The organism is Arthrobacter sp. NQ7, from assembly GCF_029581595.2.
GTDB classification, from domain to species: Bacteria; Actinomycetota; Actinomycetes; order Actinomycetales; family Micrococcaceae; genus Arthrobacter; species Arthrobacter phenanthrenivorans_B.
Genome location: NZ_JARFXU020000012.1, coordinates 1 through 55,028, shown reverse-complemented (window position 1 = coordinate 55,028; position 55,028 = coordinate 1). Strand labels below are relative to the sequence as shown.

The following is a 55,028-nucleotide window of genomic DNA, read 5'->3' as shown; positions in this document are numbered from 1 at the left end:
TTCGTCCAGCTCAGAGGGTGCTGTAGGGATGGGCATGTGGTTCTCCTGGTTCGTAGTCTGTAAGTGCAGCAGCTCAGCCGCGGCCGATGGAGGAGCACTGTGAGTGCGCACCGGCATGCTGTGCCACGGCGTTGTCAGCCGCCGTGCGGTACTCGGGGATCCGCTGGGGCTCCGACTCGCCCTTGGGGAACCAGGGCATGGCGTAGCCGTCGGTGACCTGCTGTCGCGCGGCGTCGTTGTGGGCCGGTGTGATGACGTAGGCGAGAGAACGGCCATAACGGTCAGTTCTGTCTGCCCCGGGGTCGAACTCGATGGTCACTGGCATGCCCTGCGGCAGGATGCCGCCAAGATGATCAGTAGCGGCTCTCGCGCCGCACTCGGGCCCGGCATCCTTGTGATAGTTCATTTCGGGCGCGTCGATGCCCAGGAGCCTGACTGTGTGCTCGGGGATCCCGAGATGCTTGTCGGTCGCCTCGAGCAGGCCGGCCACCGGCAGCACGGCGACGGTGTCGCCGTCGATGACACGGATGACTTTGGTCTCCACGCTCGCCGGTTTGCCAGAGGACACCTGTCCCGGGTCCTGGGCTGCCGCAGTGCTGGTGGACGGCGTACCCGGGACGCCGGGGGCCTTCGGCAGGTCCTCGCAGCCGGTCAGCGTGACGATACAGAGCACGGCGGCGATGAGGCCGCCGAAGACAGATCCGGAGGGGGTGCGCTTCATGGTGGGGTTCCTTGCTGGAGGGGTCGTCGGGCGCTCTGGCCGGGGTGGCAGGCGTGCTTCTCCACGGGCACGCCCGAGCCAGCTGTGCTGGCTGTTCCGGAAAGAGAAAGACAGGACCCCCGGCCCTGAGCGATGCGCTCGGTGCCAGGGGTCCTGTGAGAGAGATCAGTTGCCTGCCGCGACGGATCCGGAGTCGATGGGTTCGACGACGAAGACGCCGTCGGGCTCGCCCGTGAGCTCAGCAGCGAGCCGGCTCAGTGACTGGGCGTGGTCGAGCCTGGTACCGGCCCAGATGCGCCGGCCAGCGTCGAAGTGCTCGGCGGCTTTCCTGGTCTCCTGTTCGGCACCGAGCGAGGCGATGTGTGCGAGCTTGCGGCGCACGTCCGGGCTGAGCACGCGGATCAATGCGCTGCGTCCCTTGTGCGTCATGCCGAGCAGCATGCCGTTGCTGATGGGTCCGGTGTACATGGCGGTTTCCTTGCTGGTCAGGGTTGTTCCGGTCCGCGGGCGACGAGCACGAGGCGCGAGCCGCGGACGAGGTGGGCCTCACCGCCGACGGTGAGGATGTGGACAGTGCTGCCCACCGAGGGCCGCACTTGCTCGACGACGGCTGTGCCGCCATCCAGATCAGGGTTCAGGTCGCGCAGCGCGACCCGGTCGCCCCGGCGCAGCATCCGGGCGCTCTTGCCGCCGAGGATGCGGTGGCGCTCGGTCGAGCGCAACAGAGCCTCCTGGACCGCAGGACCGCCGTCTTTGACGATGTCGAGGAAGGCGGGGGTGATGGTGTCGGTCATGGCAGTGCCCTCCTGGCTGGTGCAGCTGGTGCAGCTGATGAATCGCGCGGGCCTGTACGACCCTGGGTTTGTGGCGCTCACGGGGATCGAACCCGTGACCTCTCGTGCGTCGCCCTGCAACGGGCCTGTTGCCTGGGTCTGCCCGACCAGGGATTGATGCGGAATCGAACCGCGGGCAGTCAGAACGCCGAGTGCTCTGCCGCTGAGCTAGAGCGCCGTGGGCCGGTTCCGGGAAGGAGCCGGCGAGGGGTTGTGACGAAAGGGACGAGGAGCCGTTCGCCACTCACTTCCAGGTCGGTGCCCGCAGGGAGTCCGGAGCCGTGCAGCCGTCGCACGGCCTGGCCGCTGGCGCGAGGTGGTGCTCGACGAGATGGGACAGGAACCGGACTCCGACCTCGACGTCCGTCGTGAACGACTCGTCATCGGCCGTGCCGACGATCTGCGCGGAGGCGACCGTCGAGTCGATGTCCAGGTCGATGACCAGATGCAGGGCGAGGCCCGGCGCGGGGCCGATCAGCTCGACGAGCACCTGGTAGTCCGGCTCGCACGAGTGCGAGACCCAGCCGACGTGGCGCTCGAGCTCGTCGGCGTCGTCGGCGGCGTTCAGCTCCTGGCAGACCGCTGTGACGGCGGACAGGAAGCCGGTGAGGGTGTGGTCGTGGTTGCGGTGATGACGGTGCTGCACGGAGGTCGACATGGCCCCTCCTCGGTTGATGGGCGGTGATCAGCGGATCTCGGAGTAGCCGCACTCCGGGCAAGTGTGGGTGCAGGCGCAACCGCGCCGGCCGGCCCGTTCGCGGGCCGTGGCGGGGGCGTCGGACTCCATCGGCGCGCCATCGTTGGGGCAGCTGAGACCAGACATGGCGGACCTCCAGTGAAGTGTGGCAGGACGGGGACGTTGTCCTTCGTCGTCAGATCCGGATCGGCTGTGCCGATCCCCTCCACGCCCGGCCAGGAACGAAACCTGAACAAAAAGACAGCGCCCCGCCACGCCGCTGCTGCCGGGAGGGCAGGGCAGGGCGCGCGGGGCGCTGGTGGGGCCGGACCCATGGAGGGATCGAACCGCTCTGCACGGAAGCTCTCAGCGCCGGATCCCGACGGCGGCCTTGCACCGCTTGGTGAGGACCAGGAACTGGAAGAAGGCGACGGCAGCCGACTCACCGAGGAAGTAGTGCACTTCTTCGATCGTCATCCCACTGGGGTCGAAGTCGACGATCTGGGGATATGCCTCGGCGAGGATCCGCGCCGCCCTGGGAAGCCCGGCAGCCGGCTGGACCTCGGCGGCGGGCTCGAGCTGCTGGACCAGGCTCATTCCGGGTCCTCCAGGTCCATCCGCCCGGTGACGGTGCGGAAGCGCTCCACGGGGCGGGTGCCGCCGTGATCGGCGACGAAGACCTGGCTGGCGTGAAGGCGCAGCTTCTGGATGACGGCAGTGACGACGTCGTCGACCATGGCCTCGACATCCGGTCCGGGGTGGTCGGTGATCACCGAGCCGACGACGGCGGTGAGCCCTGCGTGCAGGGCCTGGTCGTGATCGGTGGCCTCGACGTTCGCGTCGGCGACGATCTGCATGGCGGAACTCCTTCTCTTGGCTGATGACGTTGGGGGCAGGGCAGGGCGGCGGCCAGCGAAAGCAGATCCCCGTCCGAGCAGCGCGAGGCTCCTCGGACGGGGACTGTCGGCGTGCGTGACCCGCCTATTCGGTTGTTATTCAGTTGTGGGTTGTGCTGGGTGCGGGCCGCGCTTCTCAGGAGAAGGGCAGCTCCTCGCTGTGGACGGCGCTGGCGACGGCCGGCTGCGGTGCGGCAGCGGCTGCGACGGGAGCCGGAGCCGGCTGGGTCTGCAGGGCCTGGTTCTGCGCCTCGGCGGCAGCGACGCGCTCGTTCACGCGGGCCTGGGTCACCGAGCGGGGCTCAAGGAACGTGATGTCCTCGACGACTGCCTTGAGCTCGAAGACCTCGACGCCGTTCTTGGTGTAGCGGTCCTGGCGCAGCTTGAGGTTCACGGCCACGAGGTCACCCTTGTGGATGCTCGCGAACGGGCCGATGCCGTTGGTGGTCGCGCGCACGAAAGCCTCGACCGGCACAGCGTCAGCGCCGCGGTTGCCCTGGCTGTCGGTGTAGTTGTGGTCGGCCATCAGGGTGAACGCGACCTTCTTGGAGCCGTCCTGATTGTTGAAGACGACCGGGTCCTTGGTCAGGCGGCCGATGACGGTGGCGGAGTTGCGGGGGTTCGACATGAGTGTTTCTCCTCGTTGTGCACGAAACGCGCGGGCAGTGTCCCTGCTCCGCGCGCGATGGTGAGTTGAAGTGTTCGGTTGTCTCTCAGACCCCCATCCGGATCAGCTGTGCTGATCAGACGATGATCTTTCGAATGAAGACTCGGATCAGCTGTGCTGATCGAGCGCTCCTCAGTGCTCCTTCCGGATCAACTGCGTTGATCCCAGATGCCCTTGCATCACGGGTCCCGCATCAGCTGCGCTGATCGAACCCGGTACGCCCGGCCCCAGGCCAGCCCGGTGCTGCCCCCAGATCCCAGAGTTCAGCCTCGATCTGATCGGCCGCGGCCACGTCTCCGCTCTCGCAGGCCCGCCGGTAGTCCTCCTCCAGGTACGCGATCTGCCCGTCCCGGTTCGGGAACCGTCGCCGGAACAGCAACCAGCCCAGCCACGCGAGGCAGATCATGAAGGCAAGAGTGGCGATGAGGACTCCGGCGCTCTCGATGATGTTGTCCATGGCGTTTCTCCTGTCTGCTTCAGATTCGCAACCGCCGGCGGACCAGGTCCACGAGCGTCGGGTCCGGTGTATGCCCCTGGGCCTGCTGCAGCTGCAGCCAGGCGAGGACGTTCTGCGTGTCCTGGGCCTCGAGCTGGCGGCGCGCGACCTCCAGCTGTTCCTCGCCGAGGGCGAGCATACGTCCCTGGAGCTGTTCGATCTTCTCGAGGTGGCCGGTGCTCAGCTTCAGGATGCTCAGCGCATGGGTGTCCGCGGCCATCAGAGCGTCACCTCGACTTCGTGGGCGGTGGAGGCGAACGGGCCGACGGTCACGGAGCGCATGATGCGCACGAGCCCCGCCTCCTGCAGGCGCTCGGCCAAGCCAGTGTGTTCCGACCAGTCCTTGATGAACACTCGCCCCGGGCCGGCTACGAGGCCATATGCCTCGAGGTTCACCGAGATGCGCTCGGGGGCCTCCTCGGTCAGGAGTACGAGGCTGCGCTGGGCGTCAGCGTGCTGCAGGGTGCCCGTGAGCTCGATGACGCCGAAGTCGACGGCGACGCTGTGCTTGATGACGGGCGGTGCGATGGTCTGGTCCATGGTTCTTCTCGCTTTCGATGCCTGCACGGGCAGGTGAATGGTTGTTGACCCCGGGCCGCCGTGGCTTCGTTGCCGGGCTGCGGCAGGAACGGTGTGTCCGGCGCTTCTCGCGACGGCCCGGGGCTGTTCGTGGTGCGGCGGTGGGCCGCATGAAGTCTTGACCCAGCCCCGCAGGAGGCCAGGGGCCGGAAGGGGTCTCTTTAGATTCCCCGGCGGGCCCAGTCGTAGACCTCGGCGGGACCGCGACGGGACCTCGCGGAGCCCCGGCCCTGCCCCTGGATGAGACGAAGGGTCGGGCGGGCGGGGGGTACAGGAATGGGAACGAGTGGGCTGTTTGCCTCCTCGGCCTGCGGCTGCTGTGCTGCCGCCTTGTCTGTATGTCTGCGCCGGAGCGCAGCCTCGGCCTCGGCGTAGAGGCAGATGAGCCCGAGCACAAAGACGGCGAGGAGCACGATGAGGGCCCAGCTCTGCAGTGGTGTCATGGGCATGAGCGGGACGCTCCTTCGCTGGTCGATGGTTCAGTCGATGGGTCCCCCGGCGCAGCTGCGCTGCGTCGCTGTATCCCTGCCCCGGGTCAGGCGGCCCGGCGGGCAACGGTGTGCCCACAGGCCAGGTGGGCGATGTCGTAGAGCGGGGCCGGGCCCCAGGCGGCCTTCCAGTCCGCGGGCAGCGACAGCGGCCGTCGTGCGCAGGACGACGTCCTGCGGCATGCCAGGGATGCCGCCCTAGACGTCGGGGACCGGATCGTCCCCGGGGGTGCAGCCGCCGCGCCACTCCTGTTCGGGCAGGAGCGCAGCGGCGGCCTGCAGTTGGATCTGCTGTGCGATGGCGTCCGACGGAGGTGCGTCGTCGATGACGTCATGGAGGGGGCGGGCGATCGTCATGATGGAGTCCTTCGGTCTGTGTGCGGTCAGTGGGATGAGCGGGATGGCAGCCACCCGCGCCAGGGCCGCCGGCTCAGCCCACGGCGAGCTGCGTCGCCCGCGACCAGCTGCCCATCCGGAACCGGATGGTGGCCGCCGGCGGAACATGGGTCCGGCAGATGCCGTCGGTGCGCCAGGCCTCGTAGGCGAGCACGGCGATGGAGCCGGTCTTGATCCAGCACTCGCGCAGGGCGTCGAGGATCATCTCCTCGGTCCACTTCGTGGTCGCGCCCTGGAAGTGCAGCGGCTGCTCGGTGGTATTCAGGCCCGCTCTCTCCAGGGCTGCATTCCAGGAGCCGAACCGGCGCTCCAGCAGCGGCGCGGATGGTTCGTCGTCGTGTCTGCGGCGGATGTAGTCGTTGCGCGGGAGGCTGTCCCGGTCCGCGGCGCAGCGCAGGAGCGCGTCGACCATCTGCTGTTCGGTGTAGGTCTGGACAGGCCCTTGGAAGGCTCGGGCCGGCTCTGCGGGGTCGAATGCCGTGCAGGCGTAGCCGTTTCCGGCCAGCGCGTGGGAAATTGTGTGCTCCGAGATCCAGTGATCGTCCGTGTGCGGATCGGGGTTCTCGCACTGGACGCCGCCGCTCTCGTGGTGCTGGCACGGCAGGTGCTCCTGCACCTGCGGGTCCGCGATCTGGCAGCGCGGCATCAGGTCCGTCGGCACAGTCGTCCGGGTCATTGGCAGTCCCTCTCTCGCTCGGCGTCGTCCGGGCACGGCAAGCCGTCCCGACCCGGCCCACTCAGGGACCGGTGACGCGCTCGGGACGCGTCGAGCACCCGTCCGGATCAACTCCGTTGATCCCTCCCAGCCCAGCTGCCCCCTGGCGATACCAGGCATCGCCAGGGCCTGGCGCAGACCTTCTGTCAGCCGTCTTTTGTGTCGTTCTTCGCGCATCAACCGATAGACCATTCGATTGATCTATCGGATAAGATGTACTGAAAGACCAGTCGGATGCGGGCTCTGTGCCATCCGGCGCAGACATCGACCCGACAGGAGAGGCCATGGCGATGAAGACCCCGATGACGAGGAAGGCTGCATTGTCCGCCGCCGCACTGGCGGTGCTGGGCAGCCTGCTCGCCGGATGCTCCGCCGGCTCAGAGACGGCGCAGCCGTCGCCGAGTCCGAGCACCAGCGCGGCGAAGGTGACCAGCGAGGACCTCGGCAAGGCGCTGGACCGGCTCGTGTTCCAGGGCACCGGGGCCAAGAGCACCGACGGCGGCGCGTGCCTGGTCCGCGCCGTCCAGGACAAGAAGCTCTCGGACGCCGCGCAGGCCTACATCGTGGGCAAGGGCAGCGACGACATCGCCGCGGTGGCAAGTGGCCTGCGCGAGGTCAGCGCGATGGACGCCGCGATCATGCTCTCCCCCGAGCTGCGCGGCAAGTTCGACGCTTGCGTCGACGCGGTGATCCCGCCGACCCCGGCCCCGGGTGCCACGACCAGCAAGGACGGCAAGGACGGCAAGGACGGCAAGGATCAGGTCTACGTGCCGCCGAAGCAGGGACAGGAGCTCCCCCAGGCCCGGCAACCGGATCTCACGCCGAAGTTCCCGGTGCCGCAGGGCACGAGCATCAACTCCTCGTCGCAGCTGACCGCGGGGCTCGTTTCGACGTTCTCCTCCTATGCGCTGAACGAGGATCAGAAGAAGACCTACGCAGCCTCGGGCGCTTGCCTGGCGGGCGTCGTCTTCCAGGCGGGGTTCTCGCAGGAGACGCTGCGCTTCCTCGCCGGCGGCGCACCGATAGGGGCCGGATCGATCTCGGACTTCCTGCCGAAGGACGAGGACAAGAAGATCTGGAAGTCGAAGGACTTCACCTCGGCACTCGTGGACTGCACTGCCAGCGCAAAGGTCTGAGGCTCATCCATCGCGGGTTTTCGTCATGCCGTTGACTGGCTTCTACCGATCACAGCACTTCGATGGCGACGTCGGCACTAGAGCCGTTTTGGCTGCGCATTGCCGAGGTGCGCGCGCACCACGGCAATGTCTCTCGGCGGGTCGCGCCGGATCCGCTTCGACTTGACGATGAACGCGGACTTCTCGATCACAACGAGCTTCAATCCATGTTCGGGGATAAGAAGGCGCTTGCGTTCGTCGTAGAGGCGACGTTGCTCGCCGCGACCGACACCAGAGACGGTCTGCCGTCGATCGAAGAACGGCGACGGCTTCGAATGCTGCTCCTCCTGGAACTCGACGACGAGCTTGAGATCGGACCAAAAGCCGTCCACGGGTAGCTTGGTGCCGAGGGGTCGCAAAGGGGACGGGTCGCCGCGGAGCCAATCGAACGTCGCTTGGCGACAGCTGCTCATGCCAAGGACGCCATCGCACAGGTCAAGCACGTAGTGCTCATCGGACGCAGTGCGGTCGACCATGCCGTGATTCTTGCAGAGTTCAGCCGAGAGGCCCATGCTTCATAGGTTCAAGAACGACGTTTGGTCCGCTCTGAGAGCTTAGGATCTCGGAACCAGGCTGATTCGGTCAGTGCCGGCGGCGGCCTGATACGGCCCGGTGCCAGTATTCCGCTTCTGCACTTGCCAGAATCTCGTAGATCTCCTCGACCACGAACTTGCCCAAATAAGGGCGTTCCTCGGCGCTCAAAGTTCCCAGAGACACCAGTGCAGCCGACAACAGCACATCGTCCTCAATCGAAGGCTCAACCCATTCCCGCACGCCATCAGCGGCGAGGTCCTCCCAGACATATGGCGAGGTTGCTATGGCCTCCCTGACCGCGGCGAGTCGCATCCTTACGTCTCCGCTGCGGGACCGCGTGTAGAGACGGATCTGGTATTCATCCGAGGCCGGGGGCACAAGGGGTGCCCCCCCCCCGGCGACCGAATGCTGCGCAGCAATGACCTGGTACCGGGCCCGGGCAGGGTGTCGGTCATGGAGGTCCTGGCGTATTTCCCTGATGCGGTGCCCGGGGCGCAATGTTGCAATTCCAGGGGTGCGGTTGTCCCGCCTATTCGTGTTGTGTGGTGCCATGACCTGTCCCGACAATCGGCCGACGGAGCTCCCCTCCTCCATGGTAGGCCTGGCTCGGATGGAGGTTGAAGGACCATGGAACAAGGCGGCTGGGTATACCGGAACGAGCTTGATCGTCCCTGCGGTTTTCCACATACGCCAGGACTCCCCTACCTGCAGTCGGCAACCGATGCTGCACTGGAGGCATGCTCAGCTACGAAGACATCATTCTGCTCGGCGAGGAACGGGTCTTGGTCATCCAGGAACACGAAGAGGGCCGTTGCTGGTGCGGCCAGACCTGGCAATGACCACAGACATCCCGGTCGGGCACGCGGAGCCAGGGTGTCTTGGTTTGCGAAAACACACATATGACTTCTCATTGACGTAACCACCGGGTAGTGTCCAGCCCGGCATATCCCCAGCAAATGGACTATTGCCTGGCCGTCAAAAGGAGACCAAGTGCACCAGGACGAATACAAGACCCTCGTTGCTTTGCTTGCGGAGCGCAACAAATGGCGGGCTGCGTACTACAGGGCCTGCTTGCAGGACGTCGGCGACGATGATGAGGATCAGGCCAACAGCAAGGCCGAGGCCTACTACCGGATTCAGACCGCCGAACAGGACATTCAGTACCAGGCGGCGAAGATTCTGGGCGAGGACCAGAGAAGCAACCTGGACAGGTTGCTGGGTTATGACTTTGAGCAAAGCACTCCATGGAACGTGGGTGAATGGGCATCCGGGGACAACCCGGTAGAGGGCGGCCGTGTTCCCGTACTGCCGTATCTGCTGGCCGGCGACTTCGTGGATGCGTGCGGAACCGTTGTTGTGCGCTCAATCAGTGGGTTCCACTCCGGAGACGTGCTGATGCGCAGCGGCTTCCATCCCCAGGCCTTCAGGTACCGCCATCCGGACAAGTACCTTGTGCCACACATGCTCTGGCAGCTGGGCACGGGCGAGTGGATCGGCATCGACGGCGTGAGCGTGGGCTATGGCGGCCATGGCCCAGGCTATGCGGAAAAGGCACTCCGCAGTGCCGGTCTGTCGGAGCCCGTGGCAGCCTGCATCGTTGACTCCCGCTTCTGCGACGTCAGTGCCCTGGACACGGCCGACCCTGCATGGGACACCAGCGCCCGGTGGCCCGTGGAGCCCCGGCAGATGCCCGAGCTCAGGGAAGACGGCACTCTCGTCGTTCACACAGGTGAACGCCTTGACAGCCTGTCCACCTCCCACGGTCTCCGGTTGAAGGACAATGCCCCCGACCCGGACGAAAGCGGCTTCTACCCGTCGACCCACGAGGTGGACAGCGTGACCGCATGGTTCAACTTCCTCGATCAGTCCCCCGAGGCGTTGCCCTCATGGGCCCGGGGCGAGCGGACCATCTCCTTCTTGTTGGATGACCATTCGGCCGGAGAGCACGGCTACGTCAAGGGTGGGAGCAGGAACGGCTCCAGAGTCCAGTCGTTCCCTTCCGTCGTGGTAGTGCAGGGAGCTGTCCAGGTATGGGGGCATTACTATCACCGGGATCAGCTTCGGCCGCTGGATCCCCAGGTCCGGGAACTCGCCGCATCCGCCGGCTACACCGGCGAGGTCCCTTTTGTCGAAGGGGAGCCGTACACCTTTTTTGAAAAGGTCGGGAGGTTCTTCAAACCTGAGCGGGAGTACACCGGCGTCCGGACGGCGCTGGTCAAGGAAGCTGAGTGAACGGCCTCCTGGCCGCCTGGAAGGATCTCCGTTTCACCTACCTGACGTCGAGCCTTCTGCTGGCCCTGCCGTTTGCGCCGGCTGCCCTGGCCCAGGGGTTCCAGGCCGGACGGCAGACCGGAGCTGGTGTTCTTGCGGAATGGGTTCTGGGTGCGGTCGTGACGGTCCTGCATATAGGGCTGTTCCCCTTGGCGCGGGAACTTTACTTCAGGGCCACGGCCCCGATAGCGCGCGGATTGAGCGGGTTCATTCTCGCGGGGCCGCTCCTCATTGCTCACATGATCGGAAAAGTCCTCGTCTATATCGTCCTGAGCATACTGAGCATGCCTCTCGGCCTGCTCGGCCTCATCATTCTTGGTCTGAAGGCCCGAAGGCCTCGCAGCACCTGAACCTTGCAAGGTTGACTGCCTGACAGCGAAGAACCCCACCCGGCTGTAGCCGGGTGGGGTTCTTTTTTGTTTTGATGCCGCTACGCTTCAGATCTCTCGGTGCGGATGACGATCGCGCGGGATTCTTCCGGGATTTTCTCCTTGGCCGCGGCCAGGGCCGTGTCATAGTCGGGACCCGTGGCAGTGACATAGGTCAGTCCGCCCTGGGCATCTTCAACGGTCAGCGTAATTTCCACAGGTTCGAGCATAATGCCGGCGTGGTTTCCATCCCGCCCAGGTCGAACCATTTGTGGGGCGGCCCCGGCATCGGGGCCGAATGACCCGGGGCCGCCCACTTTAGGGGACACGCGATCAGGCGCTGACCGGGTGACGCAGATGACTCTACCTCTCTGCCTAACCTCTCCGCAAAGGTCTGTCACAAGTCATTGCCCAATCATTCGTGACAGGCATTCGAATAACGTTAGAATGGACTCGTACATCAGTCGAATATGACAGGAGAGGCCAGACATGACCGTCGTCGACGAGCCGAAGGCTGCGCCTCCCGCTGCGCGGGTTGCGACCAGGTCCGGTGGACCGAGCACCGACCAGAACGGCAGCGACCGCAGGGAGCGGGTCTTTACCCGCCTGTCCTCGGACGAGAAGCAGCGGGCGGAGTACTGGGCGCAGCGGCGCGGCTACCCCTCCGCCAACGAGTACTACGCCGAGGCGATCGCCGAGAAGATCCGGCGCGAGAATCTCGACTTCGACATCCCTGATCTGCTCACCGCGCGCATCAACCAGGTCGTCGACGAGCTCAAGGCGCTTTCGACGAACAACGCCAACCTCGAGCGGGTCGTGACCATGGGCTTCGATTCCCTGCTCGGGCTGACCAGGGGCGACAACTATCTGCTGGACGAGGAGAACGGGGAGCTGACGTGAGCCAGGGTCTGAACGAGATCATGCCGTCCACCGACGAGCTGATGGACGTCGATACGTCCTTCCTCGATGCGTACCGGACCGGCGGGAGCGAGGGCTTGAATCGGGCCCAGGAACGGGCACAGCCGGCGGAGCCGGAGCAGGACACGCCGGAGAAGGATGAGGCCCCGCAGCAGAGCGCCGAGAACCTTGACCGGGACACCGGTGCCGGACAGCGGGGAGGCTCGGGAGCAGGCAGCACCACTCCCCCGGCCCAGAGCGACGCGGTCGCCGTGGACACAGCAGCGATGCCGCAGGTGCACGACGATGTTGACGCCGAAGCGCACCCCGCGGCCCTCCCGGTGTCGCCGCAGGAAGATGCCAACCTCATCCCGCCCGTGCCGCTCCAGCACACCGACCATCAGGAGGCCGTGCAGTCTGCGGCGGCCAGGGGCGGCTCCGGCGGAGGGGATGAAGGCAGCGAGTCGTTGCCACAGAGCGGCTTCCGGCTCGAGGGCGTGAAGAGCCAGCCTGCCGTCCGGGCCCTGCCCGAGGCCATCGTCGGCGCGCTGCGGGAGCAGCTGCGCTCAGCGGCCGTCCGTGAGCTCGGTGTCGGCGACACGGCAGCCCGCGAGTTCGCCGAGCGGTTGAGCCAGGCAAGCCTGGTCACGGCCTTTCTGCTGGCACAGCTCGACCTTGGACTGGCGACCGATGCCGCCACCCGGCGCGCGGCGCAGCTGTTCCGCTCCCGTGATCCGCTGCTGGGCAGCATCGCGGCGCGCATGGAAGCCCTGGAGCGGAGGGGCCGTGAGCAGACACAGGGCCTGGCCGCGCTGCACGGGCAGCTGGGTGAGGTAAAGGAGACCAGCGCGGCGATCGAGCAGGCAGTCGCATACTCGATCGCGGACCGCACGAGCAACTTCCTGCGCGGCTCGCACGATGTCCACGACGCTCCGATCACGCACAAGGACGCGGTCTTCGTCCGGGACCGGGTGCGGGAGGCGACGAAGAAGCAGGCGAACCTCGAGCGCGAGCGGGAAGGGCGGCCGATCCGATGAGCGCCGTGACGCACCGGAGTACAGCGGGTGCGTCTCCGCGAACCGTAAAAAGGGCTTGTGACGGGACAATTTGTCGAATCGGTGAACTTTGCCCGACGATCAGGGCATGGAAACTGCTGCCGGGTCCGATCCGAACTTCAGCCGCGTCGGAGCAATCGCGCTCGACACAAACATCTTCGCCGAAGCGCCCGGCATGGAAACACTGAGGTCTCTTTGTTCCCGCGCTGATAAGCACGGGCGCATTGAAATCTGGGTAACGGACACCGTTATCTGGGAATGGGGCCAGCACCTACACGGCCACCACGTATCACTCCGGGCTGCGACAAAGAAGCTTCACAGTGCCGGGTTTTCGGTGGAGGTCCCGGATGAAAAGACAGCCAAAGACATCGCGCTGGACCTGAGCGGGGTCATCACATCCTTGGGGTCCAGCATCCGTGTCCTCAGTACCGCAGATTTTGCCCATGAAGCTCTTCGTGACCAGATCCTGCTGGAAGGACCGGCCAAACGAAAGAGTGAGGTGAAAACCGGCGCAGCCGACAGTGCTCACCTCCGGGCGTACATCCATGAGGGGCGAAGCCGGGACCTGGAGTATGTAGTTGTCTCGGCAGATAAGGACACGCGCAACGCCTATCAGCAGTGGCTCGGGACCGAAGGTCCCCACATCTTCAGCGATCTCAGGAGGGCCACCGAAAAGATATTTGGTTCAGTTCCAAGTGATGCCGACGGGCTCAGCTTGGCTCTGCGGCTTGCCTACGAGGGCAATGTTCTGTTGCGGGACGTCACGATCAGCGAAGGGAATATGGGTGACTGGGAGGATCTGGTACCCGACGATATTTCCTCCCTTTCGTTCGACGTCGATGCCGCCTCGGCCAAACTCGTCGGCCTCAACCACACCAAGCAGGACGTCACTGCATTGACGTTCACGGCCTCCTATCTTGCGGAGGTGAGGATCGCAGGTCTTCTGGAATCTCCGTGGAGCCGTGGAAGCACCAGGACGCAGGAAGCAACTGTTCCAAGGGCCCTTCTGCGAGCGGATATTTCCCTGCCCGCCGGTCCACGTCAGCTGAGGATGCGCTGGTGACAAATTGCTATGTCGATGCAGGTGGAAGTGGTTGGAGGGAGCAAAGTGACGCGCTGGACAACGTCATGGATGCTCTTACTCTGGTCCCGGGGGTCACCGTCGAACTTGATGGTCTGGCGTCTTGGCCGGAACAGAGGAGGAGTCAATCCTCCAATCTGCTGGTAGACGTTGCCGGGGTCCCCTTGGATCTCACCATTTACGGCAGTTACTTCGGCAACTGGGAGTTGACGGCTTCGTATGGCGAGCGGAAGGTCATGCTGAAATGCGACGACCTTGGGGTTGGCTTTACCGATCCGGAAGGCGACGGCATCCCCGAGTACTACGACATCACTGCATTCGGCAGCGAAGCGTGGTCAGGGAACGCGGAGTTCGCAATCAATGAAATGCTGTTTGAGGCCCGACGCGCAGAGTTGACAGGCAGTGCCAACGATACTGAAGAAGAATCGCCGCAGTGAATGCGGCTCTCCGGCGCGTCGGAATGGCGAAACCGGCCGTCCCGTGAACCTGGGCCGCTGACCTGCGCCCCTCTGTAGTCGAACCCATCAGCCCGGTGCCATCAGGCAACGGGCTGATTTCATTCAAGAGGCCGCAGGAGGCCCACGGCCGGCGGAGCTAGGACCGGACGGCGAGCCGGCCTTCCTTCATGTCGTCGCGCAGCTGCGACAGCATGTACCAGTGCGCGCCCTTGGGCTTGAGTGAGATGTAGTGCTCGTGCTGCTTGCCATCCTGCTCCCAATCCAGGACCATCTCCGGACGGCGCAGCAGGCCCTGGTATTCGTCGACGTCGGCACGGATTTCCACGCGCACACGTTCGTCCGCAGGTGGCACCAGCAGCACCGCGACGTCGCCCTCGTAGCTCAGTGAGACTTCCTGGGCGAGGAGCCGCCGTACGTCGGCCGTGCAGATCTCTCCGCGGGCGACGTCGAAGACGTTCTTGCCGTGCGTGGCGCTCTCCCAGGCGTCGATGCACTCGATCAGCATCGAGCACCCTTGGGCGATACGGATGATGTCCGCCTCGTCCGGCGGCCAGCTGCCCTCCTGCATCTCGATGAGCATGCTGCTGAAGTCCTGTGGTGTGCGCAGGAAAGCGTGGTCGAGGGCCATGGGATTCGTGCTCCTGGGTCGGGCGTGAGCGGGTGGCGACTCTATAGACGTTACCTCGATCCGGGGTCGCCGTGAATGATCCAGGCCCTCTCTGACGGGCGTGCCGGCGCGGGTCTCGCCGCTCCCACTCGACTCGCTACGCGACTCGCTCCGACTCGCCATTCGACTCGTTCTATCGATAGACTTGTGACTGATTTATGAGTCGACTGGTTTATGAGTCACCGACGAAAGGGAGTCATGATGGTTGTCGGGATCCTCACCGAGAAGCCGAGCGCGGCGCGGCACTTCGCTGCAGCCCTCGGCGGCATGAACGGCACGTACAACGGGGAGCAGTTCGTCATCGCCCACGCCCGGGGGCACCTGTACGAGTTCGTCGATCCGCACCGGATGGTGGCGGATCCGGACGTGGCCGGGAAGTACCGGACCTGGGACCTGGGCAACCTGCCCTGGGACCCTCAGCAGCTGGACTGGAGCCTGGAGGTGATCAAGAACGCGAGCTCTGTCGCCCAGGACGTGAAGCGGACCCTGGGCAAGTGCGACGAGATCGTGATCGCCACCGACGTCGACCCCACGGGCGAGGGCGGCATGATCGCGGTCAATGCCTTCCTCGAGTTGGGGCTGAAGCCGGGCAAGTGGTCGCGCATGTACTTCACTGATGAGGCTCCGGCCTCGCTGCAGAAGGCCTTCGCCGCGCGCAAGGTCATTCCGTCGCTCTTGGACTTCGACGAGTACCGCAAGGCGCGCTACCGCTCACAGTTCGACCTGCTCTCGATGCAGTTCACCCGCATCGCCACGAACATGGCGCGCCAGTCCGGGCAGGACACGGTGCTGCGTCAGGGCAGGTTGAAGTCGGCGATGGTCAAGCTCGTCGGCGACCAGCTGAAGGCTTACAACGACTACGTCAAGAAGCCGTTCTTCCAGAACCGGTTCCGTGACGAGAACGACGTGATGTACACGAACCCGGAGGAGCCGCGGTTCGACCAGAAGGACCAGGTGCCAAACCAGTACGGCCCCTCCCCCGTCGTGCTCGACGGCAAGGCGACGAAGCAGACCGCACCACCGAAGCTGCTGGACCTGGCCGCACTGTCCTCGCTCCTGGTGGGCAAGGGGATCAAGGCCCAGCTCGTGCTTTCGACCTACCAGTCTATCTACGAGGCCCAGGTCGTCAGCTACCCGCGCACTGCCGACGTGACGATCACGCCCGAGCAGTTCGACGAGCTCGCGCCCCTGGTGGACAAGATTGCCGGGGTCGTGGGTGTGGACGTGAAGCTCCTGACGCACCGCCAGCCGCGCAAGACGCACGTCAAGCCCCAGGGCGCACACGGCGCGAACCGGCCGGGCCCGAAGGTGCCCGCTTCGCTGGACGAGGTCGAGCAGCGCTTCGGCAAGGCCGGCCGCCTGATCTACGAGACGCTGGGCAAGAACTACCTGGCGATGATCGCCGAGGACTACATCTACGAGCAGCAGAAGGGCCACGTCAAGGACTACCCGGACTTCGTGGGCATCGCCAACGTCCCGCTGTCGGCGGGCTGGAAGGCGGTGTTCGATCCGGACGCCGGCGACGACACCGCCGAGGGCGACGAGAACGAATCGGCCAAGGGCCTGGGCACCAACGCTGAGCCCGTCGTCTTCGAGGGTGCGAACAAGCGCCCCGAGCACCCGAGCATGAATTGGCTGATGAAGCAGCTGGAGAAGCGCGACGTGGGCACGGGTGCCACCCGGACCTCGACGTACTCCGAGGTGACCTCGACGAAGACGAAGTATCCGCTGCTGTTGGAGAAGGGTCGCAAGCTCACCCTCGCCGAGGCCGGAGACATGAGCTGGCGGCTCCTGCCGGGGACCCGGATCAGCGATCTGGCGCTGACCGAGAAGGTCTATGCCGATATGAAGGAGATTGCCGCGGGCACCGGCCCGAGCGCAGAGGAGCGCCTCGCGGTCGTGGCCGACTGGGTGCGCGAGGACATCGTGACCATGCAGAAGAACGCCGCGACGATGCGCTCCGCCCTGGGGCTCAAGGAGGACGCCGTCACCCGGAAGGAGCGGGCGCAGGGCATCTGGGCCAAGACGGGCAAGGATGTGGTGCTCGCGCGTGAGTGGGGCGGCCACCGCTTCACCGACGACGAGGTCGCCCGGCTGCTGGCCGGGGAGACGATCGAGTTTTCGGCGAAGAGCACCACGGGCAAGGCTTACGAGGTCTTCGGCGAGCTTGACGAGGGCACCTTCAAGGGCCGGAAGTTCGTCGGGTTCCAGAAGCTAGGCTTCGGCCGGCGCGATGCCAGCGGCAACGCGCTGCCGCCGGCGTCCTGGTGCCACTACACCTTTACGCCCGAGGAGATCGACCGCCTCATGGCTGGCGAGGGCGTCGAGTCCAGCGACTTCGTCTCAAAGAAGGGTAACCGCTTCCAGTGCAAGGTCTTCTTCCGCGAGGAGAAGAAGGGTGAGGGTAAGAAGATCGTGCCTGACTTCGAGGCCTCCCTGGACTCCCCGCCGAAGAGCTGGTGCGGGGTTGCCTTCACCGACGATCAGCTCGCGGCACTGGCCGCGGGCAAGACGATCAAGGGTACGGGCTTCACCTCGAGCAAGGGAAAGAAGTTCGACGCGACCTTGGCCTGGAAGGACGAGGGCGGCAAGAGGAAGCTCGTCCCCTCCTTCGGCTGAGGTTGCGCAGACTCGTTCTTGAATGATTATTCGGGGGTCAGTCCGATAGACTGCCCGTCCACGTACATCAGCACGCCACGGCACCGCCCGACGGCATCGGATCGCACGTCCGAGTCCGTTGGGCGGTGCCATTCTTGCGTCAGTCACGCTCGATTCAATAGGTCTATCTAAGGTAGAGTAGTCATGTATCCCTCGTCTATGAGGGCATTCGGACAGGCACGGACAAATCAGTGGTGGCAGCAGGGAGAGATTCATGGCGAAGATGTCGTACAAGGTGCCGACGAGCCTCAACAGGTCGTTCCTCGACCACGAGATCACGCTCAGCAAGGGCGGCTGGGCGGCCAAGCCCTCCCCCATCAAGCAGCTGTTCTTCTTCGGCGGGGGCGCGCTGGCGCTGCTGTGGGCGGTGACGCAGACCTTCGTGGCGAGCTCGGGTCCGGTGTTCATCACGCTCTTCGTCATCTGGGGCCTGGCACTGATCGTCTACTTCGGCGGCATGACCAAGACCGAGGAGCTGCGGGCGATGAACGTGCCCGCCCTGCTGGCGTACGCCCCGTCCCGGGCACGCAACGTCTTCACCCGCCGCAGCTCGGACCCGAGCGACTTCTACTCGATCGTCGGCATCGACGGCATCGAGGAGGACGGCCGGATCCACTTCTCCGACGGCGGTGAGGGGCAGGTCTACCTGGTCGTCGGCTCAGCGTCGTACCTGCTCTTCGACGAGGACCGCATCGGCATCCTGGACCGGGTCGACGCCTTCTGGCGCAAGATCGACACGAACTGCGAGTGGTCCTTCGTCACCACGAAGGAGCCGCAGCGGATTTACCACCAGGTGGCCTCGCTCGAGCACCGCAACCACGCCCTCGAGGTCCGCGACCCTGACCTGATCGAGCTGCAGAACGAGCAGTATGACATCCTCACGCAGCACGTCGGTGGCAAGTTCACCTCGATCCACCAGTACCTGCTGCTCAAGGGCAAGAGCGCTGACGCTCTGCGCCGGGCGCACATGGTGCTGCAGTCCGAGGTCGAGGGGTCCGCGCTGATGATCAAGGAGGCTACGGTCCTCGACCGCGAGGAGACCGAGCCCATGCTGCGGGTCTTCTACCAGGGCATCGAGGACGACCTGCACTCTCTCAAGGCCTCACTGAACTGACCGGGCCGAGCTGGACGAACAAAGGAAGGACGAAGGGTGACATGGCGCTGATGACGAAGGCCCGCGCGCAGCTGGGCATTCCGGGGAAGAAGCCCCGGGGCGGGGACACTGCGGCCGTGCCGGGCGTGGATGAACTGGAGGCCGCTCTCGACGGCGATCCCGCCACGGGCGGGACGGCGGAGCCGTCCGAGGTGACCGCGCCGGCGGTCGCCGCTGAGCCGGCCGAGGTGGCCGAGCCGAAGAAGAACTGGTGGCAGCGCCGCCAAGAGATGAAGAAGCTGGAGGGGCGGTTCGACTCGTATCCGCACCTGCTGGCGCTCAAGCCTCGGGAGAAGTACGTCTTCCGCTCCGACTACTTCGAGGTCGACGGTTCCGTGGCGTGCGTGCTCGCGTTCTTTCACGACGACGCCGCGCGCGACAACTTCGCCGCGTTCTGGGGCATCGACCGGATCCCGGACGGGCTCGACGAGCGCGTCACCGCGGTCGTCCTGGAGCAGGTGCGCCGGATGGACGAGAAGTGGGTGGATTCGTTCACCAAGCAGTCGGAGAAGCTCGACCGCCTTGACGCGAACGAGCAGGAGGAGACCGGCACGACCTCCTCCAAGCGCAAGGCCGCCAAGATCTCCTCCGACCTGGAGGTCACCATCGGCGAGATCCAGGACGGCGCGAGCTACCTGTCGGTGCACAACCGCCTGTTTCTCAAGGCTCCGGACCTGGAGACGCTGGACGACTCGGTCGACCGCGTCACGCGCCTGTACATCGACCGCTTCGGCACGCTGAAGGCTGCGGCGTACGCCGGCGAGCAGCGCCAGGAACTCTCGGGCCTGTTCAAGAACAACGAGAAGAAGCGCGGCAAGGGCTTCCACTTCACCTCGACCGAGCTCGCGGGTTCGTACTCGCTGGTGACTAACGGCCTGAACGACCGGGGCGGCGAGTACGTCGGCTACATGGTCGGCGACGTCAACAACTCGGCCGTACTCATGGACGTGAACCGGTACGAGCACCACGTTGTCGTGGCAGACGCGACCCTGAGCGAGTACCTGGACCGCCAGCGTGTGTCGAACATGTGGTGCTCGAAGATCTCGCAGGCCTGCATGCTCGGCAACGGCTCGGTGGTCCACCTCGTGCTGGACGGGGCGGACCTGGACAAGCTCGGCCCGAACTTCGAGCGGCTGACCTCGCGCGTGGACCTGAACCGCGGTGACGTCAACCCCTTCGAGCTGTTCGGCGACGAGGACGACGAACTGACGGTCTTCGCCGCGCAGATGGAGAAGCTCAAGCTGATGTTTGAGCAGCTCTACGAGACCACGGACGGGGCAAACGGCTCGATCATCCGCTCCGCGCTGGAGGACACGGCGACCGACTTCTACGTCGAGCAGGGCATGTGGCGGCACAACGCCAAGGACCAGCGGCACCGCCTGCGCGTGGTCAACATCCCGCACCAGCAGGTGCCGCGGCTGCAGATGTTCGTCTCGTACCTCGACACCGCGCACAAGGCCCTGCTGAACTCAAGCAAGACCGACCCCGACCAGCTGCGCGCGTACAACGTGCTGCGCGGCATCGCGAACACGATGCTCAGCACGAACGGCGACCTGTTCAACAACCACACGGCATCGGCCGTGGACGGGGTCCGAGATGCCCGGCGCGTGGTCTACGACTTCTCGCGGCTGATGCGCCGCGGCAAGGGCGTGGCCATGGCCCAGCTGGTCAACATCGTCGGCTTCGCCGTCGGCAAGCTCGGGCTCGGGGACACCGTGGTGATCCACGGCACCGAGCAGATTGACGACCGCGTCAAAAAGTACCTGCGCGACCAGTTCGACCACATGCACGAGCGCGGCGGCCGCGTGGTCTACAGCTACAACGACGTCGACAAGATGCTCGCGGACTCGGACTTCAACAAGTTCGACGCCGCGGACTACACGCTCTTCGGGCCGATGCGCGACCGCACGGTGGCGGAGTACCAGAAGCAGCTGCACCAGCAGATCCCGCCGGACCTCGCCCAGCTCATCACGACCAAGGGCGAGAACCTTACCTACCTTCGCCGGGACGTGTCGAACGTGGTCTTCCACCTCGACCTCGCGCTGGGGATCAACCCCTTCCGCGAGGCCCAGCGCAGGCAGGTTCGCCTGGAGGCCGCCAAGGCCGACGAGGCGGCCCGGATGGACCAGCTGATGAAGGACAAGCCGGCACCCGGCGCGAAGCTCACCAGCGCCCGCCAGAGCGTCGAGTCCGAGGAGGACCGCTCTGAGGACCAGGTGGGGCGGGCCGACCGCAGGAAGGCCATGAAGAAGGCCGGGACCGCCCCGCGGAAGCTGGGCAAGTCATGACGGCCATCACGGACACGACAGACAGGAAGGGAAAGATGAACGGGACCATCACGCTCGCGGCGCGGGCCCGGGCCGCGGCGACTGCCCGGGGCGGGCTGGTGCGCGTCCTGGCTCTGTCGCTGCTCGTGGCACTGGTTGTGCCGCTGCTGATGACGGTGTTCGCGCCATCGGCGCACGCTGCCGACGACGAGGACCGCGACAATTACTCGCTGTACCAGCTGGCGTCGAATGCCTCGACGTACTTCAGTCAGGAGAACTCCCCCGAAGGCAAGGACAAGCCCGAGGATCGGATGAACGAGGACTGGCGGGCGATCACCGCCGACCCGGCGACGGGCGGCGACATGCTCGGCTACGCCGACTCCGAATTCAGCCTCTTCAACGTAGTCGGCTGGCTCTTCGCCGAGGCGACGGGCTCCACGCAGACCATCGGGTACGACACGCTGAATGCGACAGCCAGCGGCAGCGGCAAGAACGTCTACTCCGGCATGGTGGACTACGCCCACTTCGGCGCGGCCAACGCCGACCTCGGCCTGGACACGATGTCCTCGGGCATCGGTGGACAGATCCTGTCGCTCATCGGCGGCGGCGCGATCTGGCTGCTCTACGCGATGGCGCTGGCCGTGGGCACGCTGTTCTATCTCATCACCCAGCTGCTGAAGGTGCTGAACCCGTTCATGTGGTTCTACCAGGCGGTCGCTGGCGTCGCGGACTCCGGCGGCAATACGAACAGCGCGCACCAGCAGGACCTCGCCGACGGGATGACCGGTGGCCAGGCCGGCGGCGGTGCCCTGGCGGGCCTGCGGCACTGGATCGCAAGCTGGTACGGCCTGCTGCAGTCCATCGCCTGGGAGGCGCTGGTCCCGCTCTTCATCGGATTCCTGATTATTGGCCTGGTGCTGTTCAAGAAGATGGACCGCGGCTCGGCGATCAAGAAGCTCGTCGTGCGCGTCGTCTTCATTGGCGTGGGCCTTCCGCTGATGGGTTCGATGTACACCGGCGTCCTGGACAAGTTCGATGACTCGCTGCTGGGCCAGCACGCCGGCCCGACCCGTGTGGTGCTCTCCACGTACGTGGACTTCGAGGCCTGGATGATGAACGACCGTCTCGGCGTTCCCGATGAGGCCGTTATCGCCTGGGACAACGGCCAGGCCAGCAACAACGCGATGATGTCGGTGCGCACGACGGCATTGGCGATCAACAAGCAGGCGCACGGTTCGACCTTCCGCGACATCAGCGTGGGCCCCGGTGCGACCAATGCCGAGACGGCCTGGAAGAACAGCCTGGTCGGCATGGAGGGCAGCCCGGCGGGTGACTTCAACGCCGTGGGCGAGACCTTCGGCATGCTCAACAGCTACATCTCGGGCCAGATTACATCGGCGTCGGACTTCGAGTCGGGCATCAAGAGCGCGATCACCAACCTGCCGGTCAACAGTGACGTGAAGAAGGAGTGGTTCATCGACAAGAAGTCCTATGGTGACAGCGACAACTTCGGCGGGCACGGCGAGTCGGACTACATCCCGACCAACCACCCGGTGCTGGCGGCCGGCGGCAAGGGCCTGACCTCCTCGAACCCGGGCGGGAACACGACGAGCTTCTCGACCCAGGGCACCAAGCACGGCTGCGGGTTCTCGGTCTGGGCGGACAACGCCCCGGTCTCCTGCAATATGTCGGCGCTGTCGGCGTACAACTACCTGAACACCGGCTTCGGCCCCGACTCGATGACGATGTACAGCTCGAACAACGTCACCAGCGGCCTGACCCGCGAGGACCACATGGCGGTCAGCCAGGTCGGCACGGGCCCGGCGAAGTTCATGTACTGGCAGAACGCCGGCGTCGTGTTGGGCAGCATGGTCCTGCTCGGCTTCTGGTACGCCATCGGCATGCTGGTGGGCGCGGTCAAGCGCACCTTCAGCCTCGTGGCCGCGGTGCCGTTCGCCACGCTGGGCGCGATCGCCGCGATCAGCAAGGTGATCGTCTACTCCGTCGCACTGATCCTCGAGGTGCTGGTGACGCTGTTCATCTACCAGTTCGTCTCGGAGCTGCTGATCTCCATCCCGGACATCATCTCCGGACCGGTGTCGGCCTGGATGTCCCAGGACGGCCTGTGGGGCTCAGGCATGCTCGGCGGGATCATCGTGGTCATCCTGACCCTGATCTCCTCGCTGCTGATCATCGGCATCACCTTGGCGCTCCTGCGGGTGCGCAAGGTCGTGCTGCAGGCGATGGACGAGGTGTTCACCAAGCTCGTGGACAAGTTCCTCGAGACCAACACCGCACCGAAGCCGGACAAGAGCGGCATGCTCCCCGCGCTGGCTGCGGGAGCCGGGGCCGGAGCGGGCATGGCCATGGGTAACAAGCTCGCCTCCGGCGTCGGCGGCAAGCTCGGCGGCAGCGGGGCCACGAAGCCCGGCGGCACCCCCGGTGGCGGCAAGGGCTCGTCGACCAACGCCGGCGGCCTGAACGGTGAGCAGAAGTCGCTTGCTGCCGGGAAGGGCGCACTGGCCCTGGCCGCCGGTCCGAACGACGGTCCGGAAGCCGGCCCCGACGGCGGCAGTCCCGCCGGCCCCGGTCCGGTTCCCGGCGGTGGTGGTGACAGCGGCGGCCGCGGCCCGTCCGCTGGTGGCCCCGAGGGTCCCGGCGACAAGGGCGGTCCTCTGCAGCTCACGGGCGGCAAGGCGGGGAGCTCCCGCTCCGACAAGGAGACTGCTCAGACCCTGAGTGGCAAGGGCGGCCTGTCGAACCTCGGCTATAGCACCGGCCAGGGTCCCTCCTTGCGGGGCGGCCAGGCCACCGGCGGCCAGACGAGCTTCGGGCTCGGCGGCGTGCGGGGTGCTCCTGGTACCGGGCAGCCGGGCCATGGCCAGGGTCAGGGCCAGAAACGGGACGGGCTCACGGGCGGCACCGATAGCGGTGCGCACACCAGCCGTGGTCGTAAGGCGGACGCCGGCCAGTCGGCACCGACGCAGTTCGGCACTGGACAGCAGGCGGCTCCTGCCTCCTCGGGCCAGGGCCCGCGCTTCACCGCTGGCACCGTCGGGCCCGCGCAGGTGAACCCCGTCGTCGCAGCGGTCCCGGGGATTCCGGGCACCCGGGCGACGCGGGCCGCCGAAGGCCAGCAGCCGCAGGCCAACGCGGGTTCCGGCTCCCGTGCTGTGCAGGCAGGACAGGGTATCCCGCAGGCCAGCGGCAGCCAGCGCCGCAGCCCGCAGGCTCCGGTCCAGGCTCCGACCGGCCAGGGCAGTGCCCACCGGGCTCCGGTCCAGCCCCGCACCGGCGCTCCGGCGCAGGCGCAGGCGCAGGGCCAGTCCGGTCAGCGTCCGGAGGCCCCGGCTCCTGCTCCTGCTCCTACCCAGCCCCGTGCCGGTGGCCGGGTTACCGGAGGCGCTCAGGGCAGCCAGGGTGTCCAGCCGACTCCACGCAGCGGACGTCGACCGGCACCGGCGGCTCAGGCTTCGAAGGCTTCGGCTCCCACCCCGGCTCCGAAGGCCCCGGCCCCGAAGCCGTCGCAGCAGGCTCCGGCCCAGCAGCGGCGGACGGCGGATCCGGCTCCGAAGCGCACGGACGGTCCCGTGTCGCGGAGGAAGCCGGCTGAGGACCCGAAGAACTGATCGTTGGTGATGAGGGCGGCGCACTCCAACAAGGGGTGCGCCGCCCTTTGCCTGCCACGGGGGAAAGGATGGAACGGATGAATCTGCGAGGCAAGGCGCGCGACGAGTTTCCGCTGGGCTGGTGGCACTCGGGGCGCTGGTGGCTCGAGGGAGCGCGCGAGCTGGCGGTGAACTGCCTGGCCGCGTTGGCTGCTGTGTTCTTCCTGCGCGAGGCGCTGCGGCTGGTCCGCCATCGCGACAGCCCCGCTGATCTGGCGCGCCGGCGGGTGCCGACGGAGGGTTGGGTGGCCGGGCTCCTGCTCGGATGCATGGCTTTGGGTAGTTCAACGGCCCTGGCGGCCGTGGCAACACAGACGGGCTCTCCTGAACGGGGACTGGTCCAGGCGGCGGTCCTCATCGCCGTCTTGTGGTGGCTGGCCAACGTGGTCGTTTCAGTAACCGCGCTTGCGGTGCTGGCCAGGTCGCGGGTCCGGCAGCTGGACACCTGGGCCGAGATCGATTTCGTCGAGACACATGCACCGAAGAACGGACGGCCGCCGGAGACGATCGAGGAGTACCGGGCGCTGCGCCTGAAGGGCGGACGGCTGTAGGGCTCCTACGGGACTGCCAGCCAGTCAGACACGAGAAGACCCCGTGGACGTGATGTCCACGGGGTATTCTTTTCCCGTCGGGTGGCAATCGTACTGCAGCACCGGCCTCAATCCCTCTGGGGGCCCTTGTCGAAGATCCGCGAGATGCGGTCGATTCCCTCGGCGCTGAAGATGTCCGAGACGGCACCGGCGGTCCCGCTGCGCGGCAGCTCCGAGCGCAGGGTGAGCTTGGCGTACCCCTTGGTCGGCCGGGACTCGATGACGTAGACAATCTCGTGCGAGACGAAGGCCGAAGTGGCCGAGTCCGGCTTCTTCTGGTGGGAGAGCACCCGGAAGCCGGCCCGGGTGCCGATGTAGTCGAAGAAGCGTGTGAGTTTCTCCTCCTCGAGCTGCCGCCGCTCCCCCGCGTTGCGGCCGGAGACTTCGATCAGCTGGATGTGCGTGCAGTCGACATCGTCCGTCGGCCGGCGGATGTCGTCGAAATCCCAGGTGGCTCTTGCCGCGCGCAGCTGCTCGTCGCTGGGGTACGCCACCCGCTCCTTGTAGTACCTGATCGGTCCGATGAGCGTCATGTCCGACCTCCTGCATCCTGTCTGGCGCGCGGGCGCATCCCGGGAGAGAAAAGGCAGAGCCCCGCGGACGCGTGGTCCACGGGGCTCCGGTGCTGCAGGTCGATCGGGGCAGTCAAGGGGTCAGCCTCCTCAGCCGCAGTACTTGGTCTTGACGGCCTTGCCCTGCTCGCTGTCGACGGGCACGAGCACGACGTCGTTGACGCCGTTGGAGAAAACGAACTCCATGGTCGACTTGTCCTTGCCGAAGCTGATCGAGCCGGTCTCGGTGGTGCTGCGGCCAGCCTCGGTCCAGTCCACGGAGGACTTGGACTCGTTGATCTTGCCGGTGCCGCGGACGGTGTAGGCGTCCTTGAGCTCGCCCTTCGCCGCGGCCGCCTTCGGGTCGTCGAGGACGGAGTTGATGGAGTGGCAGGCGAGGTCCTGGCGGCTCGCGGTGTCGAAGTAGGTGATCTGGTCACCGTCCACGACGACGATGTCGCCGTTCTGTCCTTCCGAGGTGGCGAAGTACCGCCCGTCCCCGCCGGAGCTGCTGCAGCCGCTGAGCACCAGCGCGGCGCATGCCAGGGCCGCAGCGGTCGCGGCCAGCTTCGTCCGCGTCACGTGTGCGGTCCTGGTGATGTCCATGGTCTTCTCGTCCTTCTGGTCGGTCCTGTCGTCCTGGCTCTGTGTCCAGGCAATGAGTGTTCGGAAGGTCCAGCGTCTCGGCTCCACAGTTCAGAACTGTTTCCCCGAGCCCCCTTCCCAAGCCATGCCCGGGAGCCGAAGCTGGACTATCCACACCCGCCTGGACGGACGATCTGCTCAGCCGGGGCTGAGCAGGATTTCCACTCGTATACCTGTTTTCTCTACCAGTATGGCAGACCACGTACCACCTGTACCACCTTGCACATGTCAATCAGAAGATGACAGAGACAACTCCAGACACAGAGAGCAGCACGCGGATCCCTGCGCGGAGAACGCCTGCAGGACCCCGGCGTCGTGTCCGGTGTGCCACTCACTGCCGTCAGGGCCGGGTACTGCACCGCAAACGGGCAGCAGGTCGTTGGGACGGGCATAGAGATGGTGGACAGTCGTGGCGGTTAGTCGAGTCATGGCCTAATCCTTTCAGGCCGCCGCCATGGGAAGCGGGAGGATTCCAGAGCGGCGAGACGCTGCCCGGGAGTCCTCGATGAACACAAGAGCGATCGTATGGAACATCTTTCGGTACCTCACTCTTCGTCGAAGGGCAGGGCGGCATCCGCGTCCCCCACGTCGACCGGCGCTCCTGGAGGTGCGGCCGTCGGGTGGTCCTGATATAGCGCGTCGGAGGCTCGCTCGTCATATACGTCGGCGAGCCCGGCACCCTTGGCCCCGAGGTCCTGCTCCCAGTCAAATCCCATGCTCTCGATCCAATCGAGCCCCACCGTGCTCCTGGAGGATCGCGACAACAGCCGAGGCAAGATTATTGGCGCGCTCGAAGGTGCGCTTCATCGTGCGCATACTGACTGAATTGAGTCGTATTCGATTGTCATTCGATTGATCTATCGAATAAGCTATTGGACATGACTACAGTGATGGATGAAAGGAAAGCGACAGAGCTCCTACCGCCTTCCATCACACCCGACACTTGTGGAACGCCGGCCGGTTCGTTGGATGTCATTGCGGCACTGACCAAGGCTGGCGAGAAGCTTGCTGAGAACGCTCCTCCACTGACCGCGGAGCAGGTTGACCGCCTTGTCGCGATCCTGCGTCTGAGCGATGGTGGCGGAACAGAGCTGAAGGACATCGCCTAGCGGCATTCGTTCGCCACGGGCTTTCGCAATAAAGAAAGTACCCCACACCTCAAACGAGGTGTGGGGTACTTCTTTATTGCCGGACACGCGAGGCCACTCCCGAACGGTTCATCATGCGACCATGCGACCATGCGACCATGGTTGTAGACGAGCGCGCGGTCTCATCAAGCGTGCTGAACTACGACACACATCGGACGAAGTAGAAAAACATGGGATCATTCACCCCGCGGGTGATGCGCTTGCTCTCGGACGAACTGACCGCAATGCCCCTGCGCCAGATCGACGCCCTGTTCGATGATCGGGGCATCGTGCTCGGTCCGCCGCAGCCCCGCGAGAACGACGAGAGCGTTCGGCGGGAGCGAATGCGCCGCTATCTCGCGACGCTCGATCTGAATGGCTCCGCCGATGTGCAGCGGCTGACAGCGGTCTTCAGCGACGTGCTGAAGAAGATCATCGAAGACAGTTCGACCGGTTGGGGCACCAACGACGGTTTACGGGATAAGTGGTCCCGGATCCTTCGTGAGGACGGCTTCGAAGTCGACGAGGCCACCGGTGTGGTGCGACTAGGCCGTGTCGGCGCACAGCTGACCGAACACGCGCTCAACGCTCTTGCCGATCCGCAGTCCATCCATGACCATCTCCGCCGGCTCGGCGACAGCGTCGACACAGATCCTCGGCTCGCCGTGAGTACCGCCAAAGCGCTGATCGAATCGACCGCCAAATGCGTGCTCAGCGCCCGCGGGCAGAGCTATACCCGTGCGGCGAAGGTGCCTGCCCTGGTCCACGCGGCACAAGAATCACTCGGATTGGCAGCCAAGTCGGTCAGCGACGAAGACAAGGCGCTGCGCCAGGCCCTGCAGTCCCTCGTCACCCTTACCCAGAGCGTGACTGAGCTCAGGAACAACGTCGGCATTGACCACGGAGGCGAAGAAGTGCCCCGATGGGTGCGCCCACGGCATGCCCGCCTAGGAGGCTGCTGAATAAGGCGGAGTTTAAGGCGCGCCTGCTGGACTTGTCGGGCTGGTCGTTAAGACTGGAGTCATGCAGGGACGTGAGGACGCGCAACGAGGGTATTTGGATGTGGAGGCGCTGGCCGGGGAGTTGTTGGTCCCGGGCAGTGTCTTCGCTTTTCTGGCCGGGAATCGGGGGCACCTGTTTCCGGATTCGATGATGGAGGATCTGTTTCCGTCGCGGCGGGGCAGGCCTTCGGTTCCGGCGCCGGTCATCGGCTCGGTCCTGGTGCTGCAGGCCCTGCAGGGTTTATCGGACCGGGAAACCGCGGAGGCGCTGACGTACGATCTGCGGTGGAAGGCCGCGTGCGGGTACGGGCTCACTGATACGGCGTTCCACCCGAGCACGCTGACGTACTGGCGCAGGCGGCTGGCCGCCTCGAAGAACCCGCACCGGATCATGGAAGCGATCGCGGAGGTTGTCGCCGAGACCGGGGTCCTGAAGGGAAAGCGCCGGCGGGCGGTGGACTCAACAGTCTTGGACGACGCGGTCGCCAGACAGGACACCATCACGCAGCTGATCGCCGCGATCCGCCGCTTTGGCCGTGACGTCCCTGCCGGGCAGGACCTGGTGGGCACCCACGCTACGGGGTATGACTACACGCGAACCGGCAAACCGGACATCGACTGGGATGACCGTGATGCCAAGGACGGGCTGGTTTCGTCCCTGGTCACCGACGCGGTGGCGTTGCTGGCCGCGGTCGATCCCGAGACCTTGAACGGCAAGGCGGCTGACGCGTACGCGCTGCTGGCGCTGGTCGCCGGGCAGGACGTGGAACCGGCAGAAGATTCAGACGGGACCGACGGGCGGTGGCGTATCGCCCGCAAGGTCGCCCCGGATCGGCTGATCTCCACCGTGGACCCCGATACCCGGCACGCGCATAAAACCCAGTCCCGGCAGCAAGACGGATTCAAGGCCCACATTGTCATCGAGCCCGACACCGGGCTGATCACCGCAGCTGAGCTGACCAAGGCCTCCGGGCCGGAGAACAGTGACGGAGCCGTCGGGGCCCGGCTGATCGGCATGGACCCGACGATCGCCGGCACCAGCGTGGACGTCCTGGCCGATTCGGCCTACGGGTCCGGGGACATGCTCGCCGCACTCGCCCGCACCGCTCACACCCCGGTGATCAAACCCTGGCCGGTCCGCCCTGCAGTCGAAGGCGGATTCACCCTCGATGACTTCACCGTCGATGAGGCCGCCGGCACCGTGACCTGCCCGAACGGCATCACCCGGGCCATCACGGCCAAACGGCGGGTCACGTTCGGTGTTGCCTGCAACGGCTGTCCTTTCAGGGCCCGGTGCACCACCTCACCACGGGGACGCAAGCTGGTCCTCCACGAACACGACGCGCTGCAGCGCGAACACCGCCAACGTGCCACGAACCCGGCCTTCAAGGATGACTACCGCACGCACCGGCCCATGGTCGAGCGGTCCATCGCCTGGCTCACCCGGGGTAACCGACGCGTTCCCCACCGCGGCATCAGCCGGAACAACGCCTGGCTGCGCCTACGGATCGCGGGACTCAACCTGCGACGCATGGTCGCCCTCGGACTGACCGTGAACGAGGGATCGTGGGCGCTGGGATAAACCCCGCCGGACCCTGCCAATCCCACCACTGGATAACCCACCACATTCGGGGGCACAATAAATCAAGCGGGCGGAACGACCCCGTTGTCGCACCCAAGGGTGCTGACCAGAACACGCCGCTAGACGGCCATTGGTGGCGTTCCGCCCGCCCCACAACCGCCTTATTCAGCAGCCTCCTAGTGGTTGGAGCGGCGCAGGTCTGGTGCCAACTCATGCTGGAAACTCTGGCCGATCCGGATGCACCCTGGCGTCGCACGGCGTCCTGACTGACCGCAGCTCCGATTACCGTGGAGCTCGACCAGGGCCTGCGGCCGCAAGCCCCCATTAAGCTGAAGTATGACGAGACGCCTGCGCAATATTTCAGCGTGAGCCCGGCCAAGCCCTCCATCTCGAGATCCCTCTGGTATCCGAATCAATCGGCCACAGGATCCCTGATTTGTCCGAGCGCTTCCCGAGGGATTCTCCGTCAACACTGCGAGCAGCCGCGTCTCTCTGACCGAATCTCATGCAATCCTGATTTCAGGCAGCGCTTCCGTCCAGCAACGCGAAAGAGCCCCGTCCCCAGGACAACCTGGGGACAGGGCTCTAATTCGTCATGCCTTAGCTACCGCTAATTTGCCGAAGCACGTACTGCAGGATGCCGCCGTTGCGGTAGTAGTCCGCTTCACCCGGGGTATCGATGCGCAGGACGGCGTCGAAGGACTTCGAGGAACCGTCCTCGGCGGTGGCGGTGACCTTCAGGGTCTTGGGCGTGGTGCCCTCGTTCAGGGCGGTAACGCCCTCCACCGAGAAGGTTTCCGTACCGGACAGGCCCAGGCTGGCGGCGTTCTCACCGGCCGGGAACTGCAGCGGCAGGACGCCCATGCCGATGAGGTTGGAGCGGTGGATGCGCTCGTAGCTCTCGGCAATGACGGCCTTGACGCCCAACAGGGCGGTGCCCTTGGCGGCCCAGTCGCGGGACGAACCGGAACCGTATTCCTTGCCTGCCAGGACCACCAGCGGGGTGCCGGCTGCCTGGTAGTTCTGGGCGGCGTCGTAGACGTAGGCCTGCGGGCCGTCAGCCTGGGTGAAGTCGCGGGTGAAGCCACCCTCGACGCCGTCCAGGAGCTGGTTCTTGATGCGGATGTTCGCGAACGTGCCGCGGATCATCACCTCGTGGTTGCCACGGCGGGAGCCGTAGGAGTTGAAGTCCTTGCGCTCCACGCCGTTGGCCAGGAGGTACTGGCCGGCGGGGGTGTCGGACTTGAACGAACCGGCCGGGGAGATGTGGTCCGTGGTGACGGAGTCGCCGAGCTTCAGGAGCACGCGGGCGCCGGTGATGTCCTTGACCGGTTCAGGCTGCGCCTGCATGCCCTCGAAGTACGGGGGCTTCCGGACGTAGGTGGAGTTCGGATCCCAGGCGAAGGTGTCGCCAGCCGGGGTGTCCAGTGCCTTCCAGCGGTCGTCGCCGTCGAAGACGCCCTCGTAACCCTTGGCGAACATTTCCTTGTCGATCGAGGAATCGATGACCTGCTGGACCTCGACCGGGTTGGGCCAGATGTCCTTCAGGAAGACGTCGTTGCCGGCCTCGTCCTTGCCGAGCGAATCGGTCTCGAAGTCGAAGTCCATCGAACCGGCCAGGGCGTAGGCGATGACCAGCGGCGGCGAGGCCAGGTAGTTCATCTTGACGTCCGGGTTGATGCGGCCTTCGAAGTTGCGGTTGCCGGAGAGGACGGCGGCGACGGCGAGATCGTTGGCCTGGACGGCCTCGGAGATCTCCGCTTCCAGCGGGCCCGAGTTGCCGATGCAGGTGGCGCAGCCGTAACCCACGATGTAGAAGCCGAGCTTCTCCAGGTACGGGGTCAGGCCGGACTTCTCGTAGTAGTCGGTGACGACCTTGGAGCCCGGGGCCACGGAGGTCTTGACCCACGGCTTGGCGGTCAGGCCCTTTTCGACGGCGTTGCGCGCCAGGACCGCGGCGGCCAGCATGACCGACGGGTTGGATGTGTTGGTGCAGGAGGTGATGGACGCGATGGTGACTGCACCGTGGTCCAGCTCGAACTCGCGGCCATCAGCCATCTTTACGGGCACCGGGTTGGAGATCCGGCCGGCGCCGCCATGCGCTGCGGAGTACTTCGGCGGTTCGCGGTCGGTGTCCGAGATATGGGTCGCTCCGCCCGTGAAGGACGGCGCGTCCGAAGCCGGGAAGCTCTCCTCGAGGGACTCGTCCAGGGTGCCCGCGTTCGCGTCGTGCGAGACGTAGTTGAGCAGGTCGTGGCGGAACTCGTCCTTGGCCTCGGTCAGCTCGATGCGGTCCTGCGGGCGCTTGGGGCCTGCGATGGACGGAACAACGGTGGACAGGTCCAGTTCCAGGTACTCGGAGAACTTGATGTCGCGGGACGCGTCATGCCAGAGGCCCTGTTCCTTCGCGTAGGCCTCGACGAGGGCGACGTTCTGCTCGGACCGGCCGGTGAGGCGCAGGTAGTCCAGCGTGACGTCGTCGATCGGGAACATGGCGGCGGTGGAGCCGAACTCGGGGCTCATGTTGCCGATGGTGGCGCGGTTTGCCAGCGGAACCTCGGCTACGCCTTCGCCGTAGAATTCCACGAACTTGCCCACGACGCCATGCTTACGGAGCATTTCGGTGATGGTCAGCACAACGTCGGTGGCGGTGGCGCCGGCCGGGATGCTGCCGCTGAGCTTGAAGCCCACGACGCGCGGGATGAGCATGGAGACGGGCTGGCCGAGCATCGCTGCCTCGGCTTCGATGCCGCCCACGCCCCAGCCCAGCACGCCCAGGCCGTTGACCATGGTGGTGTGCGAGTCGGTGCCGACGCAGGTGTCGGGGTAGGCGCGGAGGGCGCCGTCCACTTCACGGGTCATGACCGTGCGGGCCAGGTATTCGATGTTGACCTGGTGCACGATGCCGGTTCCCGGGGGAACCACCTTGAAGTCGTCAAACGCGGTCTGGCCCCAGCGCAGGAACTGGTACCGCTCTCCGTTGCGCTGGTATTCGATCTCCATGTTGCGCTCCAGTGCGCCGGAGTTGCCGAAGGCATCGATCTGGACCGAGTGGTCGATCACCATTTCGGCCGGTGCGAGCGGGTTCACCCGCTTGGGGTCGCCGCCCAGCTCCTTGACCGCTTCACGCATGGTGGCCAGGTCAACAACGCAGGGAACGCCGGTGAAGTCCTGCATGATCACGCGTGCCGGGGTGAACTGGATTTCTGTATCGGGCTCCGCATTCGGATCCCAGCCTGCCAAAGCGCGGACGTGATCGGCAGTGATGTTCGCGCCGTCCTCGGTCCTCAGCAGGTTTTCAAGCAATACCTTGAGGCTGAACGGAAGGTTTTCTGCACCTTCAACGGAGTTCAACCGGAAAATTTCATACTCGGTTCCGGCTACATTAAGTTTGCCTTTTGAACCGAAACTGTCCACAGTGCTCATCGCAGGACTCCTCTCGCAACAGTTTCATCTTTGTCGCGCGGTTGACCGCCTGCTAGTTAGGACGCCCTAAGTAGTTTCCAGGGCCCGAAAATTGCACACGGCCGGCCGAGAATACGGGCGCGACGTGGGACTACTACCGCCATCGTAGTCCAAAACCGCGGCGGCATCATGGACCCGGAGTCAGCAGTGCAACGGTCTCGAGGTGGTGGGTGTGCGGGTACAGGTCGAAGGCCCGGAGCCCGGCGAGCTCCCACCCTGAGCGCCGGAAGTATCCGAGGTCACGGGCGAACGAGGCCGGGTCGCAGGATACGTAGGCGATGGCGCGGGGCCTGGACGCGACCAATTGGCCGACCACGGCTTTCCCGGCCCCGGCCCGCGGCGGGTCGAGGACAAGGGCGTCGAAATTCCGCGGTTTCTGGCGCAGGACACGCTCCACGCGGCCCTGGACCACCTCCACCTGCGGCCCGGAGTGCAGGTTTTTCCGGGCGTCCCGGCTGGTCCCCGGCGCCCCCTCGACGGACAGGACGGATCCGGTTTCGCCAACGGCGTCAGCCAGGACGGCGGTAAAGAGCCCGGCCCCTGCATAGAGATCAGCCACCACCGATCCGGGCCCAAGGAAGCCGCCTCCCTGCAGGAATTCTGTGACCGCCTCCACAAGTGTCCCGGGCGCGTCGCGGTGGATCTGCCAGAAGCCCTCGCCGGTCACCCGGTAGTCATGCCCGGCGGCGGATTCCTGCACCCAGGTGCGTCCCCGGAGCTGCGACACGTGGCCGGTCATCGGATCGAAGGCTGCCACCGAAGCATCCCCCTGTACGTCTGCGGCGACTGCCCGCAGGCGCTTGTCCTTGGTGTTGGGTGCCGCCGCCAGGAGCACCAGGGGGCGGGAACCGTTGGCCGGTGCGGCCACCTCGACGCGTTCTATCCCCTGCAGGTCCAGGTCCCACAGCTGCAGCGCGTTGATGGCGTCGCTGGCCAGGGGCATTTCCCGCACGGGAAGGACCTGGCTGGAGCGGTGGGCATGCATGCCCAGCCTGCCGCCGGGGGTGACCGAAAAGCTGGCCCGGGTGCGCCACCCAAGGCCTGACCCGCCGTCGGCGTCTTCCCCCACGGCTTCCACGGCGCCGGTCCAGGCGGACGGCACTTCCCCGAAGCCGGCCAGCCGGGTCAGTTGCTCGGCAAGGACGTCCGACTTCAGGCTGAGCTGCCTGGCCCGCACCATGTGCCCGAACTCGGCACCGCCCACCGGCGGATGGCCGTGGCCCCAGGCGCGCAGCGAATCCGCGGCATGCCAGAAGTGCTCCACGCGGTCCGGGGAAGCCTCCAGCACCTCCACCACGTCCGCCCGCCAGAATTTGGCGTCCTCCCCCGCATCGGTCAGCCGGACACGGACCTTTTCACCGGGAATGGCATGCCGGACGAAGACGACACGGCCCTCGTGGCGTGCCACGCAGTGCCCGCCGTGGGCAACGGGTCCGACGTCGAGCACAGCCTCTTCGCCGGCGTGCCCGGCAGCGTCCGGCGCTTGGGCAGGGGTGGAAGTTCTGGTGGTCACTGGACGTCCTGGAGGTTCTTGGCTTCTTCGGAGGACTTGAGCTGCCAGGGGACGCTGGCCACCATGACGCCGGGTTCGAAGTGCAGCCGGGTCTTGATGCGCAGGGCGGTCTGGTTGTGCACCAGCTGCTCCCACCATTTGCCCACCACGTATTCGGGGATGTAGACCACGATGAGGTCCCGCGGGGAGTCGAGGCGCATCTGCTTGACGTAGTCCATGATGGGCGTGACGGTCTCGCGGTAGGGGCTGGCGAGGACGGTCAGAGGGACCGGAATTTCAAGCTTTTCCCAGTCGGCGATGGTGTGCGCCGTCTCTTCCGGGTCGATGTCCACGGTGATGGCGTCAAGCCGCGAGGGCCGCGACGCGCGGGCGTAGGCGAGGGCACGCAGGACGGGCTTGCGGACGTGCGACACCAGCAGCACGGCGTGCACCCGGGTGGGCAGGGCCCGCGGCGACGAGTCCTCGTCCACGGCGAGTTCCTTGGCCACGTTGTCGTAGTGCGCCCGGATGCTCCACATGATCAGGAAGAGGATGAACATGGCCAGGAGCGCGATCCAGGCTCCCTGCTCGAACTTGGTGATGAGGACGATGACCAGGACCAGGCCGGTCATACCGAAGCCGATGCTGTTAATGGTGCGGGACTTCATCATCCGGCGGCGGACCGCTTTGTCCTTGGCGAGTTTCAGCTGCCGTCCCCAGTGGCGGATCATGCCGAGCTGGCTGAGGGTGAAGGAGATGAAGACCCCCACGATGTACAGCTGGATGAGTTTGGTGACGTCGGCGTCAAACGAAATGATCAGCACCAGGGCGCCCGCCGCGAGGGCCAGCACTCCGTTGCTGAAGGCCAGCCGGTCACCGCGGGTCCGGAGCTGGCGGGGCAGGTAGCCGTCCTGGGCGAGGATGGAGCCCAGGACCGGGAAGCCGTTGAAGGCGGTGTTGGATGCGAACACCAGGATGACGCCGGTGGCAGCAACCACGATGTAGAAGGGAATTGATCCCTCCCCGAAGATGGTCTGCGCGATCTGGCTGATGGCGGGGTTCTGGATGTAGCCCTCGGGCAGCGGATTGCCGTTGAGCAGGAATTCCTTTGCCGGGTCCAGCACGATGTGGACCTTGGTGGCGTTCGCAAGGTAGATGATGCCGGCCAGCATCGCCGCGCCAATGAGGCCCAGGAGAAGCAGGGTGGTGGCGGCGTTCTTGCTCTTGGGGTGCCGGAAATTGGGAACGCCGTTGCTGATGGCTTCCACGCCGGTCAGCGCGGCGGCGCCGGAGGAGAACGCCCGGAGCAGCAGGAACGCTCCGGCGAGGCCCACCAGGCCCTGGTCGAAGCCTTCGGCCGGGACGATGGTGAAGGCGGCCGACGGTGCTTCCCCGAGCTGGCCCGTTGCGGCCTGGAAGATGCCGACGGCGGTCATGCCCAGGATGGAGGCCATGAAGATGTAGGTGGGAACGGCGAAGACGCTGCCCGCTTCCTTGATGCCGCGCAGGTTTACCAGCGCAAGGATGACGACGCCGATGGTGGCTATGACGGCCTGCTCACCGTGCAGCGACGGGACCGCGGTGGTGAGGTACGCGGCCGCCGACGACATGGAGACGGCCACGGTGAGGACGTAGTCCACCAGGAGGGCCGAGGCCACAGTCAGGCCGGCGTATTTGCCGAGGTTTTCGTTGGCGATCTCGTAGTCACCGCCACCGGAGGGGTAGGCGTGGACATTCTGCCGGTACGACGCCACCACGGTCAGCAGCACCACCATGACGGCGAGCCCCACCAGGGGCGAAATGGCCACGGCGCTCACGCCGGCCAGGGCCAGGGTCAGCAGGATCTCGTCCGGTGCGTAGGCCACAGAGGACAGGGCATCCGAGGCGAAAATCGGAAGGGCGATCTTCTTGGGAAGCAGGGTATGGGCCAGGCGGTCATTCCGGAAGGGCCTGCCCACCAGCACGCGTTTGACGGCGTTCAGTATTGTCAACACCCCACAAAGCTAGTCTGATTCGCGGACGATGTCATGACGGGACCCCGCCAGGCCGAAGCCCGGGCATGCCGGTAGAGTTCTAGCTGCACGATCCTGACTTAGATACAGAGGAGATACGGTGGCGCATTTCGTGATCATGGGATGTGGCCGGGTGGGGGCAACGCTGGCGCACACGCTGGAGGATGCCGGGCATTCCGTGGCCATCATCGACCAGGATGACCGCGCGTTCCGCCGGCTCCGCCAGGGCTTCACCGGCCGGAAGGTGACGGGTGTCGGTTTCGACCGGGACACCCTCAAGCAGGCAGGAGTCAGTGACGCCTACGCCTTTGCCGCCGTATCCAGCGGTGACAACTCGAACATCCTGGCCACCAGGGTGGCCAGGGAAACCTTCCACGTCCCGCATGTCGTCGCCAGGATCTACGATCCGGGCCGTGCCGAGATTTACCAGCGCCTGGGCATCCCCACGGTGGCCGCGGTCCGCTGGAGCGCCGACCAGGTGCTGCGGCGCATCCTCCCGGAACAGCACCTCGCGGGCGATTTCCGTGAACCATCCGGGCGCCTGGTCCTGGCCGAACTGGACCTCGACGCGGGCTGGGTCGGACACCGGATCAGCAGCATCGAAAAAGCCGCCGATGTCCGGGTGGCCTACCTGACCCGCTTCGGCGAGGGCCTGTTGCCGGATGCAGGAACCGCCTACCAGGACGGTGACACGGTGCACGCCATGCTTCAGGTGGACCGCAGTGCCCAGATCGCCCAGATCCTCGCCAAAGCCCCCGCCAAGGAGTACCAGTGAAAGTCGTTATCGTCGGCGCCGGCAGCGTCGGATCGTCCATTGCGCGGGAGTTGCTGGCGCACAAGCACGAAATCCTGCTCATCGACCTCAAACCGGAGGTGATTGGCCGCAGCGGGCTGCGGGGCGCCCACTGGCTGGTGGGCGACGCGTGCGAGCTGTCGACGCTGCAGGGAGCCAAGGTGGAGGATGCCGACGTCGTGGTCTCCGCCACGGGCGATGACAAGGTCAACCTGGTGGTGTCCCTGCTGGCGAAGACCGAGTTCGGCGTGGGCCGCACGGTGGGCCGGGTCAACAACCCCAAGAACGACTGGATGTTCAACGACTCGTGGGGCGTGGACGTGGCCGTCAATACCCCCCAGCTGATGACCGCCCTGGTGGAGGAAGCCGTGGAGATCGGCGACCTCGTCCGGCTGCTGACGCTGCAGACGGGCGTTGCGTCACTGGTGGAATTCACCGTTCCGCACGATTCCCATGTGATCGGCATGACCGTGGGCGATATCCACTGGCCCGAGGACGCCACGCTCGTGGCAATCCTGCGGGACCAGGCTCCCATCACGCCGAGCCGGGATGACGTGATCGACGGCGGCGACGAGTTGTTCTTCGTCACCACCATTGCGGCCGAGGATGGGCTGCGCGAGCTGCTGTCCTCCGCCCCCGGCAGCATCGACGCCGGGGATGGGCCTTCAGTCAGTGGTGAGCCGGCCACCGCCGGCAGCCACGGGCACGTGGCGGACGACGACGGCTTCGACGGTTAGGCGCGCGGGTGCCACAGGGCCCCGAAGTACAGGGAGTCCGGCTTAGTTAATGGATCAGGCGGCCGGTCCGGTTTCAGCCTCGGCTGGAGCCGGCCGGGTCACGAGCCAGGCCACCCAGACACCAAGGATGTACAGCGGCGCGCCCATAATGAGGCGCGTGGTCGCGAGGGCGGCCAGGCCGTCTGTACCCATCAGGTAAAGAGGAACCTGGACGATGAGGCGAAGCGCCAGGACCGCCACGATGATCCAGGTTCCCAGGCGGTAGGCCTTGACCCGGTCCGGTTCCTTTCGCCACTCCACGCCCTCATTGCGGATGAAGCCGAAGAGGAGGCCGGCCACGGGCCACTTGACGGCGATCGAGACGACCATCGCCAGGATGTATGCCGCATTGGTGAAGAAGCCCGGGAGGTAGAAGTCCTCCGCTTTGCCGGTGGTATTGGCCAGCCAGGCGGAAATGCCGACGCCCACCACACCGGCAAGGGCCTGCGTGAGCGGTCGCCGCTGCACCAGCCGGACCACCGTGAAGATGGCCGCCGACGCCAGCGCCGCCACCAGGGACAGGGTGAGCTCCCGGGTGATGGTGAAGGCGACCAGGAACACGAGGCCGGGGACAATGCTCTCGGCGATGCCCTGCACTCCCCCGGCGCTCCGCAGCACGTCAACGCGCCCGTCGTGGGTGCGGTGGAGTCCGGCCTTTGCGGCGTAGCCGGCGGCGATCCCGGCGACCGTGGACTGGCCTGGATCCTGCGGCTGGCCGCCCCGTCCGGGGTTTGCAGCGCCTGGGGGCTGTTCGGGCTCGTGCGCGCTCATTCGTGCTCCTGGCGGGACAGTATCTCGTACCGGGGATTGAAGATCGTCGGCATGTCCTTGCCGCGGGCCAGCATCCCTTCGACCCGGATTTGCGCGCCGGCTTCGATGCCCGGCACGCGGCGGCGCCCCAGCCACACAATGCGCAGCCGCGGAGGCCGGGTCCGCCCGGCACCTGCCGGGCGGTACCCGGCGTCGTCCTCTGAGACGATGGCGCTGAACTCGGCGGTCCGGTCAGCGGGAACGAAAGTCACCGATTCGATGTGCCCCTGGCACAGGACGCGTCCTCTGTCCGGCAGCTGGTCCAGGGGTGTGATGCCACCCGCGGCAACCGGGGCTCCTTTGGCCGGCTCAGCCGATCTGGGTAATTTCGGGACCACGCTCGGGCTCCTCCAGTGTGGGTGCGGCGGGCGGAGGAGTCGCGGAAGCGTCCTTCGGCAGCCGCAGCTGCAGCAGGTCGCGCGGCGGCATGGGGCTGTCACCGCGGACCACCACCACCTGCCGGAACAATGCTTCAAGCGGTTCGGCGGCGGGGCGTTCCAGCGCGGCCGGTCCACCCAGGACGCCGCGGAGGAACCAGCGGGGGCCGTCAACGCCAATGAAGCGGGCCACCCGGTAACCCTGGCTGCCGTCCGGGAGGCCGGCGGGCAGCTTGGCCACCAGTTCGGTGCCGAACGCGCCATCAATTTCTTCGACCTGTCCGCCCTGCGCGCCGACCGACTGGCCGATTTGTTCACGGATCTCGTCCCACAGGGTTTCCGTCTTGGGTGCGGCGAAGGCCTGGAGCTGCAGGCTGGACCCATTCAGGTCCAGGGTCACTGCCACTACCCGCTGCGTTGCCTCTTCCACTTCCAGGCGCAACTGAAGGCCCTCGCTGGGCGTGATCAGCAGGGCGCCGAGGTCGACGAAGCCGTCGCGGCTGCTGATCTCGGACTCATCGAAAGGGCCGTCCTGCCGGCGGCCGGCGGCGGCGCTTTCTTCGCCCTCGGCGACGGTCAGCTCCTCTGCCGGCTCCGCCGGTTCGTCGTTCTTTGCTTTCCTGCCGAACCCAAAGACCATGGGTGACTCCTTAATTCTGAAATGTGCCAGTGCTGGAACCTGCCGGCCGGACCTGTGGAGGTCCCGCCGTCGTACGTGCTGGCGTGGCAGCGGATGCAGCCTGCGGTCAGGCTCCGGGGATGTTGAACCCGCCGGTGGAGCCGAAGCCTCCGGAGCCGCGCACGGATCCGCTCAACTCGGTGACAGGAATGAATTGGGCATGTTCCACCCGCTGGATGACCATTTGGGCAATTCTATCGCCGCGCCGCAGCTCTATTGGCTGGGTGGCGTCGGTGTTCAGCAAAGTCACGGAGATCTCTCCGCGGTAGCCCGCATCCACGGTGCCCGGAGCGTTCACGATCGTCAGGCCGTGCTTGGTGGCGAGGCCGGACCGGGGGTGGATCAGCGCCACGAACCCGTACGGAAGGGCGATGGCGACGCCCGTGGGAACCAGTTTGCGCTCCCCCGGCAACAGGACCACGTCCTCGCGGGCGCGCAGGTCCGCGCCGGCGTCGCCCGGATGGGCATACGAAGGCGCCTCAAGCTCCGGATCCAGCATCTTCAGCTGGACCTGCAGGGTGGGGGCGCCGGGCGCTGGTGATGCTGCGTCCGGGACAAGGTCTACCGTGGCGGGATGATCAGTCACAGTCACTCACTCTAACCCGCGCCGCCGTATCAGTCCTAGGTGGGCCGCGGCCCCGGCACCGCCGGGCGTTGGGAGCCAAGGTGAAATAGCCGGACAAAGGTGGAAAGCTGGGGACATGCCCGAATCAAGCCCGTCTCCATCCGTACCCGGCACACCCTCCGCAGGGGCGCCTGCCATCTATCGGGAGAAGCTGTGGCCCAACCCCTGGATCTGGATCATTGCAGCCGGCGTGTCCGCGGCGGGCATCCTTGTTTTCGCCCCGATCAGCATGGCGGCAGGCTACACAGCCGCCCTGGTTCTTTTCGCCATCATTGCCGTCCTCCTGCTCCTCTCCACCCCCGCCATCACGGTCACGGCTGACACGCTCACGGTAGGACGGGCCACCATCGAACGCCGCTTCGTCGGCACGGTGGAACAGTTCACTGCCGGGGAAGCAACGGCAGAGCGGGGAACCCGGCTGAATGGGCTGGCCTACCTGTGCATCCGCGGCTGGATTGATCCCGTGGTGAAGATTGAGATCACGGACCCGGCGGACCGCACCCCGTACTGGCTGACTTCGACCCGCCACCCGGACCGGCTGGCGGCAGCCCTGACCAGGAGCTAAGCGGCCGCCGATCGGCGGAATATCACGGCGCGCCCTGTTCCTTGAGCCAAATCCGCGCCGCCGGGTGGCAGAGTTTCGATTGATAGTAATGCCAGGGTGGAGGATTTGTATGCAGGATCTACGGCTTGTAGGCGTGCACGACGACGGGACGCATCTCCTGTTGAGCGGGCCCGGCGGCGAGATGTTCCAGCTGCCGATCGACGAGGCCCTCAGGACGGCCAGCCGGTCCACAGCGAAACCGCGGGTGGACCGCCCGGCGGTTCCAATGTCGCCCAGGGATATCCAGGCCCGGATCCGGGCCGGCGCCACCGCGGCGGATGTGGCCGAGTTGTCCGGAATGCCGCTGGCCAAGGTGGAGCGCTACGAGGGACCGGTCCTGGCCGAGCGCGAATATGTTGCCCAGCAGGCACGCAAGGTTGAAGTCGCGGCACCCTCCCCCGGCCACGACGTCTACCGGTCCGCTTTTGGCGACAACCCGGCGACGCTGGACGACATGGTGGCCCACCGCCTGTCAGCCCACGGCATTGACCCCGCAACCGTGGAATGGGACTCCTGGCGGCGCCAGGACGGGACCTGGACGGTTTCGGCAAGCTTCGAGGCCAAGCCCGGCGGGACCTCCGGCATCGGCGAGGAACCTCCAGCGCTGTGGACCTTCAACCCGGCGCGCAAGACCCTGCAGAACACCAACCGCTGGGCACAGCAGCTCAGCGAACTCGAGCCGCTGGACGGCCCCGTTCCCGCCCGCCGGCTCACCGCGGTGTCCGACCGCCCCTTTGACTTTGAAACTGACGCGGATACGCCAAAGTCTCCGTCCGGCCAGGCTGGCCCCGGCCCGGACGCCGGCAAGGAGTCCGATGGCCTCCTCGACATGCTCCGGTCCCGGCGCGGGCAGCGGTTGGGCGTGGACGAGGACGCGGACGACGCCCTGGCGCTCTTGCTCACCCACGGCGTGCCGGCCGCACACCCCAGGCCGTCCGAGGTTGCCGCGGAACCCGAGTCCGCGGAACCGGAGACGCAGGAAGACCAGCGGGACGCCCCGGCAGCCCAGGGTGATTCCTTCATCCGGCGCCGGGACACCCGGCCTTCGATGCTCTCGCGGCTCAGCCTTCTTCCGCCGCACCGGGACAACCACGATGACGCGTTGCGGCTTCACGACGGCGTCAGCACGGACACGCGGGAGATCACCATCGCGGCGTCCCCGGCCAAGCCCTCCGGTGCCACACCCGGTTCCGGAGCCGGCGGTTCCGGCGCGGGGTTGGACGAGCTGCTGGGCAGCAATCCCCGCCGCCCGGCCAAGCAGGATGATGCGTCTCCCACGACCGGACAACTGCCGGAAACCGAGGCACCGGAACGGCCTGCACGGCCCAAGCGCTCCAGCGTTCCCTCCTGGGACGAGATCGTGTTCGGAACGCGCAGCGACTAAGAGCCGGCTCTTTTCCATGGGCACCGCGGCGCCCAACTGCTACGATCCGTCACCATGGGCCGTGTAGGCCCTGACCAGCCCACCATGGAGGTTCGCCGTGCCGGACACTACCTGCCACATGTCAATGTCGCTGGACGGCTTTGTCGCCGGTCCTGATCAAAGCCGGGAGAACCCGCTGGGCAAGCGCGGGCTGGAGCTGCACGGATGGCACATTGGTGATCCGCGTGCCAACGATGCCGACAAAGTGGCGGCCGAATGGCTGATGCGTCCACGGGGCGCCTATGTGATGGGCCGGAACATGTTTGGGCCTGTCCGGGGCGGCTGGGATGAGGAGTGGAACGGCTGGTGGGGTCCGGAACCGCCGTACCACGCGCCGGTGTTCGTCCTGACCCACTACCCGCATGACCCGATCCCGATGGAGGGCGGGACAACGTTCCACTTCGTCACCGAGGGTTTCGATGCTGCGTACGCCGCCGCTGTGGACGCTGCCGGCGGCAAGGGCGTTGATATTGCGGGCGGAGCGTCCACCGTCCGGCAGGCACTGGCGGCCGGTGTGGTTGACGAACTGACCCTCGACATCGCGCCAGTCCTGCTCGGATCAGGTGAGCGGATCTTCGACGGGATTGCGACGTTCAATTTCGAACCCGTTGAGGTGCTCCACTCTCCCCTGGCCACCCACATCCGCTACCGCCGGGTCTCCCAGTAGGAGGCCCTTACCGGTCGAAGAACGCCGGGCCCTGTGCATAATCGTTGCAGCGTAGAGTCTTTTCCGAGGCAGAACAACGCCGCTCAGGAGGACCAGCTGCCGAATGAACACGCCCAGCAGCAAAACGGCGCCTTCACGCCGACAGATGCGACACCCCTCACGCGGAGGGCGGGTGAAGGATCCTTCCAAGCCATTGCTCGCCCGGGGAGAAACCCAGCCTGACCACGTCGACGCAACCGGCCACGCTCCATTCCGGCAGCCGTGGTTCAAGCGCCAGTCCGGGAGGCCAGCTTGGTGGTTCCCAGTCCTGGTGTTCGCTGGCGTAGTGCCGGCCGGTGGGTGAGGTCCAGCCGGGTGGTTCGTTTTTGGTTGCGGGGGTGGGTTTCCAGCCGGTGCTGTGGCGGAGTTTGTGGTGTTTTGGGCAGGGTTGTCCCAGGTTGCTGATTCCGGTGGTGCCGCCGTTGGCCCAGGCGAGGAGGTGGTCGGCCTCGTTGTCCAGGGAGTGGTTGCTGCAGCCGGGGAACGGGCACTTGCCGTCCCGCATCCGCAGCCAGGCCCGCATGGCTTTCGTAAGGCGGTAGCTGGTCCTGCCGATCTCCAGCGGCGCCCCGTCCCGCGGGTCCACCAACACCCGGTGGAACGACTCGGCGCCGTCCGCGACGAGCCGCCGCGCCATCGAGGCCGGGATCGGCCCGTACCCGTCCAGCATTGCCGGTTCATCGGCCAGGCCCAGCAACGAGAACACGGGAACGGTGACCAGCACCTGCGCCCTGATCGATGACGGCGGGACATCTGTTTCTTCAACGCGGCCGGCTGCGGTCTCCCGAGCGTGCACGCCAGCGGAAGTCGCCCTGGCATCCCTGCCGCCTGTCGTCCCGTAGGCGTCCGTGCGGTCTGGTGTGCCGCTGCCCAGAACAGCGGACGCGAACAGGTCCGCGCGGAGTTGGGTCAGGGTCCGGCGCTCGTCCGGGCCCTGCAAGGACCGGGCGACGCCGGTGAGCCGGTTCCAGCCCGCCACCGCCTGGTCCGCGGGCAGGCACGCGCTAAGCCAGGCCATCCCCTCCCGGTCCGGCCGGAACTCCACCCGCCGCTCCACCACCCCTTTGGCGTGCCGCTTCTCGATGCTCTCGGCGTGGTGGCGTTCCCGCCAGGTACGGGCCTTGGCCTTGAACCGGTGCGCCGGCAACTGCCCGGCGGGGCACCCCCGCGCCGGGTCTGGGGCGTCCGGGTCCAGGAAATGGGATTCCAACTCCGCCGCCCCGGCAGCATCCAGGCCGGCGGTTTCATCGGCCATCACCACCGCGTGCTGCCATGAAATCGTCCCGGCTTGCAAAGCCTCCAAGGTCCGCGGCAAACCGGTGGTCAGGGCGTGGGAGGTGGCCAGGAACGACCCCGCGGCCCGCGGCCCCAGCGCCAGCACACAGCCGATCTCGGCCGCGACCGCCATCTCCTGCGCCACCACCGGCACATCGGGGCCTGCAACAGCAGCGGCGCTCTCCGCATACCCAACGGCAGCTTTGGCCTTCAACGCCGCGAACCCGGCCTCCACCTCCCGCGCACCGGCCAGAACGTCCAGGCAACCATCCGCCAAACCAGCCAACGGATCAGACACTGAAAACGGCGCCAACCCGGCCCCATCCACCTCAGCATTCAGCACAGCAAGGGCAGCCCGGATTTCCCCGAACGCCTTCACCACCGCTGCCTTCCCCATAAACCGATCATGACAAGGGGGTACGACAATCACACGGGCATCATCGGGAGTAATTCAGTCAGCGGGTTCACGGGGGTGAGGTGGGTACCTTAAACCTGTATTTCGACTTCACCGGACAGTCCTACGGCTTTCTGGGTCTGCTTCCCTAGATCAATACCAACCGTGATAGATGGGTCCTGGCGCCGCTATCCGCAGCAGGGGATCCATGTTGAGCGCCTCATCCAGGGCCCGCCGGCGTGTAGGCGGGGCAGAATCCACAGGTGCATCGAAGCGGCTCCCAGCAAACATCGACGGGTCCATCGTGGAACTGCTAACGGGTCTCGAGGGGGACCAGACCATTGAAATGGTGTGTAGCGTTTAGGGCACCTTCACCGGGCATTTTTGCGGGCGGGGTACATGGGACACCCCAATCTTCGCGGCTGCAACACGGCACGTCAGAGCCGGGTTGTAGCGGTAAAGGACCGGCTATCGGGCGTCCGCGCAGGGAGATGAGAACGTCAACTTTCCCAAGGATTTAAGCAATTCTCTTGCCCAGTACCATGCCCCGGCTTAGCGTCTAAGCCAAATCACGTGCCAATTTCATCGACGGGAGGCGTGAAGGATTGGTTGCTGACAGGCTGGAGCCTGCGCCTCGAACCTGGATAGAGAAGACTTACGATGTTGCGGGTTTCTACATAAGTCTCGTGATTGCTGTTGCAGTGACAGTCCCATGGCAGCCGTTGCGCTCCTCGCCTTTTTATTTCTCTCTTCTATTCCCGGTCACACTGTTGGTCTACCTGGTGATGAGCCTGCTGGTTAGACCACTAAAGCGTCAGCGAATCGCTCGGAATACTGAGAGGGGAATTCTTGAATGCAGTCTTCGGCCGGGCCCCAACGCACTGCCCCGCGGCTATTCCGTACCGGGTCCTGCAGACAAGCGTGGGTGGATTTCTGGACACGGCACCATGAAGGAAGGGTCGCTCATCTTCCAACCGATGGCGGCATTTACTGGATATTCCGTAGGGGAGACCCTCGTCCTCCCGAATGTGGAGCCGTTGACGGGCGGTTTGAGGACTCCAACGACAGCACCCTGGTATCTGGGTCGGAAGCGAACTGTCGTCTACGTCAAGACCGATTCAGGCATTTTTGAAGTTTCAGGTTCGGCGGAGGAGCTGAAGTCCGTGGGGATCTATCCGACGGAACCATCGCGGTAGGACGAGGATGCACACCGAAGGATCCTCTACCGGGCGGCCCCAAGGTCTGCTCCGGCCACGGTTCCCTACAGCAGCGCCGCCTTCAACTCAGCAAGAACTGGTCCGTAGTGGTGTAGCGAATGACCGGCGCGCCGTTCGAACCTTCGTCTCTAACCACAACATCTCGACGAAGCGTGGTTCCGAGCTTCCTCATCACGTTGGCTACGCCGTCTACTCTTGCCTGATTGATGAGTTCCCGTAGGTCGAAGTCAAAAATCACAGCGTTTGGAGCGGGGAAGAAGTTGACTCGTACTCCATCCACGGGCCAGACAGCGAAGCCCTCAAGTTCGGCAAGACCATGTCTATTGGGCGGCAGAGGTGAATGGCCATCGCTTGTTGTCAGTCTCCAACCGCTGCGGTGCAGCATCGCAAACACTGCATCCCAGTCGTGTTCTGCACTCCCGAGTACCTCGCCATCAGGGAGCACGCCGGGGTCGTCCCCAAAAGCCGCATGGAAACGCGTCCAATCAAGATCCGATGTCATAGGAACAATCATCGCTGAGGTCTTGGTTTGTTGGATCGCTCTGTTGGAAGGCTAAAAGCGCCGCCCTTAGGCCGGTGGCTCTGCGGACCCTCCAAGCGCCCTTAAGGGGATCCCTTACCGGACACGTTGCACCGTTAGGGAGTTGAGCCGGCTGGACTAATCATGAGTACGCCAGAAAAGCGAGAAGCAGGCTAATCGTCCGTCGATTCTAGCTTCGCGTGTCGCCAGATCACGGTGTAGGCGACAGCCAAGCCAAAGCACAGCAGCATAAGAATTACGTAGATGAACTCGAATTCGTTGTTCACAACGTCGATAACAATTTTCACAGCTGCTATCAGGCAGGCGATCCATGCAAGAACAGCAACCCAGCGGGCGGTTCGGCGGGGAAACCTGCCCAAGGGAGATCTATCTGCTCGCATGGCTCACCCTGTCCGCAAACAGGCCAACTGTGCCCGGGAAGATTACATCCAGCTCGTCGCCGAGCGAGCCTCGATACGAGGGCCCGTAAGCCGATCCTTCGCCGAACACCTTGGCGGCCTACCCGAGCATGGTGTGAAGAACTATCAACAACACACCTGCAACAAAGAGCAGCGCGCAGAACAGCGTGCCCAGCAGTTCCATGCCCCGCAGCTGCTCAGCTTTGTCTCGAACGGGAATGATTTTGAACTTCTCCGTAATCAGGAATACCTGATAAGCCGCTATCCGCTTACGGAAGACAAACCAAGCAGCGGCCACCAGCACGAAAACTACGCCTTCACCCATTCGCGTACCCCCAAGATGATTAGCAGGTTCAGCCAGGCCAAAGCCGGACCCTCCCACTGATCCACCCAGTGTTGCAGACCTCGTGTTTAGAAGACGTACGCTTGCCGATCGCCTTACGGGCTGCCCCTCCATAAACTGTCCCGTAGAGGGTTCGGAATGGGTCCTCGGCCCTCACGATTCGCAGCGCTAGGATAACCGCATGGGCGCTGCCAAGGATTCCGCCGAACCCCTTCAAAAGCTTCCACAGGGAATGCCACGAAGGTACGCCGCCTACAAGCCAGTCATTCCGGGCAGCGCAGGACCGCTGCCAACCAACGTCGGCGGATACGACGAACTTTTGGATTACTTTTAAGAGCGTGGCCAGGCATTGCCCCGCCAGGCAGACAGCCTCACCGCTCTTGATCAGGCAATTGCCGAAGGCTTGCCGGCCGAGCTGGTCCGCCCGATCGGGATGTTCTACGGAGACCTCCTTACCCATACTGTCCCCGGCGCCCACTGGGAAGTAGTTCAGGAGGGATACCCTCTGGTTCGTGTCACCAGAAACGTCGCTATCGACGTCGTTCACATTGCCCTGAGACGCTTGGCTAGCCCGAATCCCACACTCGAAGAAAACTACGACCACGTCCTCGGTCTCGTAAGGAGAGACGCGTAGAAGGGCCGGCTCCGGGCACCGAGGGTGACAAATAGCGCTGCGAAAAGGCGGCCACTTACCGCTGCGATTCACACCGTTGAGCCACCCTCAATTGGACACAACATCGCCCGTTGAGCCACCGGCATTCGGGACGACTTAGGGGCCTACTCGATCGAGATGGACGGACGGTCTGCAGCAGGCCGGTACGTTAGAGCAGGAACTCTCCCGAGAAAGTTATGACGCAGCCATGTGGAAGCCCAGCACTATGTGAATCTTTAGGGCATTTCCTACACTCGATGTGAAAACGGAGGAGGGTATGTGTCTAAGCGCAAGATGCATGGCGTCTGGGTTTTGTATCTGCTGCCGTGGTTCGGCTTGGTTGCTGGCTTTATGTGGTTAGGCAAGAACGTCTTCCACTGGTGGTAGCCGTGGCAGGATCAGCTCTACTTCCGTTTGGGTGACAGTGGCAGGTATACGGTGGATCGCCCAAGCGGGCGAGCGTTGTGTCGACAAAAGTGGGCCCATCCGAAGCGCTACATCTTGAGCCGGACTCGTCTCCTTATGTGTTCACGTCTTCGCTACGCTCAGGTCATGAGCGCCAGGAACTGGAAGCAGCCAACCAAAGGTGGCGCCGTAATTATGGGCCTGATCGCGGTGATGTGGTTGGCGAACGACCTATACGCTGTGCTGGCCGAGGGATTCCGAGCGACCGTCTGGTACTGGATTATCCAGGTAATGAATATGGTTCTATTGGGCTTCAGCTTCTGGTGGTACCGCCAAGCAGCGAAGAAGGCACCCAAACAAAGCGAATCGTAGAACCAAGTCCGAAAGCCGATCCTCCACCAGACATTCTCGCCAGTGAATGCGGGTACGCGTCGTACACCTTCACAAAGGGATGGGTGGGTGGGATGCTGAGGGCAGTGTCGTGGCTTTACGCGGTAGCGGACATTGGGGGACGAGAATGCGACGGAGCCAGCCAGGGTTGTGGTGGAACATGGTTCCTTTTCTGTTTGTTGGCGTGCTGCTGACATCTTGTGGTGATGCGAAAAGCGGGGTGCCGGAAACCGCTGTACCTGTGTCCGTCGATTCCCCCACGTCCACCAGCGCAGTTCCTGGTTCCATGACCACTTCACCGCCCCAATCATCCTGTGCGGCGTTCTTGCCGTCCGCCCCGTGCGCGAAATACCTCGGCATCTCGGGCACGTCGAATGGCAAAGACCTCCCCTGGGTAGCATCCGGGGCGTTAGCGCGGAGCTGATGACCGTCAACGGTGAACTTTGGCTGGGCGTGGTACCCAGATGCGCGCCCATGAGCGGTCCAGCGAAAATCACAGGTACCACGCTCACCGTCAGGGACATTGTGATCGGTGCGAGCGGGTGCATCGACAAGAACGAGGGCGAGCAGCAGCAGTGGGTACAGGACTTCCTGCAGCGGCCTATTGAACAGACCTTCAGCAACGGGACGCTCACTTGGAAGAGTGGAAGCGACACACTGAACTTCAGAAGCGAATAGGCCGGCTCCATAGGGAATGAGGGCGCTATGAACGATCGCCCCGATGTATTGGTAAGACCAGACTGACCGGCCGCTGAAAGTGCCGGCCCCTGGTACTGCCTCACTGTTTGTAACCCAAGATTCGCTTCCAGTGGAGCAGCTGCCCGGTAAAGGATCCCCAAACGGAGGGTGGTTTACCGTTCTCGGAAAGCTGTCTAGGCTCTGGCTACGACGGACAAGGGACAACCGCGACGATCAGCATCGTGGCCATGGACAGAATGGTGGGCCTGGACCATCGCTCTTGTGTTGCTGTCTGTTGTTGCCACTTTTGCGCTCAGCATCGCGAGTCAGGGCTGCAATGCCAGCATTGTCGACGGTACGAGCCTCTGCCGAGACTTCTATCTCATTCCCCCCGATATTCGCCCGACGTTTATAACTGTTGTAGCGGCGGTTGCCGCTTACCTCGTCTACAGGCTCATTCGGTCAGTGAAACGATCGAGAATGGGAACGGATCTCTAGATACCGTCCTTTGGGGAAGCGTGAAAGCATAGCCGTCCGTATACCGATCGATCTACGGGACAAGCGTCAGGGTCATGGGGACGCCGCAAGCGACTCGCGCCCAATATGGTGCATTGCCGTTTAGGCTGCGGGTATGAAACCCCGCGGAATTCTCATTGCTGCTCTCGTCCTGGTAGTAATCGTGGTTGCCATAATTGTGGCTTGGGCAAGTTTCGGTGGCCGCCCAACACTCATGAGCTCCACGGCGTTCACCACTGCCCGGTGACCGATCCTTGAACGGATACATTTTGGGGCTTTTGGAGATCCACAGTTAGTGGACCTGCTTCGTTTGGTCCCGCACCCAAGTATCAAATTCGGCAGCATACTCCCGCTGACGTGGAGGGCAGTTTTCGAGTGCATACTGCAAGCGCTCGTTCAACGCGGGGCTCGGGCCGCCATCCATTAGCAGCAGAGCCTCAGCTCGGGCGAGAAAAACTTCGGTGTTTGGACCACCCCGATGTCGAAGTCCCCCGGCCCGAGTCTGTTCGAGCATTTCCTCTCTGCGCAGCAACCGGTCGAGAATCGGCCAGCCCGCGACATCCAATTGGACAACCATGTCCTCGACTGCGGATACAGCCGAAGCCTCATCGGTGATCTCCCACCAAATGTCCTGTCCAGGTGACGTACCCTCCGGATGGAGCCGCTCGCGATAAAGGCCCAGGTTTTCGGTCACCGACTTCGGCATCGCAGCACCCAACTTCACCCGGTTCCAACGGAGCCAAGGCTCAGGGGCGACAGCCAGGTTGATCACACACTTCAACTGCTCCGCTGTACTGAAAGATGATGACTGCACGTTCACGACAGCCCAATCCCCTGAGGGCGTGGACTTTCGCCAAGTTGGGGCTGAACCTTTAAAGCCGTGGCTCCGGGCACAAGGGCCGAGAACATCTCGCAGCGCATCTTTGAGCGCTTTCTGTACCGTCATAAAAGAACACTCGCATATCCGGTTCCGAAATACCGGTGCTAGAACGGCAGGGTCCGTGCCCCCTTGAGCAGCTCAATCAACAGTCATTGGGCCCGGGCCCTGACTCAAAACCTGGTTGTATCACTTGAATCAGGGTGGTTGCGCTGGAATCCCGTTCCATTCGCATAGCGTCCGTAAGAGGATCCCCTTACGGGACACCAGGAGCCGCCGCAAAAGGGCAACCAACCACCTCAAGAGCGAAACCTTCAGTCGCGCCTAGGCTTTACCACCCGGCTTGCGGCTCTCGCCCGGCCCGCCCGACCCCTGCCACAGGCAGGCATCAACGTCGAACGGCAGCAACTGGTCCTGCTGCGCCATCAAGGAGGCGCCGTGCGCGGTCACCCTGCGCATGAAGTGGCGCCGGCACAATGTCTCGTAACCCACCACGGGCACATGCTCCGCTTCGGGAGCGGCGGCAGCCTCCACGACCATGTCCACGTCCCCCACCACCACCTGTGCACCCTCGGTGACCATGACGCCGTCGACAGTCCTGGCATTGTGCGTGGCGCGGCGGCCACACCAGCACAGCGCCTCCACCTGCAGCACCTGCACCCGATCGGCAAGCTCGATCAGGCGCTGCGACCCCGGGAACAGGCGCGTCCGGAAGTCGGCGGTGATCCCGAAGGCAAACACGTCGACGTCGATCTCGTCCACCACCTTGGCAAGCTGCTCAACCTGCTCCGGGGTGTAGAACTGGGCCTCGTCGCAGATCAGGTAGTCAACCCGCTGGCCCCGGGTGCGGCGGAGCATGACTTCCTCCCAGAAGTCCGTGGAGTCCAGGACCTCCACGGCGTCCGTCTCCAGGCCGAGGCGGCTGGAGATCCGGGACTCCCCGGCGCGGTCGTTCCGGCTGAAGCGGACACCGCCGCGGCCGCGGGCCCGGTGGTTGTAGTCCATCTGCAAGGCCAATGTGGACTTGCCGCAGTCCATGGTGCCGGAGAAGAAAATCAGCTCAGCCACGCCGCTTGGTCCTTCCTTCGGCGGTGAAGCACAGCAGCGGAACTTCCCGCTCGGCCTTCGTCAGCGAGCCGTGCTGGCCCACCACCTCCATGGCGGTGGGCCGCATGCGCCGCCCGTCGTAAAGCGCGACGGCGTCCCGCGCCGCGATCATGACGTCACCGATCCTGCCTTCCACAGCAGGCCGCACGTCACCAAAAAGTCCCCCGGCCACAGCCTCCTCGCGGGTGAAAGCCCAGACACGGTCACCGAAGCGTGCCTTCCAGGCGCCCAGCAGCCGCTCCCGGACACCTGCAGTCCCGGCCTCCGCCCCGTCAAGGTACAGGTGCACCATCCGCGGCTCCCCCGCGGTGTGGCGGACGCCGTCCACCAGCTCGGGGTAGGCGGAGAAGTCGATCCGCTGTGATTCCGCAACGTCCAGCATCCCGTGGTCGGCGGTCAGCAGGATGAGTGTGCCGGCCGGAAGCGAGGCATTGAGCCGCTTGACCGTGGCATCGAGCTCCTCGAGCTGATGTTCCCACTGTTCCGAACGGCAGCCGTAGCGGTGGCCCGCTTTGTCCAGTTCATTGACGTAGAAGTACATGAGGGCCGGCCCGGAGGCTGCCATGGCCTCGGCCGCGGCAGCAGTCCGTGCATGGGAGGTGGTGCCGGAGATGAAATTGCCGCCCCGCAGCGCGGCCCGGGTCATGGGCGAGCCGTCGAACTGGGACAGGCTCACGGTGTTCACCGCCACGTGGCCGTCGATGCGTTCAAACACGGTGGGGAACGGCTGCCAGGCAGCGGGGTCCACGCCTGGGTCCCAGTTCCCCAGCAGGTTGACCACCTTGTCCTGGTCGGGGTCCAGGACGTCGTAGCCCACCATGCCGTGCTGGCCTGCGGGGAGCCCGGTTCCGAAGCTGGACAACGCCGCTGCCGTGGTGGAGGGGAAAGCGGAGTCCAGCCAGACCGGAACGTCGCCCTGCCCGGCCTGCATCACGGACCGCAGGAACGGTGTGTGCGCGGCTTTTTGCTTGAGCAGGTTCCTGCCCAGTCCGTCCGCCAGGACGATGCAGACGCGCGCTGCGGCCGGGAGTCCCAGAGTGTTGGTGAAGTCCTCCACCCCCAGGCACGCAGCAGCGCTGGTGAGGACCTCGGCAATGGAGCGGTGCCCGTAGGCCGGTGCGGGCGGAAGGTCCGGAGTACGTCCGGGAATCGTGGCAGCTGTTGCGGCGGAGGGTCGGTCTTCCGGCATCTCAGCGCTGCTGGTGCCCGCGGCTGAGCCGGTTGCCGAACACCCCGGACCGCGGCCGGGGCGCCATGGACTGTGCGTGGGACACAGGGGCCGGGGAGCCGGTGTTGACCGCCCGCAGGGCCCTGGCGAAGAGCTTGGCGTCCTGCACGGCCTGCAGCCCGTCCGCCTCGGCACTGATGCGCAGAACGATGTCTTCCTGGGCGATGGTCCCAGTGTAGCCGTGGTCGGCCTCGCACTGCGGGTCGCCGCAGCTGGCGGGGCCCATGTCCAGGCGCTGGCCGCCCGACCAGGCGATGGACAGGGTGAGTTCACGCACCGGGTCCGAGGGCTTGTAGTTCTGCGGCTGCGCGTACATGTAGCTCAGGACCACGGAGCGGATCTGCGCCACGGGAACGGACTCGGTGGAGATCTGGGCGACGATCTGCTCCCCCGCCTCGTCAAGCTGCTGGTCATCCACGTGGGTAATGACCAGCATGTCGGCGGTGAGGACCAGCACGGTGATGTGGCGGCGGACTTCGGCGCGGTCGAAGTGGGTTTCCAGGTGCACCAGATGGGCCACGCAGTCCCGGCCATCCAGTGCGTCATCGACGACATCCGAGACCAGGCGCGGGTAGAACCCCGCCTTCTGCAAAGCGTCTTCCAGGCTCTGGCCCTGGATCCCGTGGTTGTGTGAGCTGTGCTGGCGGACTGCCTGGTTTTCGTTGCCGGGCGTTTCGGGCGCCGAAGCGGGAGGAAAGCTCATGCCCCCATTTTCACAGATCGTCCGGTCACTTGCTAACCGCGTCAGCCCAGCATGGCCCGGCGCGCGCTGTCCGTGCGTTGCGCGGCATTGCCGATCCGCACGTCCGCGGCCAGGATGGTCACCCCTGCGGGGCCGCACAGAACGGGGTTGAATTCCACCAGCGCGATCTCGGGATGGTTGTCCTTCATCCACGCCAGCCGGCCGGCAAGATCCTCCAGGGCCTGCACGTCAACGGCGGGCAGGCCCTGGTAGCCGAAGAGTTTGAGGGAGGCGCGGGGCGACCGGATGAAGTCGTGCACGTCCGCCGCGGAGAGCGGCGGCACCCGG

The 55,028-nt window shown here is 65.3% G+C and carries 60 protein-coding genes and 1 tRNA gene (1 of these 61 running past the window's edge); 25 read left to right on the top strand and 36 right to left on the bottom strand.

Annotated elements, in window-relative coordinates:
* The 15 genes from PUN71_RS13710 to PUN71_RS13640 all read right to left on the bottom strand — a co-directional run.
* A protein-coding gene (locus PUN71_RS13710; RefSeq protein ID WP_166187748.1) for a hypothetical protein crosses the window boundary here: on the bottom strand, positions 1 to 36 show its 5' end (the start). The gene continues 303 nt to the left of window position 1, outside the view; 36 of the gene's 339 nt are visible here — the first part of the coding sequence; its start codon is at positions 34 to 36; the stop codon falls past the left edge of the window.
* A gap of 37 nt (positions 37 to 73) precedes the next feature.
* On the bottom strand, positions 74 to 721 hold the full coding sequence (locus tag PUN71_RS13705; RefSeq protein WP_277798860.1) for a thermonuclease family protein: 648 nt from the start codon (positions 719 to 721) through the stop codon (positions 74 to 76).
* A gap of 165 nt (positions 722 to 886) precedes the next feature.
* The gene (locus PUN71_RS13700; protein ID WP_277798859.1) at positions 887 to 1,189 is read right to left on the bottom strand and encodes a hypothetical protein; all 303 of its coding nucleotides are present in this window, start codon (positions 1,187 to 1,189) and stop codon (positions 887 to 889) included.
* Between the two features lie 17 nt (positions 1,190 to 1,206).
* Complete coding sequence (locus PUN71_RS13695; protein ID WP_071416397.1) at positions 1,207 to 1,515, bottom strand: hypothetical protein; 309 nt, start codon at positions 1,513 to 1,515, stop codon at positions 1,207 to 1,209.
* Positions 1,516 to 1,586: 71 nt separating this feature from the next.
* Positions 1,587 to 1,732 (bottom strand) — tRNA-OTHER (locus PUN71_RS13690).
* 66 nt (positions 1,733 to 1,798) lie between these two features.
* On the bottom strand, positions 1,799 to 2,212 hold the full coding sequence (locus tag PUN71_RS13685; protein ID WP_277798858.1) for a hypothetical protein: 414 nt from the start codon (positions 2,210 to 2,212) through the stop codon (positions 1,799 to 1,801).
* Positions 2,213 to 2,596: 384 nt separating this feature from the next.
* Positions 2,597 to 2,827: a hypothetical protein gene (locus PUN71_RS13680; protein WP_277798857.1), complete on the bottom strand. Its 231-nt coding sequence runs from the start codon at positions 2,825 to 2,827 to the stop codon at positions 2,597 to 2,599.
* Complete coding sequence (locus PUN71_RS13675; RefSeq protein WP_277798856.1) at positions 2,824 to 3,087, bottom strand: hypothetical protein; 264 nt, start codon at positions 3,085 to 3,087, stop codon at positions 2,824 to 2,826. Before PUN71_RS13675 ends, PUN71_RS13680 begins: the two co-directional genes overlap by 4 nt.
* 175 nt (positions 3,088 to 3,262) lie before the next feature.
* A complete protein-coding gene (locus PUN71_RS13670) occupies positions 3,263 to 3,754 on the bottom strand; it encodes a single-stranded DNA-binding protein (protein WP_021473537.1) in 492 nt (163 codons plus the stop codon).
* 232 nt (positions 3,755 to 3,986) lie between these two features.
* Entirely contained in the window at positions 3,987 to 4,250 is a 264-nt protein-coding gene (locus PUN71_RS13665; RefSeq protein WP_257370978.1) for a hypothetical protein, read from the bottom strand.
* 19 nt (positions 4,251 to 4,269) lie between these two features.
* A complete protein-coding gene (locus tag PUN71_RS13660) occupies positions 4,270 to 4,509 on the bottom strand; it encodes a hypothetical protein (RefSeq protein WP_071416392.1) in 240 nt (79 codons plus the stop codon).
* A complete protein-coding gene (locus PUN71_RS13655) occupies positions 4,509 to 4,856 on the bottom strand; it encodes a hypothetical protein (RefSeq protein ID WP_277798855.1) in 348 nt (115 codons plus the stop codon). The genes PUN71_RS13660 and PUN71_RS13655 overlap by 1 nt, the downstream gene beginning before the upstream one ends.
* Positions 4,857 to 5,029: 173 nt before the next feature.
* Positions 5,030 to 5,317, bottom strand: coding sequence for a hypothetical protein (locus PUN71_RS13650; RefSeq protein ID WP_277798854.1), 288 nt, complete (start codon positions 5,315 to 5,317; stop codon positions 5,030 to 5,032).
* A 237-nt stretch (positions 5,318 to 5,554) separates the two neighbouring features.
* The gene (locus PUN71_RS13645) at positions 5,555 to 5,713 is read right to left on the bottom strand and encodes a hypothetical protein (RefSeq protein ID WP_277798853.1); all 159 of its coding nucleotides are present in this window, start codon (positions 5,711 to 5,713) and stop codon (positions 5,555 to 5,557) included.
* A gap of 73 nt (positions 5,714 to 5,786) precedes the next feature.
* The gene (locus PUN71_RS13640; RefSeq protein WP_277798852.1) at positions 5,787 to 6,428 is read right to left on the bottom strand and encodes a homing endonuclease associated repeat-containing protein; all 642 of its coding nucleotides are present in this window, start codon (positions 6,426 to 6,428) and stop codon (positions 5,787 to 5,789) included.
* Positions 6,429 to 6,757: 329 nt separating this feature from the next.
* Here PUN71_RS13640 and PUN71_RS13635 point away from each other — a divergent pair, with 329 nt between their 5' ends.
* The gene (locus tag PUN71_RS13635) at positions 6,758 to 7,603 is read left to right on the top strand and encodes a hypothetical protein (RefSeq protein WP_283532406.1); all 846 of its coding nucleotides are present in this window, start codon (positions 6,758 to 6,760) and stop codon (positions 7,601 to 7,603) included.
* Positions 7,604 to 7,680: 77 nt separating this feature from the next.
* Here PUN71_RS13635 and PUN71_RS13630 read toward each other — a convergent pair whose 3' ends face one another.
* Together PUN71_RS13630 and PUN71_RS13625 are read right to left on the bottom strand one after the other, a co-directional pair.
* Positions 7,681 to 8,118: a hypothetical protein gene (locus PUN71_RS13630; protein ID WP_277798850.1), complete on the bottom strand. Its 438-nt coding sequence runs from the start codon at positions 8,116 to 8,118 to the stop codon at positions 7,681 to 7,683.
* 106 nt (positions 8,119 to 8,224) lie between these two features.
* Complete coding sequence (locus PUN71_RS13625; protein WP_277798849.1) at positions 8,225 to 8,554, bottom strand: hypothetical protein; 330 nt, start codon at positions 8,552 to 8,554, stop codon at positions 8,225 to 8,227.
* A gap of 612 nt (positions 8,555 to 9,166) precedes the next feature.
* On the opposite strand from PUN71_RS13625, the gene PUN71_RS13620 reads away from it, so the two are divergent.
* Positions 9,167 to 10,408: a hypothetical protein gene (locus PUN71_RS13620; RefSeq protein ID WP_277798848.1), complete on the top strand. Its 1,242-nt coding sequence runs from the start codon at positions 9,167 to 9,169 to the stop codon at positions 10,406 to 10,408.
* Positions 10,405 to 10,797 (top strand): hypothetical protein, encoded by a 393-nt coding sequence (locus tag PUN71_RS13615; protein WP_277798847.1) that lies wholly within the window; start codon positions 10,405 to 10,407, stop codon positions 10,795 to 10,797. Before PUN71_RS13620 ends, PUN71_RS13615 begins: the two co-directional genes overlap by 4 nt.
* 80 nt (positions 10,798 to 10,877) lie before the next feature.
* On the opposite strand, the gene PUN71_RS13610 is transcribed toward PUN71_RS13615, so the two are convergent.
* A complete protein-coding gene (locus tag PUN71_RS13610; protein ID WP_225496619.1) occupies positions 10,878 to 11,033 on the bottom strand; it encodes a hypothetical protein in 156 nt (51 codons plus the stop codon).
* A 271-nt stretch (positions 11,034 to 11,304) separates the two neighbouring features.
* On the opposite strand from PUN71_RS13610, the gene PUN71_RS13605 reads away from it, so the two are divergent.
* From PUN71_RS13605 to PUN71_RS13590, 4 genes are all read left to right on the top strand, one after another.
* On the top strand, positions 11,305 to 11,715 hold the full coding sequence (locus PUN71_RS13605; protein WP_202979319.1) for a hypothetical protein: 411 nt from the start codon (positions 11,305 to 11,307) through the stop codon (positions 11,713 to 11,715).
* Entirely contained in the window at positions 11,712 to 12,749 is a 1,038-nt protein-coding gene (locus tag PUN71_RS13600) for a hypothetical protein (protein WP_277798846.1), read from the top strand. The genes PUN71_RS13605 and PUN71_RS13600 overlap by 4 nt, the downstream gene beginning before the upstream one ends.
* Positions 12,750 to 12,855: 106 nt before the next feature.
* The gene (locus PUN71_RS13595) at positions 12,856 to 13,830 is read left to right on the top strand and encodes a hypothetical protein (RefSeq protein WP_277798845.1); all 975 of its coding nucleotides are present in this window, start codon (positions 12,856 to 12,858) and stop codon (positions 13,828 to 13,830) included.
* 65 nt (positions 13,831 to 13,895) lie between these two features.
* Complete coding sequence (locus tag PUN71_RS13590) at positions 13,896 to 14,285, top strand: hypothetical protein (protein ID WP_277798844.1); 390 nt, start codon at positions 13,896 to 13,898, stop codon at positions 14,283 to 14,285.
* Between the two features lie 157 nt (positions 14,286 to 14,442).
* Here the strand turns inward: PUN71_RS13590 and PUN71_RS13585 are convergent, their stop codons facing one another.
* Positions 14,443 to 14,934, bottom strand: a complete 492-nt coding sequence (locus tag PUN71_RS13585; protein ID WP_142938827.1) for a hypothetical protein — start codon at positions 14,932 to 14,934, stop codon at positions 14,443 to 14,445.
* A gap of 237 nt (positions 14,935 to 15,171) precedes the next feature.
* Here PUN71_RS13585 and PUN71_RS13580 point away from each other — a divergent pair, with 237 nt between their 5' ends.
* From PUN71_RS13580 to PUN71_RS13560, 5 genes are all read left to right on the top strand, one after another.
* Complete coding sequence (locus PUN71_RS13580) at positions 15,172 to 17,592, top strand: type IA DNA topoisomerase (RefSeq protein ID WP_283532405.1); 2,421 nt, start codon at positions 15,172 to 15,174, stop codon at positions 17,590 to 17,592.
* A gap of 253 nt (positions 17,593 to 17,845) precedes the next feature.
* Entirely contained in the window at positions 17,846 to 18,745 is a 900-nt protein-coding gene (locus tag PUN71_RS13575) for a hypothetical protein (RefSeq protein ID WP_277798842.1), read from the top strand.
* 41 nt (positions 18,746 to 18,786) lie between these two features.
* Complete coding sequence (locus PUN71_RS13570) at positions 18,787 to 21,072, top strand: hypothetical protein (RefSeq protein ID WP_277798841.1); 2,286 nt, start codon at positions 18,787 to 18,789, stop codon at positions 21,070 to 21,072.
* Positions 21,073 to 21,107: 35 nt separating this feature from the next.
* Complete coding sequence (locus PUN71_RS13565; RefSeq protein ID WP_277798840.1) at positions 21,108 to 24,680, top strand: hypothetical protein; 3,573 nt, start codon at positions 21,108 to 21,110, stop codon at positions 24,678 to 24,680.
* A gap of 77 nt (positions 24,681 to 24,757) precedes the next feature.
* A complete protein-coding gene (locus PUN71_RS13560; protein ID WP_277798839.1) occupies positions 24,758 to 25,270 on the top strand; it encodes a hypothetical protein in 513 nt (170 codons plus the stop codon).
* 107 nt (positions 25,271 to 25,377) lie between these two features.
* Here PUN71_RS13560 and PUN71_RS13555 read toward each other — a convergent pair whose 3' ends face one another.
* From PUN71_RS13555 to PUN71_RS13545, 3 genes are all read right to left on the bottom strand, one after another.
* Positions 25,378 to 25,842: a hypothetical protein gene (locus PUN71_RS13555; RefSeq protein ID WP_277798838.1), complete on the bottom strand. Its 465-nt coding sequence runs from the start codon at positions 25,840 to 25,842 to the stop codon at positions 25,378 to 25,380.
* A gap of 129 nt (positions 25,843 to 25,971) precedes the next feature.
* Entirely contained in the window at positions 25,972 to 26,553 is a 582-nt protein-coding gene (locus tag PUN71_RS13550) for a hypothetical protein (protein WP_071416348.1), read from the bottom strand.
* Between the two features lie 497 nt (positions 26,554 to 27,050).
* Entirely contained in the window at positions 27,051 to 27,221 is a 171-nt protein-coding gene (locus tag PUN71_RS13545; RefSeq protein ID WP_277798837.1) for a hypothetical protein, read from the bottom strand.
* A 162-nt stretch (positions 27,222 to 27,383) separates the two neighbouring features.
* Here PUN71_RS13545 and PUN71_RS13540 point away from each other — a divergent pair, with 162 nt between their 5' ends.
* From PUN71_RS13540 to PUN71_RS13530, 3 genes are all read left to right on the top strand, one after another.
* Positions 27,384 to 27,614 carry a hypothetical protein gene (locus PUN71_RS13540; protein WP_277798836.1) on the top strand — a complete coding sequence of 77 codons (231 nt, stop codon included), beginning with the start codon at positions 27,384 to 27,386 and terminating at the stop codon, positions 27,612 to 27,614.
* Positions 27,615 to 27,823: 209 nt separating this feature from the next.
* Positions 27,824 to 28,594, top strand: a complete 771-nt coding sequence (locus PUN71_RS13535) for an abortive infection family protein (protein ID WP_277798835.1) — start codon at positions 27,824 to 27,826, stop codon at positions 28,592 to 28,594.
* 61 nt (positions 28,595 to 28,655) lie between these two features.
* Positions 28,656 to 30,215 carry an IS1182 family transposase gene (locus PUN71_RS13530; RefSeq protein WP_277798834.1) on the top strand — a complete coding sequence of 520 codons (1,560 nt, stop codon included), beginning with the start codon at positions 28,656 to 28,658 and terminating at the stop codon, positions 30,213 to 30,215.
* Positions 30,216 to 30,815: 600 nt separating this feature from the next.
* Here PUN71_RS13530 and PUN71_RS13525 read toward each other — a convergent pair.
* The 3 genes from PUN71_RS13525 to PUN71_RS13515 all read right to left on the bottom strand — a co-directional run bounded on the left by PUN71_RS13525 (position 30,816) and on the right by PUN71_RS13515 (position 37,166).
* Positions 30,816 to 33,641, bottom strand: a complete 2,826-nt coding sequence (locus tag PUN71_RS13525) for an aconitate hydratase (protein ID WP_277798833.1) — start codon at positions 33,639 to 33,641, stop codon at positions 30,816 to 30,818.
* A 166-nt stretch (positions 33,642 to 33,807) separates the two neighbouring features.
* The gene (locus PUN71_RS13520) at positions 33,808 to 35,193 is read right to left on the bottom strand and encodes a class I SAM-dependent RNA methyltransferase (RefSeq protein WP_277798832.1); all 1,386 of its coding nucleotides are present in this window, start codon (positions 35,191 to 35,193) and stop codon (positions 33,808 to 33,810) included.
* On the bottom strand, positions 35,190 to 37,166 hold the full coding sequence (locus PUN71_RS13515) for an APC family permease (RefSeq protein WP_043449480.1): 1,977 nt from the start codon (positions 37,164 to 37,166) through the stop codon (positions 35,190 to 35,192). The genes PUN71_RS13520 and PUN71_RS13515 overlap by 4 nt, the downstream gene beginning before the upstream one ends.
* 118 nt (positions 37,167 to 37,284) lie before the next feature.
* Between PUN71_RS13515 and PUN71_RS13510 the strand changes: the two genes are divergently transcribed.
* A complete protein-coding gene (locus PUN71_RS13510) occupies positions 37,285 to 37,959 on the top strand; it encodes a potassium channel family protein (protein WP_043449477.1) in 675 nt (224 codons plus the stop codon).
* Positions 37,956 to 38,714 carry a potassium channel family protein gene (locus tag PUN71_RS13505; RefSeq protein WP_277798831.1) on the top strand — a complete coding sequence of 253 codons (759 nt, stop codon included), beginning with the start codon at positions 37,956 to 37,958 and terminating at the stop codon, positions 38,712 to 38,714. The genes PUN71_RS13510 and PUN71_RS13505 overlap by 4 nt, the downstream gene beginning before the upstream one ends.
* Before the next feature lie 54 nt (positions 38,715 to 38,768).
* On the opposite strand, the gene PUN71_RS13500 is transcribed toward PUN71_RS13505, so the two are convergent.
* From PUN71_RS13500 to dut, 4 genes are all read right to left on the bottom strand, one after another.
* A complete protein-coding gene (locus PUN71_RS13500; RefSeq protein WP_277798830.1) occupies positions 38,769 to 39,524 on the bottom strand; it encodes a DUF3159 domain-containing protein in 756 nt (251 codons plus the stop codon).
* Positions 39,521 to 39,775, bottom strand: coding sequence for a single stranded DNA-binding domain-containing protein (locus PUN71_RS13495; RefSeq protein WP_346421899.1), 255 nt, complete (start codon positions 39,773 to 39,775; stop codon positions 39,521 to 39,523). The genes PUN71_RS13500 and PUN71_RS13495 overlap by 4 nt, the downstream gene beginning before the upstream one ends.
* Before the next feature lie 97 nt (positions 39,776 to 39,872).
* Complete coding sequence (locus tag PUN71_RS13490; protein ID WP_277798829.1) at positions 39,873 to 40,580, bottom strand: DUF3710 domain-containing protein; 708 nt, start codon at positions 40,578 to 40,580, stop codon at positions 39,873 to 39,875.
* 106 nt (positions 40,581 to 40,686) lie between these two features.
* Positions 40,687 to 41,205 carry a dUTP diphosphatase gene (gene dut / locus PUN71_RS13485; protein ID WP_043449470.1) on the bottom strand — a complete coding sequence of 173 codons (519 nt, stop codon included), beginning with the start codon at positions 41,203 to 41,205 and terminating at the stop codon, positions 40,687 to 40,689.
* A gap of 115 nt (positions 41,206 to 41,320) precedes the next feature.
* Between dut and PUN71_RS13480 the strand changes: the two genes are divergently transcribed.
* The 3 genes from PUN71_RS13480 to PUN71_RS13470 all read left to right on the top strand — a co-directional run bounded on the left by PUN71_RS13480 (position 41,321) and on the right by PUN71_RS13470 (position 43,938).
* Positions 41,321 to 41,809 (top strand): DUF3093 domain-containing protein, encoded by a 489-nt coding sequence (locus tag PUN71_RS13480; protein WP_043449468.1) that lies wholly within the window; start codon positions 41,321 to 41,323, stop codon positions 41,807 to 41,809.
* Between the two features lie 109 nt (positions 41,810 to 41,918).
* Entirely contained in the window at positions 41,919 to 43,232 is a 1,314-nt protein-coding gene (gene sepH / locus PUN71_RS13475; RefSeq protein ID WP_277798828.1) for a septation protein SepH, read from the top strand.
* Positions 43,233 to 43,329: 97 nt separating this feature from the next.
* Entirely contained in the window at positions 43,330 to 43,938 is a 609-nt protein-coding gene (locus tag PUN71_RS13470; protein ID WP_277798827.1) for a dihydrofolate reductase family protein, read from the top strand.
* Between the two features lie 157 nt (positions 43,939 to 44,095).
* On the opposite strand, the gene PUN71_RS13465 is transcribed toward PUN71_RS13470, so the two are convergent.
* Both PUN71_RS13465 and PUN71_RS13460 read right to left on the bottom strand, forming a co-directional pair.
* Positions 44,096 to 45,649: an HNH endonuclease signature motif containing protein gene (locus tag PUN71_RS13465; RefSeq protein ID WP_277798826.1), complete on the bottom strand. Its 1,554-nt coding sequence runs from the start codon at positions 45,647 to 45,649 to the stop codon at positions 44,096 to 44,098.
* A gap of 1,275 nt (positions 45,650 to 46,924) precedes the next feature.
* Positions 46,925 to 47,365, bottom strand: coding sequence for a hypothetical protein (locus tag PUN71_RS13460; RefSeq protein ID WP_277798825.1), 441 nt, complete (start codon positions 47,363 to 47,365; stop codon positions 46,925 to 46,927).
* Positions 47,366 to 47,647: 282 nt separating this feature from the next.
* On the opposite strand from PUN71_RS13460, the gene PUN71_RS13455 reads away from it, so the two are divergent.
* From PUN71_RS13455 to PUN71_RS13440, 5 genes are all read left to right on the top strand, one after another.
* Entirely contained in the window at positions 47,648 to 48,187 is a 540-nt protein-coding gene (locus PUN71_RS13455) for a hypothetical protein (RefSeq protein ID WP_277798824.1), read from the top strand.
* A 139-nt stretch (positions 48,188 to 48,326) separates the two neighbouring features.
* A complete protein-coding gene (locus PUN71_RS13450; protein WP_277798823.1) occupies positions 48,327 to 48,479 on the top strand; it encodes a hypothetical protein in 153 nt (50 codons plus the stop codon).
* 15 nt (positions 48,480 to 48,494) lie between these two features.
* Positions 48,495 to 48,779: a DUF6278 family protein gene (locus PUN71_RS23180; RefSeq protein WP_502860678.1), complete on the top strand. Its 285-nt coding sequence runs from the start codon at positions 48,495 to 48,497 to the stop codon at positions 48,777 to 48,779.
* A 570-nt stretch (positions 48,780 to 49,349) separates the two neighbouring features.
* On the top strand, positions 49,350 to 49,574 hold the full coding sequence (locus PUN71_RS13445) for a hypothetical protein (protein WP_277798822.1): 225 nt from the start codon (positions 49,350 to 49,352) through the stop codon (positions 49,572 to 49,574).
* A 441-nt stretch (positions 49,575 to 50,015) separates the two neighbouring features.
* Positions 50,016 to 50,270: a hypothetical protein gene (locus tag PUN71_RS13440; protein ID WP_277798821.1), complete on the top strand. Its 255-nt coding sequence runs from the start codon at positions 50,016 to 50,018 to the stop codon at positions 50,268 to 50,270.
* A gap of 808 nt (positions 50,271 to 51,078) precedes the next feature.
* Here PUN71_RS13440 and PUN71_RS13435 read toward each other — a convergent pair.
* The 5 genes from PUN71_RS13435 to PUN71_RS13415 form a co-directional block, all read right to left on the bottom strand.
* Positions 51,079 to 51,732: a DUF4304 domain-containing protein gene (locus tag PUN71_RS13435; RefSeq protein ID WP_277798820.1), complete on the bottom strand. Its 654-nt coding sequence runs from the start codon at positions 51,730 to 51,732 to the stop codon at positions 51,079 to 51,081.
* A 255-nt stretch (positions 51,733 to 51,987) separates the two neighbouring features.
* Positions 51,988 to 52,731, bottom strand: a complete 744-nt coding sequence (locus tag PUN71_RS13430; protein WP_277798819.1) for a thymidine kinase — start codon at positions 52,729 to 52,731, stop codon at positions 51,988 to 51,990.
* A complete protein-coding gene (locus PUN71_RS13425; RefSeq protein WP_277798818.1) occupies positions 52,724 to 53,959 on the bottom strand; it encodes an alkaline phosphatase family protein in 1,236 nt (411 codons plus the stop codon). The genes PUN71_RS13430 and PUN71_RS13425 overlap by 8 nt, the downstream gene beginning before the upstream one ends.
* A gap of 1 nt (position 53,960) precedes the next feature.
* A complete protein-coding gene (locus PUN71_RS13420; protein WP_043449452.1) occupies positions 53,961 to 54,701 on the bottom strand; it encodes a DUF5998 family protein in 741 nt (246 codons plus the stop codon).
* A gap of 41 nt (positions 54,702 to 54,742) precedes the next feature.
* A partial coding sequence (locus PUN71_RS13415) for an acetate--CoA ligase family protein (RefSeq protein WP_277798817.1) occupies positions 54,743 to 55,028 on the bottom strand: 286 nt, incomplete at its 5' end.

Bases quoted from the DNA above. Each gene is read 5' to 3' on its own strand.
- PUN71_RS13705 (WP_277798860.1), bottom strand. From the start codon at position 721: ATGAAGCGCACCCCCTCCGGATCTGTCTTCGGCGGCCTCATCGCCGCC.
- PUN71_RS13700 (WP_277798859.1), bottom strand. From the start codon at position 1,189: ATGTACACCGGACCCATCAGCAACGGCATGCTGCTCGGCATGACGCAC.
- PUN71_RS13695 (WP_071416397.1), bottom strand. From the start codon at position 1,515: ATGACCGACACCATCACCCCCGCCTTCCTCGACATCGTCAAAGACGGC.
- PUN71_RS13685 (WP_277798858.1), bottom strand. From the start codon at position 2,212: ATGTCGACCTCCGTGCAGCACCGTCATCACCGCAACCACGACCACACC.
- PUN71_RS13680 (WP_277798857.1), bottom strand. From the start codon at position 2,827: ATGAGCCTGGTCCAGCAGCTCGAGCCCGCCGCCGAGGTCCAGCCGGCT.
- PUN71_RS13675 (WP_277798856.1), bottom strand. From the start codon at position 3,087: ATGCAGATCGTCGCCGACGCGAACGTCGAGGCCACCGATCACGACCAG.
- PUN71_RS13670 (WP_021473537.1), bottom strand. From the start codon at position 3,754: ATGTCGAACCCCCGCAACTCCGCCACCGTCATCGGCCGCCTGACCAAG.
- PUN71_RS13665 (WP_257370978.1), bottom strand. From the start codon at position 4,250: ATGGACAACATCATCGAGAGCGCCGGAGTCCTCATCGCCACTCTTGCC.
- PUN71_RS13660 (WP_071416392.1), bottom strand. From the start codon at position 4,509: ATGGCCGCGGACACCCATGCGCTGAGCATCCTGAAGCTGAGCACCGGC.
- PUN71_RS13650 (WP_277798854.1), bottom strand. From the start codon at position 5,317: ATGCCCATGACACCACTGCAGAGCTGGGCCCTCATCGTGCTCCTCGCC.
- PUN71_RS13645 (WP_277798853.1), bottom strand. From the start codon at position 5,713: ATGACGATCGCCCGCCCCCTCCATGACGTCATCGACGACGCACCTCCG.
- PUN71_RS13640 (WP_277798852.1), bottom strand. From the start codon at position 6,428: ATGACCCGGACGACTGTGCCGACGGACCTGATGCCGCGCTGCCAGATC.
- PUN71_RS13635 (WP_283532406.1), top strand. From the start codon at position 6,758: ATGAAGACCCCGATGACGAGGAAGGCTGCATTGTCCGCCGCCGCACTG.
- PUN71_RS13630 (WP_277798850.1), bottom strand. From the start codon at position 8,118: ATGGTCGACCGCACTGCGTCCGATGAGCACTACGTGCTTGACCTGTGC.
- PUN71_RS13605 (WP_202979319.1), top strand. From the start codon at position 11,305: ATGACCGTCGTCGACGAGCCGAAGGCTGCGCCTCCCGCTGCGCGGGTT.
- PUN71_RS13595 (WP_277798845.1), top strand. From the start codon at position 12,856: ATGGAAACTGCTGCCGGGTCCGATCCGAACTTCAGCCGCGTCGGAGCA.
- PUN71_RS13590 (WP_277798844.1), top strand. From the start codon at position 13,896: ATGGATGCTCTTACTCTGGTCCCGGGGGTCACCGTCGAACTTGATGGT.
- PUN71_RS13585 (WP_142938827.1), bottom strand. From the start codon at position 14,934: ATGGCCCTCGACCACGCTTTCCTGCGCACACCACAGGACTTCAGCAGC.
- PUN71_RS13580 (WP_283532405.1), top strand. From the start codon at position 15,172: ATGATGGTTGTCGGGATCCTCACCGAGAAGCCGAGCGCGGCGCGGCAC.
- PUN71_RS13575 (WP_277798842.1), top strand. From the start codon at position 17,846: ATGGCGAAGATGTCGTACAAGGTGCCGACGAGCCTCAACAGGTCGTTC.
- PUN71_RS13570 (WP_277798841.1), top strand. From the start codon at position 18,787: ATGGCGCTGATGACGAAGGCCCGCGCGCAGCTGGGCATTCCGGGGAAG.
- PUN71_RS13565 (WP_277798840.1), top strand. From the start codon at position 21,108: ATGAACGGGACCATCACGCTCGCGGCGCGGGCCCGGGCCGCGGCGACT.
- PUN71_RS13560 (WP_277798839.1), top strand. From the start codon at position 24,758: ATGAATCTGCGAGGCAAGGCGCGCGACGAGTTTCCGCTGGGCTGGTGG.
- PUN71_RS13555 (WP_277798838.1), bottom strand. From the start codon at position 25,842: ATGACGCTCATCGGACCGATCAGGTACTACAAGGAGCGGGTGGCGTAC.
- PUN71_RS13545 (WP_277798837.1), bottom strand. From the start codon at position 27,221: ATGGGATTTGACTGGGAGCAGGACCTCGGGGCCAAGGGTGCCGGGCTC.
- PUN71_RS13540 (WP_277798836.1), top strand. From the start codon at position 27,384: ATGACTACAGTGATGGATGAAAGGAAAGCGACAGAGCTCCTACCGCCT.
- PUN71_RS13535 (WP_277798835.1), top strand. From the start codon at position 27,824: ATGGGATCATTCACCCCGCGGGTGATGCGCTTGCTCTCGGACGAACTG.
- PUN71_RS13530 (WP_277798834.1), top strand. From the start codon at position 28,656: ATGCAGGGACGTGAGGACGCGCAACGAGGGTATTTGGATGTGGAGGCG.
- PUN71_RS13525 (WP_277798833.1), bottom strand. From the start codon at position 33,641: ATGAGCACTGTGGACAGTTTCGGTTCAAAAGGCAAACTTAATGTAGCC.
- PUN71_RS13500 (WP_277798830.1), bottom strand. From the start codon at position 39,524: ATGAGCGCGCACGAGCCCGAACAGCCCCCAGGCGCTGCAAACCCCGGA.
- PUN71_RS13490 (WP_277798829.1), bottom strand. From the start codon at position 40,580: ATGGTCTTTGGGTTCGGCAGGAAAGCAAAGAACGACGAACCGGCGGAG.
- PUN71_RS13480 (WP_043449468.1), top strand. From the start codon at position 41,321: ATGCCCGAATCAAGCCCGTCTCCATCCGTACCCGGCACACCCTCCGCA.
- sepH (WP_277798828.1), top strand. From the start codon at position 41,919: ATGCAGGATCTACGGCTTGTAGGCGTGCACGACGACGGGACGCATCTC.
- PUN71_RS13465 (WP_277798826.1), bottom strand. From the start codon at position 45,649: ATGGGGAAGGCAGCGGTGGTGAAGGCGTTCGGGGAAATCCGGGCTGCC.
- PUN71_RS13460 (WP_277798825.1), bottom strand. From the start codon at position 47,365: ATGACATCGGATCTTGATTGGACGCGTTTCCATGCGGCTTTTGGGGAC.
- PUN71_RS13455 (WP_277798824.1), top strand. From the start codon at position 47,648: ATGAACTCGAATTCGTTGTTCACAACGTCGATAACAATTTTCACAGCT.
- PUN71_RS13450 (WP_277798823.1), top strand. From the start codon at position 48,327: ATGGGCGCTGCCAAGGATTCCGCCGAACCCCTTCAAAAGCTTCCACAG.
- PUN71_RS13445 (WP_277798822.1), top strand. From the start codon at position 49,350: ATGAGCGCCAGGAACTGGAAGCAGCCAACCAAAGGTGGCGCCGTAATT.
- PUN71_RS13440 (WP_277798821.1), top strand. From the start codon at position 50,016: ATGACCGTCAACGGTGAACTTTGGCTGGGCGTGGTACCCAGATGCGCG.
- PUN71_RS13435 (WP_277798820.1), bottom strand. From the start codon at position 51,732: ATGACGGTACAGAAAGCGCTCAAAGATGCGCTGCGAGATGTTCTCGGC.
- PUN71_RS13425 (WP_277798818.1), bottom strand. From the start codon at position 53,959: ATGCCGGAAGACCGACCCTCCGCCGCAACAGCTGCCACGATTCCCGGA.
- PUN71_RS13420 (WP_043449452.1), bottom strand. From the start codon at position 54,701: ATGAGCTTTCCTCCCGCTTCGGCGCCCGAAACGCCCGGCAACGAAAAC.